52 protein-coding genes (1 of these 52 running past the window's edge) are annotated in these 57059 nt (G+C 71.9%); 36 read left to right on the top strand and 16 right to left on the bottom strand.

Translation table 11 applies throughout. From position 1 onward, the window contains the following. Nucleotides 1–186: 186 nt before the first annotated feature. The 4 genes from AB0N03_RS38225 (at nt 187) to AB0N03_RS38240 (ending at nt 6490) form a co-directional block, all read left to right on the top strand. Nucleotides 187–1674: a serine/threonine-protein kinase gene (locus tag AB0N03_RS38225; protein WP_364382728.1), complete on the top strand. Its 1488-nt coding sequence runs from the start codon at nt 187–189 to the stop codon at nt 1672–1674. Nucleotides 1675–1776: 102 nt separating this feature from the next. Then, entirely contained in the window at nt 1777–2790 is a 1014-nt protein-coding gene (gene dapA / locus AB0N03_RS38230) for a 4-hydroxy-tetrahydrodipicolinate synthase (protein ID WP_364382731.1), read from the top strand. Then, complete coding sequence (locus AB0N03_RS38235; protein ID WP_364382734.1) at nt 2787–4484, top strand: ribonuclease J; 1698 nt, start codon at nt 2787–2789, stop codon at nt 4482–4484. The genes dapA and AB0N03_RS38235 overlap by 4 nt, the downstream gene beginning before the upstream one ends. Before the next feature lie 359 nt (nt 4485–4843). Next, the gene (locus tag AB0N03_RS38240; protein WP_364382943.1) at nt 4844–6490 is read left to right on the top strand and encodes a substrate-binding domain-containing protein; all 1647 of its coding nucleotides are present in this window, start codon (nt 4844–4846) and stop codon (nt 6488–6490) included. Here AB0N03_RS38240 and AB0N03_RS38245 read toward each other — a convergent pair. The 4 genes from AB0N03_RS38245 to AB0N03_RS38260 form a co-directional block, all read right to left on the bottom strand. After that, nucleotides 6444–7766 (bottom strand): amino acid permease, encoded by a 1323-nt coding sequence (locus tag AB0N03_RS38245; protein WP_364382946.1) that lies wholly within the window; start codon nt 7764–7766, stop codon nt 6444–6446. The two genes, AB0N03_RS38240 and AB0N03_RS38245, sit on opposite strands and share 47 nt — an antisense overlap. Nucleotides 7767–7855: 89 nt before the next feature. Continuing rightward, nucleotides 7856–8803 carry an EamA family transporter gene (locus tag AB0N03_RS38250; RefSeq protein WP_364382737.1) on the bottom strand — a complete coding sequence of 316 codons (948 nt, stop codon included), beginning with the start codon at nt 8801–8803 and terminating at the stop codon, nt 7856–7858. A 50-nt stretch (nt 8804–8853) separates the two neighbouring features. After that, the gene (gene wrbA / locus AB0N03_RS38255) at nt 8854–9468 is read right to left on the bottom strand and encodes an NAD(P)H:quinone oxidoreductase (protein WP_364382740.1); all 615 of its coding nucleotides are present in this window, start codon (nt 9466–9468) and stop codon (nt 8854–8856) included. A 34-nt stretch (nt 9469–9502) separates the two neighbouring features. Beyond that, on the bottom strand, nt 9503–10318 hold the full coding sequence (locus AB0N03_RS38260; protein ID WP_364382743.1) for a lysophospholipid acyltransferase family protein: 816 nt from the start codon (nt 10316–10318) through the stop codon (nt 9503–9505). A gap of 250 nt (nt 10319–10568) precedes the next feature. On the opposite strand from AB0N03_RS38260, the gene AB0N03_RS38265 reads away from it, so the two are divergent. Together AB0N03_RS38265 and AB0N03_RS38270 are read left to right on the top strand one after the other, a co-directional pair. Further along, entirely contained in the window at nt 10569–13052 is a 2484-nt protein-coding gene (locus tag AB0N03_RS38265) for a DNA translocase FtsK 4TM domain-containing protein (RefSeq protein ID WP_364382746.1), read from the top strand. Nucleotides 13053–13088: 36 nt separating this feature from the next. Then, nucleotides 13089–13526: a hypothetical protein gene (locus tag AB0N03_RS38270; RefSeq protein ID WP_364382749.1), complete on the top strand. Its 438-nt coding sequence runs from the start codon at nt 13089–13091 to the stop codon at nt 13524–13526. A gap of 3 nt (nt 13527–13529) precedes the next feature. On the opposite strand, the gene AB0N03_RS38275 is transcribed toward AB0N03_RS38270, so the two are convergent. Both AB0N03_RS38275 and AB0N03_RS38280 read right to left on the bottom strand, forming a co-directional pair. After that, the gene (locus AB0N03_RS38275) at nt 13530–13964 is read right to left on the bottom strand and encodes a phospholipase (protein ID WP_364382751.1); all 435 of its coding nucleotides are present in this window, start codon (nt 13962–13964) and stop codon (nt 13530–13532) included. Nucleotides 13965–14417: 453 nt separating this feature from the next. Beyond that, entirely contained in the window at nt 14418–14921 is a 504-nt protein-coding gene (locus tag AB0N03_RS38280; RefSeq protein WP_364382948.1) for an amino-acid N-acetyltransferase, read from the bottom strand. A 96-nt stretch (nt 14922–15017) separates the two neighbouring features. Here AB0N03_RS38280 and rimO point away from each other — a divergent pair, with 96 nt between their 5' ends. The 7 genes from rimO (at nt 15018) to AB0N03_RS38315 (ending at nt 22618) form a co-directional block, all read left to right on the top strand. Further along, nucleotides 15018–16517 carry a 30S ribosomal protein S12 methylthiotransferase RimO gene (gene rimO, locus AB0N03_RS38285; protein ID WP_364382754.1) on the top strand — a complete coding sequence of 500 codons (1500 nt, stop codon included), beginning with the start codon at nt 15018–15020 and terminating at the stop codon, nt 16515–16517. Nucleotides 16518–16549: 32 nt separating this feature from the next. Further along, nucleotides 16550–17164 (top strand): CDP-diacylglycerol--glycerol-3-phosphate 3-phosphatidyltransferase, encoded by a 615-nt coding sequence (pgsA, locus tag AB0N03_RS38290; RefSeq protein ID WP_364382950.1) that lies wholly within the window; start codon nt 16550–16552, stop codon nt 17162–17164. 98 nt (nt 17165–17262) lie between these two features. Continuing rightward, nucleotides 17263–17823, top strand: a complete 561-nt coding sequence (locus AB0N03_RS38295) for a CinA family protein (RefSeq protein ID WP_364382757.1) — start codon at nt 17263–17265, stop codon at nt 17821–17823. A 99-nt stretch (nt 17824–17922) separates the two neighbouring features. Beyond that, nucleotides 17923–18390, top strand: a complete 468-nt coding sequence (locus AB0N03_RS38300; protein ID WP_364382760.1) for a helix-turn-helix transcriptional regulator — start codon at nt 17923–17925, stop codon at nt 18388–18390. Nucleotides 18391–18845: 455 nt separating this feature from the next. Then, on the top strand, nt 18846–19691 hold the full coding sequence (locus AB0N03_RS38305; protein WP_364382763.1) for a PspA/IM30 family protein: 846 nt from the start codon (nt 18846–18848) through the stop codon (nt 19689–19691). A gap of 28 nt (nt 19692–19719) precedes the next feature. Next, the gene (locus AB0N03_RS38310) at nt 19720–20712 is read left to right on the top strand and encodes a hypothetical protein (RefSeq protein ID WP_364382766.1); all 993 of its coding nucleotides are present in this window, start codon (nt 19720–19722) and stop codon (nt 20710–20712) included. A gap of 466 nt (nt 20713–21178) precedes the next feature. After that, on the top strand, nt 21179–22618 hold the full coding sequence (locus AB0N03_RS38315) for an amidase family protein (RefSeq protein ID WP_364382769.1): 1440 nt from the start codon (nt 21179–21181) through the stop codon (nt 22616–22618). On the opposite strand, the gene AB0N03_RS38320 is transcribed toward AB0N03_RS38315, so the two are convergent. The 4 genes from AB0N03_RS38320 to AB0N03_RS38335 all read right to left on the bottom strand — a co-directional run bounded on the left by AB0N03_RS38320 (nt 22584) and on the right by AB0N03_RS38335 (nt 26476). Beyond that, nucleotides 22584–23627: a quinone-dependent dihydroorotate dehydrogenase gene (locus tag AB0N03_RS38320; RefSeq protein WP_364382772.1), complete on the bottom strand. Its 1044-nt coding sequence runs from the start codon at nt 23625–23627 to the stop codon at nt 22584–22586. The two genes, AB0N03_RS38315 and AB0N03_RS38320, sit on opposite strands and share 35 nt — an antisense overlap. A gap of 65 nt (nt 23628–23692) precedes the next feature. Beyond that, complete coding sequence (locus AB0N03_RS38325) at nt 23693–24253, bottom strand: GNAT family protein (protein WP_364382774.1); 561 nt, start codon at nt 24251–24253, stop codon at nt 23693–23695. Between the two features lie 516 nt (nt 24254–24769). Then, nucleotides 24770–25579, bottom strand: a complete 810-nt coding sequence (locus AB0N03_RS38330; protein ID WP_364382777.1) for a DNA-formamidopyrimidine glycosylase family protein — start codon at nt 25577–25579, stop codon at nt 24770–24772. Between the two features lie 3 nt (nt 25580–25582). Beyond that, complete coding sequence (locus AB0N03_RS38335; RefSeq protein ID WP_364382953.1) at nt 25583–26476, bottom strand: ParA family protein; 894 nt, start codon at nt 26474–26476, stop codon at nt 25583–25585. Between the two features lie 106 nt (nt 26477–26582). Between AB0N03_RS38335 and AB0N03_RS38340 the strand changes: the two genes are divergently transcribed. The 3 genes from AB0N03_RS38340 to AB0N03_RS38350 all read left to right on the top strand — a co-directional run bounded on the left by AB0N03_RS38340 (nt 26583) and on the right by AB0N03_RS38350 (nt 29410). Further along, nucleotides 26583–27308 (top strand): methyltransferase domain-containing protein, encoded by a 726-nt coding sequence (locus AB0N03_RS38340; protein WP_364382780.1) that lies wholly within the window; start codon nt 26583–26585, stop codon nt 27306–27308. A gap of 106 nt (nt 27309–27414) precedes the next feature. Then, nucleotides 27415–28629 (top strand): DNA polymerase IV, encoded by a 1215-nt coding sequence (dinB, locus tag AB0N03_RS38345; protein ID WP_364382956.1) that lies wholly within the window; start codon nt 27415–27417, stop codon nt 28627–28629. 376 nt (nt 28630–29005) lie between these two features. Continuing rightward, nucleotides 29006–29410, top strand: coding sequence for a DUF3040 domain-containing protein (locus tag AB0N03_RS38350; RefSeq protein ID WP_364382783.1), 405 nt, complete (start codon nt 29006–29008; stop codon nt 29408–29410). 225 nt (nt 29411–29635) lie between these two features. On the opposite strand, the gene AB0N03_RS38355 is transcribed toward AB0N03_RS38350, so the two are convergent. From AB0N03_RS38355 to AB0N03_RS38370, 4 genes are read right to left on the bottom strand one after another with little or no spacing between them, the layout of a single operon-like run. Next, nucleotides 29636–32125, bottom strand: a complete 2490-nt coding sequence (locus tag AB0N03_RS38355; RefSeq protein ID WP_364382786.1) for a DUF3488 and transglutaminase-like domain-containing protein — start codon at nt 32123–32125, stop codon at nt 29636–29638. Next, nucleotides 32122–32424 carry a hypothetical protein gene (locus tag AB0N03_RS38360; protein ID WP_364382789.1) on the bottom strand — a complete coding sequence of 101 codons (303 nt, stop codon included), beginning with the start codon at nt 32422–32424 and terminating at the stop codon, nt 32122–32124. The genes AB0N03_RS38355 and AB0N03_RS38360 overlap by 4 nt, the downstream gene beginning before the upstream one ends. After that, nucleotides 32421–33695, bottom strand: coding sequence for a DUF58 domain-containing protein (locus tag AB0N03_RS38365; RefSeq protein WP_364382792.1), 1275 nt, complete (start codon nt 33693–33695; stop codon nt 32421–32423). The genes AB0N03_RS38360 and AB0N03_RS38365 overlap by 4 nt, the downstream gene beginning before the upstream one ends. A gap of 26 nt (nt 33696–33721) precedes the next feature. After that, a complete protein-coding gene (locus tag AB0N03_RS38370) occupies nt 33722–34792 on the bottom strand; it encodes a MoxR family ATPase (RefSeq protein ID WP_364382795.1) in 1071 nt (356 codons plus the stop codon). A 306-nt stretch (nt 34793–35098) separates the two neighbouring features. Here AB0N03_RS38370 and AB0N03_RS38375 point away from each other — a divergent pair, with 306 nt between their 5' ends. The 4 genes from AB0N03_RS38375 to AB0N03_RS38390 are packed head-to-tail and all read left to right on the top strand — an operon-like array spanning nt 35099 to nt 37286. After that, entirely contained in the window at nt 35099–35446 is a 348-nt protein-coding gene (locus tag AB0N03_RS38375; protein ID WP_364382798.1) for a hypothetical protein, read from the top strand. A gap of 4 nt (nt 35447–35450) precedes the next feature. Continuing rightward, nucleotides 35451–35990, top strand: a complete 540-nt coding sequence (locus AB0N03_RS38380) for a DUF3558 domain-containing protein (RefSeq protein WP_364382801.1) — start codon at nt 35451–35453, stop codon at nt 35988–35990. Between the two features lie 16 nt (nt 35991–36006). After that, a complete protein-coding gene (locus tag AB0N03_RS38385) occupies nt 36007–36564 on the top strand; it encodes a PPE domain-containing protein (RefSeq protein ID WP_364382803.1) in 558 nt (185 codons plus the stop codon). After that, nucleotides 36561–37286: an ESX secretion-associated protein EspG gene (locus AB0N03_RS38390; protein ID WP_364382806.1), complete on the top strand. Its 726-nt coding sequence runs from the start codon at nt 36561–36563 to the stop codon at nt 37284–37286. The genes AB0N03_RS38385 and AB0N03_RS38390 overlap by 4 nt, the downstream gene beginning before the upstream one ends. A gap of 57 nt (nt 37287–37343) precedes the next feature. Here the strand turns inward: AB0N03_RS38390 and AB0N03_RS38395 are convergent, their stop codons facing one another. Beyond that, entirely contained in the window at nt 37344–38309 is a 966-nt protein-coding gene (locus AB0N03_RS38395) for a hypothetical protein (protein WP_364382809.1), read from the bottom strand. Nucleotides 38310–38806: 497 nt separating this feature from the next. On the opposite strand from AB0N03_RS38395, the gene mraZ reads away from it, so the two are divergent. The 13 genes from mraZ to AB0N03_RS38460 all read left to right on the top strand — a co-directional run bounded on the left by mraZ (nt 38807) and on the right by AB0N03_RS38460 (nt 54612). Beyond that, the gene (mraZ, locus tag AB0N03_RS38400; RefSeq protein ID WP_364382812.1) at nt 38807–39238 is read left to right on the top strand and encodes a division/cell wall cluster transcriptional repressor MraZ; all 432 of its coding nucleotides are present in this window, start codon (nt 38807–38809) and stop codon (nt 39236–39238) included. A gap of 209 nt (nt 39239–39447) precedes the next feature. Beyond that, nucleotides 39448–40401: a 16S rRNA (cytosine(1402)-N(4))-methyltransferase RsmH gene (rsmH, locus tag AB0N03_RS38405; protein ID WP_364382815.1), complete on the top strand. Its 954-nt coding sequence runs from the start codon at nt 39448–39450 to the stop codon at nt 40399–40401. Continuing rightward, entirely contained in the window at nt 40398–41126 is a 729-nt protein-coding gene (locus AB0N03_RS38410) for a hypothetical protein (protein ID WP_364382818.1), read from the top strand. The genes rsmH and AB0N03_RS38410 overlap by 4 nt, the downstream gene beginning before the upstream one ends. Next, nucleotides 41126–43051: a penicillin-binding protein 2 gene (locus AB0N03_RS38415; RefSeq protein WP_364382821.1), complete on the top strand. Its 1926-nt coding sequence runs from the start codon at nt 41126–41128 to the stop codon at nt 43049–43051. The genes AB0N03_RS38410 and AB0N03_RS38415 overlap by 1 nt, the downstream gene beginning before the upstream one ends. Before the next feature lie 287 nt (nt 43052–43338). After that, on the top strand, nt 43339–44883 hold the full coding sequence (locus AB0N03_RS38420) for a UDP-N-acetylmuramoyl-L-alanyl-D-glutamate--2,6-diaminopimelate ligase (RefSeq protein ID WP_364382959.1): 1545 nt from the start codon (nt 43339–43341) through the stop codon (nt 44881–44883). Beyond that, entirely contained in the window at nt 44880–46382 is a 1503-nt protein-coding gene (gene murF, locus AB0N03_RS38425) for a UDP-N-acetylmuramoyl-tripeptide--D-alanyl-D-alanine ligase (protein ID WP_364382824.1), read from the top strand. The genes AB0N03_RS38420 and murF overlap by 4 nt, the downstream gene beginning before the upstream one ends. Further along, the gene (gene mraY, locus AB0N03_RS38430; protein WP_364382827.1) at nt 46379–47461 is read left to right on the top strand and encodes a phospho-N-acetylmuramoyl-pentapeptide-transferase; all 1083 of its coding nucleotides are present in this window, start codon (nt 46379–46381) and stop codon (nt 47459–47461) included. The genes murF and mraY overlap by 4 nt, the downstream gene beginning before the upstream one ends. 1 nt (nt 47462) lies before the next feature. Then, nucleotides 47463–48869 (top strand): UDP-N-acetylmuramoyl-L-alanine--D-glutamate ligase, encoded by a 1407-nt coding sequence (gene murD, locus AB0N03_RS38435; protein WP_364382830.1) that lies wholly within the window; start codon nt 47463–47465, stop codon nt 48867–48869. After that, complete coding sequence (gene ftsW / locus AB0N03_RS38440) at nt 48856–50364, top strand: putative lipid II flippase FtsW (protein ID WP_364382833.1); 1509 nt, start codon at nt 48856–48858, stop codon at nt 50362–50364. Before murD ends, ftsW begins: the two co-directional genes overlap by 14 nt. Further along, the gene (gene murG / locus AB0N03_RS38445; protein WP_364382836.1) at nt 50361–51485 is read left to right on the top strand and encodes an undecaprenyldiphospho-muramoylpentapeptide beta-N-acetylglucosaminyltransferase; all 1125 of its coding nucleotides are present in this window, start codon (nt 50361–50363) and stop codon (nt 51483–51485) included. Before ftsW ends, murG begins: the two co-directional genes overlap by 4 nt. Further along, entirely contained in the window at nt 51478–52875 is a 1398-nt protein-coding gene (gene murC / locus AB0N03_RS38450; RefSeq protein WP_364382839.1) for a UDP-N-acetylmuramate--L-alanine ligase, read from the top strand. The genes murG and murC overlap by 8 nt, the downstream gene beginning before the upstream one ends. A gap of 4 nt (nt 52876–52879) precedes the next feature. Then, nucleotides 52880–53710 (top strand): FtsQ-type POTRA domain-containing protein, encoded by an 831-nt coding sequence (locus tag AB0N03_RS38455; RefSeq protein ID WP_364382842.1) that lies wholly within the window; start codon nt 52880–52882, stop codon nt 53708–53710. Nucleotides 53711–53787: 77 nt separating this feature from the next. Next, a complete protein-coding gene (locus AB0N03_RS38460) occupies nt 53788–54612 on the top strand; it encodes an NAD(P)H-binding protein (RefSeq protein ID WP_364382845.1) in 825 nt (274 codons plus the stop codon). Here the strand turns inward: AB0N03_RS38460 and AB0N03_RS38465 are convergent. After that, nucleotides 54609–55778 (bottom strand): MFS transporter, encoded by a 1170-nt coding sequence (locus AB0N03_RS38465; protein WP_364382848.1) that lies wholly within the window; start codon nt 55776–55778, stop codon nt 54609–54611. The genes AB0N03_RS38460 and AB0N03_RS38465 overlap by 4 nt on opposite strands. A gap of 80 nt (nt 55779–55858) precedes the next feature. On the opposite strand from AB0N03_RS38465, the gene AB0N03_RS38470 reads away from it, so the two are divergent. The 3 genes from AB0N03_RS38470 to AB0N03_RS38480 form a co-directional block, all read left to right on the top strand. Beyond that, nucleotides 55859–56395, top strand: coding sequence for a CGNR zinc finger domain-containing protein (locus AB0N03_RS38470; protein ID WP_364382850.1), 537 nt, complete (start codon nt 55859–55861; stop codon nt 56393–56395). Between the two features lie 76 nt (nt 56396–56471). Beyond that, a complete protein-coding gene (locus AB0N03_RS38475; RefSeq protein WP_364382853.1) occupies nt 56472–56666 on the top strand; it encodes a hypothetical protein in 195 nt (64 codons plus the stop codon). Next, nucleotides 56650–57059, top strand: partial view of a DUF6879 family protein gene (locus AB0N03_RS38480; RefSeq protein ID WP_364382856.1) — the 5' portion only. Its footprint extends 118 nt past the window's final position; only the first 410 of its 528 coding nucleotides appear in the window; the start codon lies at nt 56650–56652; the stop codon falls past the right edge of the window. The genes AB0N03_RS38475 and AB0N03_RS38480 overlap by 17 nt, the downstream gene beginning before the upstream one ends.

Raw genomic sequence — 57059 nt, forward strand, 5'->3', positions numbered from 1 at the left:
CCGGCCCGGGGGGGGTGTCTGTTTTTCTTTTTTGGGGGGGGGGGGGGGGCCTTATTCTTATCCCCCCGACGCTCGGACCGGTCGCCGGACCCCCGGCACCCCGGCCGGGTCACGAATTCCGCGGAACCCCCAGCGGCTCCCGGTGGTCCGACTAGCATCTGCGCGACCGCCGCCCGAAGGAGCACCGTGACCGACGAACAGACCCGGCCGTATCCACCGCGGGCGCCCGCCACGCCTGGTCAGCGGGTGGTCGCGGGCCGTTATGCGCTGCTCGGCGAGCTCGGCCGGGGCGGCATGGGCGTCGTGTGGCGGGCGCAGGACCAGGTCATCGGCCGGCCGGTCGCCGTCAAGGAACTGCGGCTGCCCGACGCCGAGTCCGCCGCCGTCTTCTCCGAACGCGCCTTGCGCGAGGTGCGCACCGGCGGGCGGCTCAACGACCCCGCCGTCGTCACCGTCTACGACGTCATCACCGACGGCGGCACCACCTTCATCGTGATGGAGCTCGTCGAAGCGCCGTCGCTGGCCGACCTCGTCCGTCAGCGTGGCCCGATGCCCGCCGCGCAGGCGGCGCTGATGGGGGAGCGGGTGCTGGCCGCGCTGCAGGCCGCGCACGCCGCCGGGATCGTGCACCGGGACGTCAAGCCGGCGAACATCCTCGTCGCGCCCGACGGCCGCGTGAAGCTCACCGACTTCGGCATCGCCCACGCCGTCGACGACCCGCGCCTGACCACCAGCGGCATGATCGTCGGCTCACCCGCGTTCATGGCGCCGGAGCGCGTCGAGGGCCGCGAAGCGCTGCCCGCGTCCGACCTGTGGTCCCTCGGCGCGACGCTGTTCTTCGCCGTCGAAGGCTCGATCCCGTTCGAGCGCGCGACCACCGCCGCGACGCTGCACGCGATCATGACCGAGATCCCGTACCTGACCCGCGGCCAGGGCCCGATCGCCGCGGCCATCCTCGGCCTGCTCGTCGCGAACCCCGACGCGCGCCTCACCGCCGCCCAGGCGCAGAACCTCCTGACCACGGCGCAGGGCGTGCGGCCCACCCCGCCGGGCGGCACCGCGATGGTCCAGCCCATGACCCGGCTGACGCCGCAGCCGGCGAAGAAGAACCTCCGTGCGCTGTGGCTCTCGGTGGCCGCGGTGCTCGTCGTCGGTGCCCTGGTCGGCGGCTTCTTCGCCGGCAGGGCCTTCGAAGCCCCGGCCGTCGACCAGCAGAAGCTGCCGACCCTGACGTTCGGCCTCGGCGGGCAGATGCGCGTCGACGCCAGCTCCAGCTACCCCTGCTACAACGCCACGGTCCAGGACGGCGGCGTCATCAGCGGCGACAACGACGGCGACTGCAAGGACAGCCACACCCTCGAGATCTACGACGCCGGCGACGTCATCGGCGCCGCGAGCTGGAGCGACAGCGACGCGACGGTGGCCGCCTACCCGGGCCTGGAGGCGGCCACCGCGGTGGCCGAAGCTCGCTGCGCGGCCTCGTTCCGCTCCTCGATCGTCCCCGATGCCAAGCGCGAAGGCCTCAAGTACCGGGCACTCGTGCCGACGCAGGCCCAGTGGCAGAGCCTGCCGGACGAGGACAGTGGCCACAGCCCCACCCGCGAGTTCTACTGCGTGCTCGCCAAGGCCGACGGCGGCCCGATCTCCGCGCCGATCGTGACCAAGGTCAAGTAGAAGTTCCGCGACGAGCGGCCGGCGCACGGAAATCCTCCGCACTTCGCCGGGCGTGACCAGGTCGGCGCGATTTTTGTGGGTGCGACGGGGTACCGTCTGGCCATGTCCAACCCACCTACCGCAGCGCCGGGAAGGCCCTTCGGGCGCGTGCTCACCGCGATGGTCACCCCCTTCGACACCGAAGGCGCGCTGGACCTGAAGCGGGCGCAGGAGCTGGCCGAGCACCTCGTGGAGCTGGGGAACGACGGCCTGGTCATCAACGGCACCACCGGCGAGAGCCCGACCACGAGCGACGCGGAGAAGCAGGAGCTCATCCGCGCCGTGGTCGAGGCCGTCGGCGACCGCGCGACCGTCGTGGCCGGCGCGGGCACCAACAACACCGCGCACAGCCTCGAGCAGGCGAAGCAGGCCGAAGAAGCCGGCGCGCACGGCCTGCTGGTCGTCACCCCGTACTACTCGCGGCCGAGCCAGGCCGGCCTGCACGCGCACTTCACGGCGGTCGCGGACAGCACCGGGCTGCCGGTGATGCTCTACGACATCCCGCCGCGCTCGGTCGTGCCGATCGAGGTCGACACGCTGCTGCGGCTGGCCGAGCACCCGCGGATCGTCGCGGTCAAGGACGCCAAGGGCGACCTGATCGCCGGCTCCGAGGTCATCGCCAACACCCACCTCGCCTACTACTCCGGCGACGACGGCCTGAACCTGCCGTGGATCTCGGTCGGCGGCGCCGGCGTGGTGAGTGTGATCGGTCACGTCGTCGCGGGCCGGATCCGCGCGATGATCGACGCCTACGAGAACGGCGACACGTCCACCGCGCGCACCAACCACCGCGGCATGCTGCCGGTGCTGCGCGCGATGTCGCGGGTCGGCGGGGTCGCGTTCAGCAAGACGGCGCTGCGGCTGCGCGGCTTCGAAGTCGGCGAGCCGCGGCTCCCGATCATCGCGCCGACCACCGAGCAGACGGTCCTGATCGCCGGTGATCTGGGGCAAGGCGGCGTGCCGCTGGGCGACACGGCGGCCCAGGACTGGCATGGTGAGCGGGTGGCACAAGCAGATTCGAGGGCCGCCTACGTGGCGCCGACCTCGCACACCAGCGTTGGGACCCTGCCTCGGTGAGCTCACTTCCCCCAGGTCCAGGCCCCACCAACGCCCCGCCCGCACTGCCCGCCGGAGCCCTGCGCGTCGTCGCGCTGGGCGGTATCGGCGAGGTCGGGCGCAACATGACCGTCTTCGAGTACGGCGGCCGGCTGCTCATCGTCGACTGCGGGGTCCTCTTCCCCGAGGACGACCAGCCCGGCGTCGACCTGATCCTGCCCGACTTCCGCGCGATCGAGGACCGCCTCGACGACATCGACGGACTGGTGCTCACCCACGGGCACGAGGACCACATCGGTGCCGTCCCGTTCCTCCTGCGCCTGCGGCCGGACCTGCCGATCTACGGCTCGAAGTTCACCAACGCCCTGCTCGCGGCGAAGGCCAAGGAGCACCGGCAGCGACCGAAGCTGATCCAGGTCCGCGAGGGTGAGCGCCGCGACGTCGGCTTGTTCAACCTCGAGTTCTTCGCGGTCAACCACTCCATCCCGGACGCGCTGGCCGTGGCCATCCGCACGCCGGCGGGCGTGGTGCTGCACACCGGCGACATCAAGCTCGACCAGCTCCCGCTGGACGGGCGCCTTACCGACCTGGCCGGCTTCTCCCGGCTCGGCGACGAGGGCGTCGACCTGTTCTGCGTCGACTCGACCAACGCCGAGGTGCCCGGGTTCGTCATGCCCGAGCGCGACATCGGCCCGGTCCTCGACGACGTCATCCGCCGCGTCGACCAGCGCGTGATCGTGGCCTGCTTCGCCAGCCACGTCCACCGCGTCCAGCAGGTGCTCGACGCCGCGCAGCGGCACGGCCGCCGGATCGCGTTCGTCGGCCGGTCGATGGTCCGCAACATGGGGATCGCGGCCGAGCTGGGCCTGCTCAACGTGCCGGACGGCCTGCTGGTCGACCTCGACCAGGCGAGCACCCTGCCGGAGAGCAAGGTCCTGTTCGTCTCGACGGGTTCGCAGGGCGAGCCGCTCTCGGCGCTGTCGCGGATGGCGCGCGGCGAGCACCGGCAGATCTCGATCCGCGCGGGCGACACCGTCGTGCTGGCCAGCTCGATGATCCCGGGTAACGAGACCGCGGTGTTCGGCGTGGTCAACGGCCTGACCCGGCTCGGCGCGAACGTCGTGCACCAGGGCAACGCCAAGGTGCACGTGTCCGGCCACGCGTCGGCGGGGGAGCTGCTCTACCTGTACAACGCGGTGCGGCCGAGCAACGTGATGCCGGTCCACGGCGAGTGGAAGCACCTGAAGGCCAACGCCGAGCTGGCGATCCGCACCGGCGTCGCGGCGGACAACGTGGTGATCGCCGAGGACGGCGTGGTCGTCGACCTGATCGACGGCAAGGCGTCCCGCACCGGTCGCGTCGAGGTCGGGCACGTCTACGTCGACGGCCTGTCCGTCGGTGACGTCGGCGAGTCGACCCTGTCCGACCGGCTGGTCCTCGGCGAAGGCGGGTTCATCTCGATCAGCGTCGCGATCGAATCCGCCACCGGCCGCCCGGTCAGCGCCCCGACGGTGTCCGGCCGCGGCTTCTCCGACGACCCGAAGGCGCTCGCCGCCGTGGTGCCGCTGGTGGAGATGGAGCTGGCGCGCACGGAGTCCGAGGGCATCACCGACACCCACCGGATCGCGCAGGCGGTCCGCCGGGTGGTCGGCCGCTGGGTGGCCGACACCTACCGCCGCCGCCCGATGATCGTCCCGACGGTCATCCCGGTCTAGCCGCCGGTCAAAGCCGTGAAGGCCACCTTCAGGAACTTAAAGTTCCTGAAGGTGGCCTTCACGGCTTTCTAGCGCGTCACCTTGGCCAGCAGCAGGGCGAAGGCCAGCGCGACGGTCTGGCGGAGCAGGGCCCGGCGTGCCCGGCGCTGGTCGGCTCGTGTCGGTTTCATGCGTACCCCCAAGCGGTCAGGCTCCCAGTGTTTCCCCTTCCGCCGCGCCGGACATCCCCTCCGGGGCGGACTTCGTCCTTCCGAGGGATGAGGTCCGCGGCGGGGTGTTAGGCCGTCTGGACCACGAACCGCCGCTCGGCCGGGGACTAACCTTGATCCCATCCCGCCTCGGGAAGAGAGGCCGTGCCGATGGGACGTCACTCGCCGGACGGACGACGACGCCGGCTGCTCGTGCCCGCCGTCGCGACCGGTCTCGTGCTCGTCCTCGGGGCCGCGGCCTGGGTCACCGTCTCGGTGGTGAAGTCCCGGCCCACGTGCGAACAGCCGGCGAAGGTCCTCGTCACCGCGTCCGACGACGTCGCGCCCGCGCTCACGCTCGTCGCCCGTGGTCTCGACCTCCGGTGCGGCAGCGTCGAGGTCCAGACGAGGGAGGCGGCCTCGGCCGCCGAGCGGCTCGCCATGTCCGACGGCAGCGCGCGGCCGCAGGTGTGGGTGCCGGACTCGACCCTCGCGCTGCGGCGCGCCCACCAGCTCGGCGCGGCCGACGTCCCCGAGACCGGGGCGTCGGTGGCCAGCTCGCCGGTGGTGCTGGCCGTCGCCGAGGACGTCGCGAAGGGCATCGGCTGGCCCGAACGCACGCCCACCTGGGCCGACGTGCTGGGCGCGCAGGGCGCCGTCCCGGGGATGTCGGACCCGGCTCGCGACTCGGTCGCCGCGGTGGCGCTGCTCGGCATGAGGGAGAGCGTCAAGACGGCCACCGAGCCCGCGGGCGCGTATGTCGCGCTGCTGCGGCGGTTTTCGGCCAACACGCTCGGCGCCGAGACGGACCTGATCGCGCGGCTGCCGGGCTCGGGCGGCAGCGGCGGCACGGGCGCGGTGACGACGTTCCCCGTGTCGGAGAACTCGTTGCTGCGCCACAACATCGAGGACGGGACGTCGCCGCTCGTCGCCGTCTACTCGGCCGCGGTACCGAGTTTGGACTACCCGTTCGCCGAGCTGGGCGGGATCACGCCGCAGCAACGTCCGATCGTCGACGCGCTGCGGGACGCGGTCCTCGGCGACGCGGGCGCGGACGCCATCGCGAAGACGGGCCTGCGCGCGGCGGGCGGCCAGGCGCTGCGCGAGCACCCGGACGACCCGAGGGTGTCGACGGCCGGTTTCCGGGCCGCGAACCTCCCCGCGGCCACGGCGATCGACGAGCTGCTCAACCAGTGGGCCGGGGTCAACCTGAGCGCGCGGGTGCAGGTGCTCGTCGACGTTTCGGGGTCGATGAACGCGCAGGTGCCGGGGACCGGGCTGAACCGGATGCAGCTCTCGATGCAGGCAACGGCGAAGGCGCTGCACCTGTTCAAGCCCACGACCCAGCTGCGGATGCTGGCGTTCTCGACCCGGCTGGACGGCGACAAGGACTACCGCGAGCTGCTGCCGATGGCGCCGGTGGCCCAGCACCTGGCGAGTGGCGCGCTGGACAAGCTGGCCCAGGTGAAGGCCACGCCGAACGGCGGCACGGGGCTGTACGACAGTGTCCTGGACACGTACCGCACCGCGCGCCGCGAGTGGGAGCCGGGCCGGCTCAACCTGGTGATCGTGTTGACGGACGGGAGAAACGAGGACCCGCACGGGATTTCGCGCGAGGATCTGTTGTCGGAGCTGGCGAAGCTGCAGGACCCGCGCCGCCCGATCCCGCTGATCGGGGTCGGCATCGGCCCGGACGCGGACAAGCCGGAGCTGGACCAGCTCACCGCGGCGACGGGTGGTCAGGCGTTCGTGGCCCCGGACCCGGCGAAGATCACGGACGTGTTTTTCGGGGCACTGAGCCGGATCGCCGGCGGATGAGGGCGTACACCGCCAAGATCACCGCCAGGCTGAGCAAGCTCAGGTACAGCTGCGCCCGCGTGTCGTCGTCCACGAACAGCATCGAGGCCACCACGACCAGCGTCACCACCAACGTCAGCCAGCTCAGCCACGGATAGCCCCACATCCGCAGCTTCAGCTTCTCCGGCGCCGAAGCCTCCAGCTCCCGGCGCATCCGCAGCTGCGACCCGCAGATGATGGCGTACACGAACAAAGCCACCGCGCCCGCCGAGTTGATGATGAAGTAGAAGATCTTGTCCGGCGAAACGTAACTCATGACCACCGCGACGTAACCGACCGAAGTGGACACCAGGATCGCCTTCCACGGCACGCCGCGCGCGTTCGTGTCCGCCACCCACGCCGGGGCCCAGCCGTGGCGGCGCAACGCGAACAACATCCGGGATGCCGTGTACAGCCCCGAATTCAGCACTGACAGCGCCGCCGTCAGGACCACCGCCGCCACGATGGTCGTCGCCGCCGGGACGCCGAAGCGGCCGAACGCCGCCGCGAACGGGCTCGTCTCGCTCGGCACCTCGCGCCACGGTGTGATCATCACCAGCAGCGCCACCGAACCCACGTAGAACAAGATCACGCGCCAGACGATCGTCGACGTCGCCTTGCGGACCGCCGTCTCCGGTTCGCTCGACTCCGCCGCCGCGATCGTCACGATCTCCGCGCCGAAGTAGGAGAAGATCACGATCACCACGCCGTGGACGACCGAAAATCCGCCGTTCGCGACGAAGCCGTCGAGGCCGATGTTGCCCACCGAGAAGTGCGCGCCCGGCCAGAGCCCGAGCACGAACAGCAGGCCCAGCACCAGGAACACCACGATGGTGGCCACCTTGATCGACGCCAGCCAGAACTCCGTCTCGCCGAACGACCGCGCCGACGCCAAGTTCGTCGCCGTCAGCAGCAGCATCAGTGCCAGCGAGAACACCCATTGCGGCACACCGGGAATCCAGCCCTGCAGGATCTTCGCGCCGGCGACCGCTTCGAACGCGACGACGCCGACCCAGAAGTACCAGTACAGCCAGCCGATCGTGAAGCCCGCCCAGCCGCCGAGCGAGTCGCGCGCGTACTCCATGAACGAGCCCAATGAAGGAGCCGCTGTTGCCATCTCGCCGAGCATCCGCATGACGAGCACGACGAGCAGCCCGCCGAGGGCGTAGGAGAGCACGGCCGCCGGGCCGACGGTGTGGATCACCGCGCCGCTGCCGATGAACAGGCTCGCGCCGATGATGCCGCCGAGGGCGATCATCCGGACGTGCCGCTGCCGCAGTTCGGGTCGAAGCCCCTGAGACGTCACGGTGGGGAATTCTCGCACTCGCGCGCCAACTCGTGAAGAGATCAGCTCGTGAGGATTTCCGACTTCCGCTGCACCAGGTACGCGCCGCCGAGCAGAATCGCCGAGCCGAGCAGCTGCAGCCAGGTGAGCTCCTCGCCGAGCAGCGCCCACGCCGTGACCGTGACGATCACCGGCTCGACCAGCCCGAGCACGCTCGCCACCGACGCCGGCAGGTGCCGCAGCGACGAGATCCCGAAGACGTAGGCGAGCACGGTCGCGACCAGCACCAGCAGCACGAGCAGGAGCCACACCGGCGGGCGCCAGGCGCCGAACGCGACGTCCGTGCCGAGCAGCCCGATCGGCCACGTCCACGGCGGCGCGACCAGGCTGACCAGGACCGCGCCGATCACCATGCCCCAGGTGACCAGGCCCAGCGGGTCGATGTCGGCCACCGCGCGCTCGCCGAGCAGGAAGTACCCGGCCGAGCACAGCGCCGCACCGAAGCCGGCGAGCAGCCCGACGCCGTTCAGCGTGACGCCCTGCCAGACCTGGGCGACCAGCGACAGGCCCACCATGGCCAGCGCGATACCGCCCCACACCGAGCGCGGCAGCCGGTGCCGGCGCACGAACCGCACCCACAGCGCGATGAGCACCGGCGAGATGAACTCCAGCAGGATCGCGATGCCGACGGGGATCCGGCCCGCGGCGACGAAGTAGAGCAGCTGCACACCGGCGACGCCGAGCAGGCCGTACCCGGCCAGGACCGGGAGCTCGCTCCGGCGCACCCGCAGCTTCCGCGGCGCCACCAGCGCCACCCCGGCGAGCAGGATCACGCCGGCGAGCCCGATCCGCATCGCGGCCACCTGCTCCGGGCTGAAGCCGGCGGACATGGCGGACTTGCCCAGCGTGCCCGACGTGCTGAAGAACAGCGCCGCGAGCAGCACGAGCGTGGTCCCGCGGCCGCGGTGGGCGACCCGGGGTGGGGCGAGGACGGGCAGCTCGGTGGTCACCACCGCGACTGTAGGTGCTCCCCGCGTGACTGCCTAAGTGATTTTTCCGGTTATTCGGCCTGCTTCAGCCCGGTCGCGACGTGGGTCGCGATCGTCGCGAGCCGCCGTCCCTGCACGCGCAGCGCGCCGAGGGCCAGCTCGTCCGGCGCCGCCGACTTGCGGGAGACGAACGAGCCGCCGTACGGGTTGCCGGACTCCATCAGGTGCGGGTCGGTGTAGCCGAGCGGGACGACGATCGCGCCCCAGTGGTAGAAGACGTTGTTGATCGCCAGCAGCGTCGACTCCAGGCCGCCGTGCCGGGTGGACGCCGTCGTGAACGACGTCGCGACCTTGTCGGCCAGCTTCCCCCGCGCCCACAGCCCACCCGTACTGTCCAAATAGGACTTCAGCTGGGCCGCGGGGCCGCCGAACCGGGTCGGGCTGCCGACGGCGAGCCCGTCGGCCCACTCGAGGTCGTCGAGCGTGGCCAGGGCGTGGTGCGGGCCCGAGTCGATCCAGGCCTGCCAGCGCCGGTTATGGGCGATGGCCTCGGCGGGCACGGTCTCCGGCACGGTCCGCACCCGCACGTCGGCGCCGGTCTCGCGGGCCCCCGCGGCGAGCGACTCGGCGAGGGCGGCCGTGTTGCCGGTCGAGCTGTAGTAGACGACGAGAATCCGTGTGCTCACGTCCGCCGACTCTAGGGGTGCGGCGACGCGCGTCTCAGAATCCGGACTTGGGCTTCCACGGACTGACGGTGTCGGTCGGCCGCGTCGGGTCGTGGAAGCGGGGCCGGTCCAGCTCGCCCGCGCGCAGCGGGATGAGCCCGTCGGTGATCGCCTGCATGATCTTCGCGTGCGCGCGCACCCCGGCGCCCGGGCGCTCCGGCTCGACGTCCGACAGGTCGACGGGGTCGCCGAAGTGCACCCGGAACTTCGGCCGGCGCAGCGGCGCGCTGAGCCCGGAACGAGCGAGCGGGACCAGGTCGGCCGGCCCGTTGACGGTCTCGGTGCCCCAGTAGACGGCCTCGTGCGCGCCCCACTGGCTGATCGGGATCACCGGCACGCCCGCGGCCAGCGCCAGCCGCGCCGCGCCGGTCTTGCCGCGTTCCGGCCACAGGCCCGGATCGTGGCTGATCCGGCCCTCCGGATAGACGACGATCGGCTCGCGCGTGGTCTTGAGCGCTTCGACGGCCTCGGTGAACTGCCCGACGGCGGTCGCGGCGACCTTCCGGTCGACCCGCAGGTGGCCGCTGACCCGCAGCGCCGGGCCGATGACCGGGGCGTCCAGGATGCCGCCGGCCAGCATGAACCGCGGGTTGATGCCGATCCGCTTGCACGCGGCCATCAGCACGAACGCGTCGAACACGCCGATGTGGTTCGCGGTCATCAGCAGCGGCCGGCCGCGCAGCCCGGCCGGGATCCGGCCGCTGACGGTGAGCCGTCCGACCAGGTTCACCAGCCCGCGGTCGATGTTCAGCATGGTCCGCCAGATGGCGGGGGCCCGGCGGGAGGTGTTGTCGGAGTGCAGCGCGACCATGGGGCAGAGCATGGCAGACGCCGGATTCACCCGGATGCGCACTGGCCGGATCGGTTCACCCCCAGCGCCCCAAGGCGGCCTTCGGTGCGTCAGACGCACCGAAGGCCGCCTTGGGTGCGTCTGACGCACCCAAGGTGGCCTTGGGGCGTTCACCCGGATGGCCGCTCGGGCCCGGATCTGAGGCAGAAGTTCGCCCTGCGCCGAGAGTGGCGCAGGTGACGAACGGCGACGGCCGGTTACCGTTGAGGGCATGGCTGGGTCGGCGACGAGGAAGCGAAGCACAGGAAGCGGCGCCAAGGGGGCAGCGGCGCGTAAGCCGCGTACACCCGCGAAGCCACGTACGTCGTCCGCTCGCAAGCCCGCACCCCGCTCGCGCCGCAAGACGCCCGGGATCTTCGGCAAGGGCGTCCGCGGCACCTGGAACCTGCTGGCCAAGGGCATCGGCACGCTGGCCAGGACCGTCGGCCGCACCCGCGAGCTCGAGGCCGAACACCGCCGTGACGGCCTCGCGCTCGGGCTGATGGCGCTGGCCATCGTCGCGGCCGTCGGGGTCTGGTGGCGGGCCGCCGGGCCGATCGGGGCCGGGGTCGAAATCGCCACCCGGTCCGTCCTCGGCGCCGGGGCCGTGACGCTTCCGCTGGTCCTCGTCGTCGTGGCCGTCGCGCTCATGCGGTCCGAACCGCACCCCGAGACGCGGCCGCGGATGGTGATTGGCACCATCATGGTCGTCCTGTCGGTGCTCGGGATGCTGCACATCTTCACCGCGCTCCCGGCCACGAACGACGGCCGGATGTACGCCGGCGGCATCATCGGCGCCTTCTCCGGCGGCCTGCTCACCCTGGGCGTCACCACCTGGGTCGCCGTGCCGATCCTCATCCTCGCGCTGGTCTTCGGCATCCTCGTGTTCACCGGCACCCCGGTCCGCGAGATCCCGCACCGGCTGCGCAGCTGGGGCCTCGACGAAGACGAGATCGCCGAAGCGGACCAGAAGGCCGGCTTGGCCACCGACGAGGACACCGTCACCGAGGCCGACCCGAAGTCCGCGCGCCTGCGCAAGCCCTCGCGCCGCCGCCAGGCCGCCGACGCCGACCCCGAGCAGCTCGACCTCGACGCCGCGCTGGCCGAGATGCCGACGCCGATCAAGCCCCCCAAGGCCGTGCCCAAGCCGGTCGAGGTGCCCGAGAAGAAGTCGAAGAAGGCCCCGGAGCCGCCGCTCGCGATGACCCGCACGGTCGAAGGCGACTACCAGCTCCCGCCGCCCGACCTGCTGAAGCTCGGCGACGCGCCGAAGTCCCGCAGCAAGGCCAACGACGCCATGATCGAGGCGATCACCGGCGTCCTGGAGCAGTTCAGCATCGACGCGCAGGTCACCGGCTTCACCCGCGGCCCGACGGTCACCCGGTACGAGGTCGAGCTCGGCCCGGGCGTCAAGGTCGAGAAGATCACCGCGCTGACCAAGAACATCGCCTACGCCGTGGCCACCGACAACGTCCGGCTGCTGGCGCCGATCCCCGGCAAGTCCGCGGTCGGCATCGAGGTGCCCAACTCCGACCGCGAGATGGTCCGCCTGGGCGACGTCCTGCGTGCGCCGACCACGGTCAAGGACAACCACCCGATGGTGATCGGCCTCGGCAAGGACATCGAGGGTCACTTCGTCACGGCGAACCTGACGAAGATGCCCCACCTCCTGGTCGCCGGTTCCACCGGTTCCGGTAAGTCGAGCTTCGTCAACTCGATGCTGGTGTCGCTGCTCGCGCGGGCGACGCCGGACGAGTGCCGGATGATCCTGATCGACCCGAAGATGGTCGAGCTGACGCCGTACGAGGGCATCCCGCACCTGATCACGCCCATCATCACCCAGCCGAAGAAGGCCGCCGCCGCGCTGGCCTGGCTGGTGGAGGAGATGGAGCAGCGCTACCAGGACATGCAGGTCAACAAAGTCCGGCACATCGACGACTACAACAAGAAGGTCAAGTCCGGCGAGATCACCGCGCCGCCCGGGTCCGAGCGCGAGTACCGGCCCTACCCCTACATCATGGCGATCGTCGACGAGCTCGCCGACCTGATGATGACCGCCCCGCGCGACGTCGAGGACGCGATCGTCCGGATCACCCAGAAGGCCCGCGCCGCCGGCATCCACCTGGTCCTGGCGACGCAGCGGCCGTCGGTCGACGTCGTGACCGGCCTGATCAAGACCAACGTGCCGTCCCGGCTGGCCTTCGCGACGTCGTCGCTGACCGACTCACGGGTCATCCTCGACCAGCCGGGCGCGGAGAAGCTGATCGGCATGGGCGACGCGCTCTACCTGCCGATGGGCGCCGGCAAGCCGGTCCGCATCCAGGGCGCGTTCGTCGGCGACGAGGAGATCTCCGCCGTCGTCAACTACGCCAAGGAGCAGGCGCAGCCGGACTACCAGGACGGCGTCACCGCGCAGAAGGCCGGCGAGAAGAAGGAGATCGACGCCGACATCGGCGACGACCTCGACGTCCTGCTGCAGGCGGCGGAGCTGATCGTGACGTCCCAGTTCGGCTCGACGTCCATGCTGCAGCGCAAGCTGCGGGTCGGGTTCGCCAAGGCGGGCCGCCTGATGGACCTGCTGGAGAGCCGGGGGATCGTCGGCCCGTCGGAGGGCTCGAAGGCCCGTGACGTGCTGATCAAGCCGGAGGAGCTGGAGTCGGTGCTGTTCATGATCCGCGGCGGCGACCCGGTCCCGGCCGACCCGGACGACGAGTAGTGCAACCCGCCGGCGCGGTCGTTCCGTCCTGAGCGCATGGACCTGCAGCGATTCGCAGCCGGACTGTTCGCCTTCGCCGTCGTCGCGGTGGGCGCCGGGAGTTCGGTCGCCTCCGGGCACCCCGTCCCGGCCGGGCCCGGGCAGCCGGCGCCGCCCTCGACCGTCAGCACGGCTCCGCAGGGGGACGTCACCCTGCGGCTCGGCCAGGAGGCCGCGATCCAGGGGAAGGACCTGACGATCCGCTACACGCGCATGGTCTCGGACTCGCGGTGCCGTCCGGCCATGACGTGCGTCTGGCAGGGCGAAGCGACGCTCGCGTTCCTGCTGAGCGAGCCCGGCCGCGGTGAAAGCACCACGGCCGAGCTGCACAGCGGTCCGCGCACCGGCCCCCAGGCCACCTCGTACGCCGCCAGCCGCGTCGAGCTGGTGTCGGTCGGCGAGGACGGCCAGGAGGCCACGGTCCGGGTCAGCTGAAGCTCAGCTGCCGAACTTGCGCACGGCCTGGTAGTACGTCCAGGCGGCGGCCTTGCAGGCCACGTTGGAGCCGCAGACGTTCTTGAGGTCGGAGTACAGGTTGTCGTCGATCTTCAGGCGGTTCGCCTCGGAGAACCGGCCCTGCTTCTTGTAGTTGCGGTAGCCGAAGTCGTGCCGGTGGCAACCGGGGAGGAACTTCCAGCCGAACGGGTTGTCCGGCGCCCACGAACAGCCGTCCGAGGACCAGTCGAGCTGGCCGTTGTAGGGCGCCTGCCCCCGGATCGTCTCGAAGTTCGAGAGCGAGGTCGAGAAGAGGTACTGGTCGGTGACCGTCGGGATGTCGACGGCCGCCGCGGTGCCGGCGCCCAGCAGGGCACCCCCGCCGACAGTCGCGGCCACCGCGATGGTGGCCCCCAGGTTCCGGAGAGTCGTGCGCATCTTGTGCATTCCTTGCTGATCAGGTGGAGGATTAACCAGATCATCTTGGAGCTCGGCGGTGGTGCGCGTCACCGCCCGGAAGGATGTTAAGGGGAAACCTTCAGAATCCGGGCGGCGTAGGGGTGGCCGCCTCGCCGGCAGGTTGTGAATGAATCTTTCCCCTCGCCGGACTCATTCAAGACCTTTGGCGAACCGCCGTCACCCCGAGCCGCGACGACTTGCCGGAGCCCGGCCAACAGACGTCATGAAAGGGTCGTTCATGACGCTGGACGACAGGAAAGAGTCGTTCATGACGTCGCCAACCCTCGCCGAACGTCGCGAATGACTCATTCGGGACCTCCGGCGCCCCCAATGACTCATTCGCGACACCCGACTCCGCGCGCGGCCGCGACTTTGCCGAGATCCTGTCGCCGGACGACATGAATGAGTCGTTCACGTCGTCCGGTCCACGGGTCAGAGCTCGAGCAGCATCCGGGAGTTGCCCAGGGTGTTCGGCTTGACGTACGGCAGGTCGAGGAACTCGGCGACGCCGGTGTCGTGCGAGCGCCGCATCTCCTCGTAGACCTCGTGCGACACCGGCGTCCCCTGGATCTCCACGAAGCCGTGCCCGATGAAGAAGCTCGTCTCGAACGTCAGCACGAACAGCCGCCGGAGACCCAGCTCACGCGCTTCGTCGATCAGTCGGCTCACCAGCACCCGCCCGACGCCCTGGCCGCGGACGGCCTTGTCGACCACGACCGTGCGCAGCTCGGCGATGTCCTCCCAGAGCACGTGCAGCGCGGCCGCGCCGACGACCTCGTCACCCACCTCGGCGACCCAGAACTCCTGGACCGCTTCGTACAGCGTGACCAGGTCCTTCTCGAGCAGGACGCGGCCGGCGTCGGAGTCGACGAGGGCCTTGATCTTGCGGACGTCGGCGATCCGCGCGCGGCGGACGGCGGGGGAGACGGACGGCACGATCGTCAACCCTGCCACATCGCGCGGCGCGGGCGCCGACACGACCGGGCTACGCCGTCGTCGGGCCGCCCGGGACCGGCGGCTACCCTGAACGTCGTGCCTTCTCCTGCCACGGACCCTGCCGCCACCCGACGCGTCTCCCTGCTGACCCTGGGCTGCGCCCGCAACGAGGTCGACTCGGAGGAGCTGGCGGGCCGGCTGGCGGCCGGCGGCTGGGAGCTGGCCGCCGATCCGGAGGACTCCGACGTCGTGGTGGTCAACACCTGCGGCTTCGTCGAGTCGGCCAAGAAGGACTCCGTCGACACGCTGCTGGCGGCCTCGGACACCGGCAAGAAGGTCGTCGCGGTCGGCTGCATGGCCGAGCGTTACGGCCACGAACTCGCCGACAGCCTCCCCGAGGCCGACGCGGTGCTGGGCTTCGACCACTACGCCGAGCTTTCCGACCGGCTCGACGACGTCGTCGCGGGCCGCAAGGTCGCCTCGCACACGCCGGGCGACCGCCGCAAGCTGCTGCCGATCAGCCCGGTCCAGCGGCCCGCCGCGGCCGAGACCGTCGAGGTCCCGGGCCACGCTCAGCACGGCTGGGGCCCGCGGGTGCTGCGCACGCGCCTCGACGACGCGCCGGTGGCCGCGCTGAAGATCGCCTCCGGCTGCGACCGGCGCTGCTCGTTCTGCGCGATCCCGTCGTTCCGCGGCTCCTTCGTCTCGCGGCAGCCCGACGAGATCGTCGCCGAAGCCATGTGGCTGGCCGAGCACGGCGTCAAGGAGCTGTTCCTGGTCAGCGAGAACTCGACGTCCTACGGCAAGGACTTCGGCCGCGACGGCGCCACCGCGCTGGAGCGGCTGCTCCCGCGCCTGGCGGAGATCGACGGCATCGAGCGCGTCCGGGTCTCCTACCTGCAGCCGGCCGAGACGCGCCCGCAGCTGGTCAAGGCCATCGCGACCACGCCGGGCGTCGCCGAGTACTTCGACCTGTCGTTCCAGCACTCCAGCGAGCAGGTGCTGCGCCGGATGCGCCGGTTCGGCTCGACGGACTCGTTCCTGGCGCTGACCGAGCAGATCCGGGAGCACGCGCCCGAGGCGGGCATCCGCACCAACGTCATCGTCGGCTTCCCGGGCGAGACCGAACACGACCTGAGCGAGCTGGAACGCTTCCTGACCGGCGCGCGCCTCGACGCCGTCGGCGTCTTCGGCTACTCCGACGAGGACGGCACCGAGGCCGAGGGCTTCGACGGCAAGCTCGACGCCGACGAGGTCGCCAAGCGCGTCACCCGGATCTCCGCGCTGGTCGAGGAGCTGACCACGCAGCGCGCCGAGGACCGGATCGGCACGTTCGTCGACGTGCTCGTCGAGCTGGACGACGACGGCGAGCTCACCGGCCGCGCCGCGCACCAGGCCCCCGAGGTCGACGGCGAGTGCGTCATCCTCGACGCGCCGGAGAAGACGGTGACATCCGGGGCTTCGCCCCAGGCCGGGGGCTCCGCCACCCGGACCCCCGAAAAGAAGTCGCGGGTGGGTGACTTCCTCCGGTGCGAGGTCGTCGACTCCGCGGGCGTCGACCTGATCGTCCGCGCGTCACCGGACGCCGACCGGTGAGTGCGCTCCCCAGCGACGCCGCCGACGAGGGCCTGACCCACGCCACCGGCGACGCGCCCGCGCAAGTTCCCGAACCGACCCCGGTCCCGACCCTGAACCTGGCGAACCTGCTGACGCTCTCGCGGCTGGTCCTGGTGCCGCTGTTCGTCACGGCGCTGTTCACCGGCGACGGCCACGACACGACCTGGCGCGCGATCGCCACCGGCCTGTTCGCCGTCGCCTCCTTCACCGACCAGCTCGACGGCTGGGTGGCCCGCCGGTACGGCCTGATCACCGACTTCGGCAAGATCGCCGACCCGATCGCGGACAAGGCGCTGACCGGCGCCGCGCTGGTCGGGCTGAGCGTGCTCGGCGAGCTGGGCTGGTGGGTCACCATCGTCATCGCCGTCCGCGAGATCGGCGTCACGCTGCTGCGCTTCTGGGTGATCCGCCACGGCGTGATCCCGGCCAGCCGCGGCGGCAAGGCCAAGACGATGGCCCAGATCGCCGCGATCACCGCCTACCTGCTGCCGCTGCCCGCCGGCGCCGACCCGGTCCGCTGGTCGCTGATGGGGCTGGCGCTGGTGCTGACCGTGGTGACCGGCGTGGACTACCTGGTCCGGGCCGTGCGGCTGCGCGCGGCCGGGCGCCGGGCCACCGGGAGCTGACGGTGCCCGACGCGTCCGGCGACGCCGAACCGGTACCCGCCGGCGACACCCCTGCTGAAGTGCCGCGAATGACTCATTCGCGGCCTCCGGCGTCCCCGATGAGTCATTCGCGACCCGCGGTGGGGCCGGGCGACGAGCAGGCCGCGGCCCTCATCGCCGCCCTGACCGCCCGCGGCGAGACCGTCGCCGCCGCCGAGTCGCTGACCGCGGGCCTCGTCTGCGCCACCCTGGCGCGCGTGCCCGGGGCCAGCGCCGCCCTGCGCGGGGGACTGGTCGTCTACGCCACCGAGCTGAAGACCGCGCTGGCCGGGGTCGACGCCGCCCTGCTGGCCGAGCACGGCGCCGTCCACCCGGAGGTCGCCGCGCAGCTGGCCGAGGGCGCCCGCGAGCGGTGCGGTGCCACCTGGGGCCTCGGGCTCACCGGCGTCGCCGGGCCGGCCGCCCAGGACGGGGTCGCGCCGGGCACGGTGCACGTCGGGCTCGCCGGGCCGGGAACACGCACACTGCGTCTTTCGGGGGCTCGGGTGGCGGAGCCCCCGAACCGAGGCGAAGCCTCGTTTGTCACAGTCCGTACCCTGGCGCTGCGCGGCGACCGGGACTTGATCAGGACCGAATCCGTCCGGGCGGCGTTTGCCCTGCTCGGGGAACATCTGGCGTGAAACGGGCGTTCGCCCTTGGCGTACGGGCACCCCAACTCCTGCGCTCGGGGCACCGCTCTGGGTAACGTAGGGGGTACTTGTACGGAAGGGAGGCGCGTGATGACCGTGCTGTTGCGTGAGGCGATCGGTGATCGGCTCCGTCATGCCCGCACCAACCAGCGTCGTACGCTGCGCGACATCTCCCGCGCCGCCAGGGTCAGCCTCGGCTACCTCTCCGAGGTGGAGCGGGGCCAGAAGGAGGCGTCGAGCGAGCTGCTCGCGTCCATCTGCCAGGCCCTGGACCTTCCGCTCGGCGAACTGCTGCACAAGGTGGCAGCGGACGTTTCGGCCCTCGACAACGTCGAGGTCGCACCGGTCGACGAGCGGATCGTGGAGGGCGCGCCCCGGGAGAAGGTGCCCGAGCGCGGTGCCAAGGCCTCCGCGGCCGGCATCGAAGGCGGTCGCCTGATGTCGGGGCTGATCGGCAACGACCTCGCCGACCTGCGGGTTTCCCCGGCGCCGCGGATGAACACCACCCTGCGCACGACGATCGGGCAGCCGAAGCTGGCCTCGACGATCGCTGCGTAGCGAGAAGCAGACGCGAAAACGGCCCCGGGCAATCCGCCCGGGGCCGCCTGCGTCTCGCCTGGTGCCGGGACGTGGGGCTCTCAGGCCCCTGACCTGGCTTTTCCGGGCGGCGGAGTCTCCACATCGCCTGTCCGAGGCATGCACCCGGACTCTTGCCGCGGTTGGTCCCGGGCCGTCCTTCCGGGGCCGCCGGCGGCCGGTTCCCGGCCACTCGGCCGGGCCGATCCGAGACTCATTTCGGCCGTCGGCCCCGGGCAACCCGCCCGGGGCCGTTCGCGTTACCTACGGGGGTGATCAGGGGCGAACCCTGAAATCCCCCGGGGTCGCCTGGAACGGACGTGGCCGACCTGACACGATGGAACCCAACGCCGGGGTCGGTGCGTTGCATGTGCAGGGGAGCGACGCCCCACCTCGAGTACCTAGGCCCGTGGGACGCAAGAAGGCAGGCGGAGGAGATGGCCAACCCGTTCGTGAAGTTCTGGAAGTACATGATGGCGGCGTTCTCGTCGAAGATCGACGAACACGCCGACCCGAAGGTACAGATCCAGCAGGCCATCGAGGAGGCGCAGCGCAACCACCAGGCGCTGACGCAGCAGGCCGCCTCCGTGATCGGCAACCAGCGGCAGCTGGAGATGAAGCTCAACCGGCAGCTCGGTGACGTCGAGAAGCTGCAGGCCTCGACCCGGCAGGCCCTCGTCCTCGCGGACGAAGCGCGGTCGAAGGGTGACGAGCAGAAGGCCGTCGAGTTCGAGAACGCCGCGGAGAGCTTCGCGACGCAGCTCGTCACGGCCGAGCAGAACATCGAGGACCTGAAGACGCTGCACGACCAGTCGCTGCAGGCCGCGGCCCAGGCCAAGAAGGCCGTGGAGCGCAACTCGCAGATGCTGCAGCAGAAGCTGGCCGAGCGCACGAAGCTGCTCTCGCAGCTGGAGCAGGCGAAGATGCAGGAGCAGGTCTCCGCTTCGCTGAACCAGATGAGCCAGCTGGCGGCGCCGGGCAACACGCCGTCGCTGGAAGAGGTCCGCGACAAGATCGAGAAGCGCTACACCACGGCGCTGGGCTCGGCCGAGCTGGCGCAGAACTCGGTCCAGGGGCGCATGATGGAGGTCCAGGCCTCCACCACGCAGATGGCCGGCCAGTCGCGGCTGCAGCAGATCCGCGCGTCGATGCACGGTGACTCGGTCGCCCAGGTGACCGACGGCGGCGCGGCGGCGGCCCAGAAGCCGGCGAGCAGCTCGGCTGACGTCCAGCGGGAGATCCAGGCGCGCGTCCAGGCCGAGCAGGGCAAGAACCCGGCCTGACGCGAGCAGCGAGTCGAAGGGGGCGAGCATGGGACAGCAGGGCAGACGACGCGACTTCAGCGAGTTCAGCGCGAAGCTGGAGAAGCACATCGAGAAGCTGCCCGACTACGCCGTGCGCGCCCAGGAAAAGCTCCAAAAGGTGCAGAAGTACTTCCCGCCGGCCGATCAGGCCGGCGGGAAGCCCGCACCGCAGCGTCCCCGGCCGAACCCGCTGCAGCGGCCCCCGGTGCGGCGGCCCGACGTGTCGGCGACCTTCTCGACGGTGGCGAACCAGGTCCCGGCGTTCGCCGAGGCCCGCGCCAAGTGGGACCGGTGGAACCACCCGGCCGCGAAGCTGGAACGCCGCAAGCGCCGGACGTCGCGCGCGATGACGCTCTGGATCCTGCTGACGATCCTGTGCGGCGTCCTGGCCGTGGCGGCCGGGCTGGGCTGGATGAGCGCCGCCGGCTCGCCGATGATGCCGCAGGCGATCATGGCGTTCGCCGGAGCCGTCGTCTTCGGCACGTTCGGCGTCCGAAGCGGACTCAAGCTGCGTGAACTCAAGCGCGTCCCGCTTCCTGCCGCACCGGCCGGCCCGCCGCCGCTGCCGCCCGCGGGGTCCGCGGCGCGCGAGCCGATGGAACGGCTGGCGGAGTGCGAGGCATCCTTGGGCGAGCTGCTGCGCCAGCTCTCCGTACCGTCCTCGGTGGGCACGACGCCGGTGTCCGAAGTGTCCGTCGCCGACGCGCGGCAGACCGCCGCCGAAGCCGCGGGCGCCCTGCGCGGCCTGGCGGGCCGCATCCAGGCGATCGAACGCGGCCGCAACTCCGCCCCGGCCCGCGAGAAGGCCGCCCTGGACGCGGCGGTCGGCAAGCTCCGCGAACAGCTCGAAGACGGCCTCGAGGGCTACCGCGGCCTGGTCGCCGCGGCCGGCCACACGGTCGCCGCGTCGAGCGACGGCCTGGTGACGTCCAAACAGGCCCTCACCGACGCCACCGACCGCCTGGCCGGCCTGGCCATGGCCCTGCGCGAACTCTCCTGACCCGGCCCCGGCGTGACCGAAGGGTCGACACGCGTGATTGAGGAGTCGACACGCGTGATTGAAGGGTCGACACGGCAAAGCGGGCCCCGCCGCAGGGTGTCGACCCCCTGATCACGCGTGTCGACCGTCCAATCACGCGCGTCGACCCCCTGATCACGCGGATTCGGGCTTCGCTGGGCCGTTGGGATCTCAAACTCGGCCGTTCGGGTGCCGGATTCGGCGGAATCCGGCTTTCGTCACCCGACGTGCGTGATCGTGCGTTTCACCCCGGCGTCGTGCCCTGTTCACCTCTTGGTGCCGAAACCCGCGCGTAATCGGAAACAGCTGGCTACGGAAACGTCGACCACCTAACGTTTCTGTCATGCATGCAGAGGTGTCACTCGCCGGGAGGCCCGCCGTGCTTTGAGGATCGCCGGCGCCGACCGTACACAGTGGACTTTCTCGATCGCCGAGGGAAGGACGCCCCGTGAACACGCTCCCGCCGGACCCGGATCCCACCCCGCCGACCCCGCCCACCGCGTCGCAGCGCGTCATCGCGGCCTTCGAGCGCATCACCGAAGCGAACCGTCCCGAACTCTGGTCCACCCTCCGCGCGGTCGAAGACGTCCTCGTCGACGCCAAGGCCGTCGAAGAACGCGTCCAGGCGGGGGAGGACCTGCCGCTGGCGGGCACCGTCATCGCCGTGCCGGAGCTGATCGACGTCGCCGGGCAGCCGTCCGGCCGCTCGGTCCCCGAAACCAGTGCCACGGTCGTCTCCCGGCTCACCGCGGCCGGTGCCGTCGTGCTCGGCAAGACCGGCGCCGCCACCGTGGCCTCGGCCTGGGACCGGACGAAGACCGGTGGCCGCGGCGCGGCCGTCGCCGTCGCGCTGGGCATCGTCGACCTGGCGCTGAGCACCGCGGGCGCCATCCCGGCCGCCCTGAACGCCGTCGTCGCGCTGAAACCGACCCGCGGCCTGCTGCCGATGACCGGCGTCCGCGCCTCCGAAGCCGTCTCCGTGTACACGAACGGCCTGGTCGCCGGGCGTCGCGCACTCGTCCTGATGACCGGACCGGACGGCTTCTCCGCGACGCGCACCTGGCCCGCCGACGTCCGCCTCGGCGCCGGCGAACACCCGCGCGTCGCGTACGCGAGCGACTTGCCGCTGAGCCCCGCCGCGTCCATCGCGTTCGAGAACACCGTGAAGCGGCTGACGGCGGCGGGCGTCGTCCTCGAACCGGTCGCCGTCCCGGCCGGGGTGCCGGAAGGTTTCGACGCGCTCCTCCTGCCCACCGTGCCGGACCACCCGGAGCTCGCCGAGGCCCTGGCCGACCCGGCCACGGTGCACCACCGCCTGGCCCACTGCACCGCCTTCGCGAACCTGCTCGACCTGGCGGCGGTCACCGTCCCGGTGCTGCCGGGCGACCAGCGCCCGTTCGGCGTCACGTTCCTGACGCGGGCGTTCGAGGACCAGATCGGCCTGGACCTCGCGACGGTGTGCACCGACGAGCCCATGACGCCCTACCCGGAACCGGGCGAGGACGTCGTCGTGTTCGGTGCGCACCTGCGCGGCCAGCCGCTCAACGCCCGGCTCACCGAGCTCGGTGCCCGGTTCACCCGGCCGGTCCGGACCACCGAGGGTTACCGGATGGTGCTGCTGGACACCGTACCGCCGCAGCCCGGCGTGCTGGAGGGCGAAAGCGTTCTGGACGGCGAGTGCTGGCGGCTGTCCCCGGCCGCGTTCGAGCGGTTCGTCACCACGCTGAAGAAGCCCTTCGTGCTGGACCGCGTCGAGCTCGACGACGGCTCGAGGCCGCTGGCGGTCCGGTGCGATCCGCACGCGTCCGGGACCGGTCTGGACCGCTACGAATCCTGGCGCGGCTACGTCCGGTTCACCTCGACCGCCGGGCCGCGAGACCCCGGCTGACCCGGCGCACCAGGCCCGGCCCGTGCAGCGCGAACCCGGTGTAGAGCTGCACGAGCGACGCCCCCGCGTCCACCAGCGCGGCGGCGTCGTCCGGGCCCAGGATTCCCCCGACGCCGATGATCGGCAGGCTCCCGCCGGTGTGGTCGTGCACGAACCGCACGACTTGCGCCGCGCGGGTGGTCAGCGGCCGGCCGGACAGGCCTCCCCCCTGTCCGGCCAGGCCGCTCTCCGCGGGCGCGATGCCGTCGCGGGCGAGCGTCGTGTTCGTGGCGATGATCCCGGCGACGCCGTGCTCGAGGGCGACCTCCAGGAGCTCGCCCAGGGCGTCGTCGGTCAGGTCCGGCGCGACCTTCACCAGGATCGGTGTCGGGGTGCCCGACCCCGCTAGCTCCGTGACCGTCGTGCGCAGCTCACCGAGCAGCTCGCCGAGCGCGGCGCGGTCCTGCAGCTGCCGCAGCCCCGGGGTGTTCGGCGAGCTGACGTTGACGGCGAAGTAGTCGGCGTATGGGTACAGGGCGCGCAGGGAGAAGCGGTAGTCCTCGACGGCGTCTTCGAGAGGCGTCACCTTCGACTTGCCGATGCTGATCCCGAGCGGCACGCCGGGTTTCCCGTCGCGGGCGAGCTTGGCGGACAGGGCTTCCGCGCCGTCGTTGTTGAAGCCCATGCGGTTGATCACCGCGTCGCTGGCGGGGAGGCTGAACAGGCGGGGCTTCGGGTTGCCCGGCTGGGCCAGCCGCGTCACCGTGCCGACCTCGATGAAACCGAAGCCGAGCGCGGCCCACGCGGGCAGCGCGCGGCCGTTCTTGTCCATTCCGGCGGCCAGGCCGACGCGGTTGGGGAAGCGCAGGCCCAGCACGGTCACCGGGTCGTCGATCCGCAGGGCGCCGCCGACCGCGGGCGCGACCTTGCCGAGCCGCGCGAGGACGCTGATCGTGCGCTCGTGCACCAGCTCGGGGTCGTGGTAGGACAGCCGGTACAGCGCCGGGCGGATGATCTTGTCGAAGAACACGCCCCCATGCTGTCAAACCGCGCGAACCGCGCGACCGGAGCGTCACCCCCGCGTGAAGGGGACCACTAGTCGCGGTCCTTCCACTCGTCTTCGAGCATCGCGTAGATCAGCTCGTCGGTCCACTCGCCCTTGACGATCTCGTTCTCCTTCAGGTGCGCTTCCTCGCGCATCCCGAGGCGCTCCATCAGCGCGGCGGACGCGGTGTTGCGGCCGTCGCACCGGCCGATGATGCGGTGCAGCCCCAGGTCCTCGAAGCCCAGCCGCAGCAGCTCCGTGGTCGCTTCCGCGGCGAGGCCCTTGCCGTGGTGGTCCGGGTGGAAGACGAACCCGATCTCGCCCTGCCGGTGCTCGCTGCTGAGCCACTCCAGGTTCAGGTCGCCGATCAGCTGCCCGGTCGAGGCCAGTTCGACCGCCACGGCCAGGAACTGCCCTTCCTTGGTCAACGTCGAGCTGTGCACCCGTTTCGCCAGTGCCGCGGCCGATTCGGCGCGGCTGCGCGGGCCCCAGTACAGGTAGCGGGCGACGTCGGCGCGGGACTGGAAGGAGTTCAGCGCGTCGAGGTCGTCGGGCGTGAACGGGCGCAGGAGCAGCCGAGCCGTGGTGATCGGGTAGTCGGGCCTGAGCATGCTTCCAGGCTAGCGACCTTCAGCCGTCCGGGGGACAGAGCGGAGTACGGCGTTCGTCGAATCCCGTGGTCGGATCGCCGGGCGGTCACTCAGCGCCGGCAGGCGGTGTGACCTGCACAAATGAGCGCATGAAGGAACCCCCGGGGTGCCTCTCGAACGCCGTCAAACGTCCGAGTCCGAGCCGGACTGGTGCTCGGAAACCCCGGGAGCACGGTGACTGCCTGGTATTCGCTATCAGGCATCACGTGGAGCAGGCGATGAGCCGAAGGTGGCTCAGCTGTAGCGCTGCTCAAAGTCCTCCACGTGCCATCCGCTAGCGGACAGCCACCTCACGAGTCCTGTCGATATACAACTTTGGACCACCTCCTCTCTCGTGTACTGCCACGCTAGGCGAAGATCCCGGTCTCCGGCAACGTCATTTTCCGAAGACACAGCTGTGATCTCGGTCTTCAGGACCGCGTTCGCGCTGCGCGAACAGCCGTGGAGCGGGCGCTCGAACGACGGCACGGACTCGGCTCAGCTCGCGGGAGCGGGACCGTGCTGGTCTTTCGGGCAGAACCACGTCGGCCGCCGCTGGACGTCGTGACCCTGGGTGCGGACCTGGACCTTGCCGCCGCAGCGGAAGCAGCCCTGGCGGGTGCGCTCGTAGACCCAGTTCTTTCGGTTGCGGTCGAGGTGGCCGGTCGTGCTCTGGTCGAAGCGCCCGGCGGAGGCGTTGGCCAGCAAGAGCTTGCGGGCCAGCGCGACCGTGGCACGTGCGTCCACTTCGGACATCGGCGTCCACGGCGTCACGCCGAGCAGGAAGGCGATCTCGCACTTGTAGAGGTTCCCGACGCCCGCCATCACGCGCTGGTCGAGCAGGGCCAGGCCCAGCTCGCGCCCGGGGTCGGCGGCCAGGGCCGCCGCCGCGCGGGCCGCGTGCTCGTCCGTCCACTGTGGATCCAGCAGGTCCGGGCCGAGGTGGGCGACGAGGTCGCGTTCCTTGGGCGTGGCCACGAGCTTGAGGTCGTGGACGCGGAAACCGATCACCTGGACGTCGGCCGCGGTCAGGACGACGCGGGCGTGGTGGCCGGGCCGCCGCCACTTCGCGCCGGCGGGGTAGACGTCCCACATGCCGTCCATCATCAGGTGCGAATGCAGGGTGAGGTCGCCGGAGAAGCGGGTGAACAGGTGCTTGCCGACCGTCCCGACGCCGAGCACCTCGCGGCCGGTCAGGTCCACAGTGGCCAGTTGCGGCACCCGGAACTGGCCGCGCAGCAACGTCTTGCCCGCGAGTGCCCGGTCGAAGCGCTTCCCGACGAGGTACACGGTGTCACCTTCGGGCACGGCTCACCCCGCGGATTCGGACACCTCGGCCGGGGCCTCGGGCGTCTCCGGGGCCGGGCCCTCGGGCCAGTCCGGGCCTTCGGGCTCTTCGCCGGCGATGCGGTGGCGGCCCGCCCGGTTGGAGCGCAGGATCTTGGCCAGCACCATGTTGAACGTCAGCGCGATCTCCTGCGCGCCGGGCGAATGCCACTCGTGGATCGGGCTGCACGCGCCCTGCGCCTGCTGCACGGCCAGCCGGTCGGGGATCGCGGTCGGCATCACCAGCGAGCCGAAGTTGTCGCGCAGCTCGGCGATCCGGAACTGGTGCTCGTAGGACCGCACGCGCAGCTTGTTCACCAGGACGCCGATCGCGCGCAGGTCCGGGTTGAGCTCCTTGCGGATCTTCTCGATCGCTTCCAGGGCCCGGTTCGCGCCGGCGACGGCGTAGATCGTCGGCTCGGTGACGATCAGCGCGCTGTCCGCGCCGACCAGCGCCGACTTCGTCAGCCGGCCCAGTGAGGGCGGGCAGTCGAGGATCACCAGCTCGTACGGCGTCTCGCGCAGCGGCGTGCGGTGCAGCTCGTCCAGCGCGCGGGAGAAGTTCGCCAGGCGCTCGCTGCCGGCGTCGGGGTCGTTGAGCAGTTCCAGTTCTTCGGTGCCGACGAGGACGTCGACGTCCTCGCCCCAGACGCTCGGCGCGATGGCGCGTTCCAGCATCTCGCGCGTGGGGTTCTCGAGCACGTCGGCGAGGGTTGCGTCGGTGTACGGCGGGTCGAGCGAGGTCGTGGCGTTGCCCTGCGGGTCGAGGTCCACGACCAGCGTTCGCGTGCCCCTACGCAGGGCGGCGGACGCGATACCGAGAGCGACCGTCGTCTTGCCGACGCCTCCCTTGAGGCTGAGTACGGCGACCGTGTGCACGTTCACCAGCCTACGGGTGCGGGCCGGGCGCGCCGCCGGGCAAGGGGCGTTCACTCGAAGGGAGGAGCCGGGGAAGCGGACCGGGGCGGGCACTACCCTGTGCGGCATGAAGACGGAGACCGTGGCCGCCCGGGGTTCGGGCGCCGTCCGCCGGGTGCTCGAGGCCGAGCTGAAGGCCGCCCGCGCCCGGGGCGCCGAGCACCCCCGCGTCGTCGACGTGGGTGGCGGCAGCGGCGGCTGGGCGGTGCCGTTCGCGGCGGCGGGCTGCCGGGTGACCGTCGTCGAGCCGAGCCCGAACGCACTGGCCACGCTGCAGCGCCGGGCCGAGGAAGAGGGCGTCTCCGAGCTGATCACGGTCGTCGCGGACGACTCGGACGCGCTCGGCCGGTACGTCGAGGCCGGCTCGGCCGACCTGGTGCTGGCGCACGGGCTGCTGGAGATCGTCGACGACCCGGCCGCGGTGCTCACCGCGCTGGCCACGGCGGTCGCGCCGGGCGGAGCGGTGTCCGTGCTGGTCGCGAACCGGCACGCGGCGGTGCTGCACCGCGCGCTTTCGGGCCGGGTGGGCGAGGCCCAGCGGCTGCTCGAGAGCGCGGACGGGGCCGTCCCGGGCGACACGGTGCTGCGCCGGTTCTCCGCCGCCGGCCTGCGTGCCGACCTGGAGGCCGCCGGCCTGGCGGTGACGCTGCTGCAGGGCGACCGGGTGATCTCGGACCTGGTCGGCGGCGACGTCCGCGAGGACGAGCTGGCCGAGTTCGAGCGGGTGGCGGCGGGGTCGCCGGCGCTGCGGGACATCGCCGGCCGGCTGCACGCGGTCGCGCGGCTCGCTTGATCTTCTTCCGGCGGGTTTCGGCCGTGGCGCCGCTGCTGATCCGAAACTGTCGGTGGTGGCCGGTAGCGTCCTGATCGTGGGGCGAAATGCTGAGCTGCCGGGCGGGATGGGCCGGTTCCGCGTCCGGCCGGGGGAACCGCCGCCGGACGACACCGGGTGCGGGATGCTGCACGTCGACATGGACGCGTTCTTCGTGTCGGTCGAGCTGCGCACGCGGCCCGAGCTGGCGGACCAGCCGGTCGTCGTGTCCGGCGGCGGGCCGCGAGCGGTCGTGGCGGCGGCGAACTACCCGGCGCGGAAGTTCGGCGTGCGCTCGGCGATGCCGTTCTCGACGGCGAAGCGGCTGTGCCCGCACTTGATCAACATCCCGCCGACCGGCGGGCTCTACAGCGAGGTTTCCCACGGGGTGATGGGCATCTTCCGCGAGCTGACCCCGCTGGTCGAGCCGTTGAGCCTCGACGAGGCGTTCTTGGACGTCAGCGGGGCTTTGCGGCGCCTGGGCGCGACGCCGGCTTCGCTGGGCGCGCGGATCCGCTCGCGGGTCGAGGCCGAGCACGGGATCACCTGCTCGGTCGGAGTGGCGAAGGTCAAGTTCGTCGCGAAGCTGGCGTCGGGGATGGCGAAGCCGGACGGCATGGTCGTGGTGCCCGCGGCGGAGACCCTGGCGTTCCTGCACCCGCTGCCGGTGTCGGCGCTGTGGGGCGTCGGCGCGCGGACGGAGGAACACCTGCGGCGGCTGGGGCTGGGCACGATCGCCGACGTCGCGGCGTTCCCGCCGGAGCGGCTGAAGAAGTCGCTGGGCGTGGCGGCGGGCGAGCACCTGTACCGGCTCGCGCACGGCGTCGACGAGCGGTCGGTGGTCGTCGACTCGCCGGAGAAGTCGATCGGCGCGGAGCACACGTTCGACGTCGACCGCCATTCCCGCGCCGAGCTGGGCCTGGAGCTGCTGCGCCTGGCGTCGCGGGTCGGGGCGACGCTGCGGGAGCGGGGCGTGCGCGGCCGCACGGTGTCGATCAAGGTGCGGTTCGCGGACTTCCACACCATCACGCGGGCGCGAACGCTGGTCTCGGCGACGGACGTGGCGCGCGAGATCCACGCGGTGGCGGTGGCGTTGCTCACGGCGCACGCGCCGACGGGTGCGGTCCGGTTGATCGGGGTGCGGGTGGAGGGGCTGGACACGGGAGAGGCGGGGGAGCAGCTGGTGTTCGACTCCCCGGCCCCGAGGTGGCGGGACGCGGAGGTGGCGGCCGACGTGGCGCGGTCGAAGTTCGGGTCCGCGGCGGTGCGGCCGGCGTCGCTGCTGGGGCCGCGGGAGGAGTGAGCCGGAGCGGCTGATCGGTGCACACGGCGGCGGAAGTCGTGGCTCGCGCGGCTTCGCTTGCTTTCGATCCGAGCCGGACCTCCGCTGCCGCAGGCCGCCCCGGCGAGCGTCACGCACTCCGCGTGATCTTCGGCTCGGTAACCGTCCCCCACATCGCCGCACAGGCCGTGAATCGGTCACTTTCGGTGGCGGTGACCGTCCGCAACCCCGCTCCGGCGGGATTTAGCCCAATTCGATCCCTTCTGGATGCGGGATCGGGTAGTCGTCCGGGCGCGGGCCTCGTATCCTGGACAGTGCCACCCCGCCTGGGGTTGGCTGTTGGGTCCAGAACGTTGCGCGGCCCGGCGCCCGCGACAGCTGTGCCGGAGGAGGAAAGATGCCACTCTCCGAGCATGAGCAGCGGCTGCTCGATCAGATCGAGCGCGAGCTCTATGCCGAGGACCCCAAGTTCGCATCCACGGTGCGTGGCACCCGGTTGCGTCGCCCCGCTCGCCGACGGCGTATCCAGGGCATCGCCCTGTTCGCGGTGGGCGTGGCCCTGCTGGTGCTGGGCGTGGTGGTGCCGCAGTTCCGGGTGGCCGACATCCCGCTGATCAGCGTGCTCGGGTTCCTCGTGATGTTCTTCGGGGTCATGTTGGCCGTCACATCGATCCGGCACGGCGCCGAATCGGACGGCAAGGGCGGTGGATCGGGAGCTCGCGGAGCCAAGCAGCCGGGCCGCCGGAGTTCCTTCACCCAGCGCATGGAAGAGCGCTTCCGCCAGCGCTTCGAGGAGCAGTAGCGCCGCCAGACCACAGAGATCCGCGTCCCGCCGCCCGCGGTGGGACGCGGATCTTCTTGTGTGCTCAGCCCGTCCCACGGTCCGACGAGAGCGACGGTGACAGCGGGTGACGCCCGGCCGGGGGACCCGCGTGACCACGTGATCGAGACGGTGTCGCGCGTGAGATGCCCCGCCAGACACGCGTGATGCCCTTCTGATCACGCGAGATGCCCGTCGGGGCCTACCTCAGTCGCGGTTGCGGAACAGGGACTTCGGGAACAGCCGGCCCTTCCAGGACAGCGGGGCGTTCCGGTGCAGGCTCCGCCGCAGGTGGTCGAACGCCGGGGGGAGCGTCGGGTCGGCTTGGCCGTCCTCGCCGTACCACGACTTCTCCACCACGCCGATCACCGTGCGCAAGCCGTCGCGGCCCTCGTCGTCCAGGTGGTGCTTCGCCGCCAGCTTCTGACCGGCCACGCGGACCGTGTCGCTCGGCGGGATCGGCAGCCCGCGGTCGGCGCACTCGGCCCGCAGCTCGGACCACGCCGCGTCCGCCGCGCCCGGGCGCTGCGCGACGATCTCCTGCAGCCGACGGCGCCGGCCGACGTCGCGCGCCGCCGACGGACCCAGCAACCCGGCCAGCAGCAGCACCACGATCAGGCTGAACCACCAGGCCACCAGCCACGTCAGCACGCCGAGCACCGCCACCCACAGCGCGGCGGCGATCAGCGGCAGCCAGTTCCTCAGCAGCGCCGCGAAACCGGTGGACGCGGGTTCGCGGTCCGGCCGTCTGCGGCGCCCGCCGGCGACCACCAGGATCGTCGCCGCCAGCGCGAGCACGACCAGGGCCACGACGAGCACCCACACCCAGCCGGGCGGGCCCTCGTCGGCGGCCTGCTGGTCCTGCGCCTGCTGGTTCTGCTCGGTGTCGCGGGGCGCGCCGGTCGGCGCCGCGCTCGACTGGACCGTGCTCGGCGCCACCTGCGTGTCGTCGGGCTGGTTGCCGTCCTGCGTGCCGGCCTGCAGGTACGACGGAGTGATGCCGCGGCCGTCGGACAGCGGCGTCGGGTCGAACGTCACCCAGCCCTTGTCGCCGAAGTACGCCTCCACCCACGCGTGCGCGTCCTGGGTGCTGATCGAGAGGTAGTCGTTGACCGGCACCCCGGGCGTGAACCCGATGGCCACCCGCGACGGAATGCCCGCCACCCGCAGCATCACGGCCATCGCCGACGCGAACTGCTCGCAGAAGCCGCGCTTGCCCTTGAGGATGAAGTCCGCGAGCGCGTCGGCGTCGTTCGCCGGCGCGGTCTTCGTGTCGTAGACGAAGCCGTTCTGCGCGGTGAAGTACCGCCAGATCGCCGACGCGCGGTCGAAGTCGTTGGACTCGGCGGCGATCAGCTGCTGCGTCTTCGCGCGGACGCGGTCGTCGACGCGGTCGATCTGGAGGTAGCGCGGCGGCAGGTCGTCGACCTGCGGGGTCACGCGCAGCTCCCCGGCCGTGGGCTCCTTCAGCGACGCGTATTCGGTGTAGGACGGCGGAACCTCGCTGCGCGTGGTGAACACCGTGCCGCTGACCTGGTCGTAGAGGTAGCCGTTGGCGGCGCCGTCGATCACCCGCGGCGCGCCGTACACCGGCAGCCAGTTGTCGCGCCAGCTCGCCGGCTCGACGTCGATCCGGCGCGCGGCACCGCTGCCGTCGTCGCCGGGGGCGGGCGGCAGCTGCGGCCCGACCGGGACGCCCTGCTGCGAACGGCCTTCGTCGTGCAGGCCCCAGCCCTTGTTCGGGTAGTAGGTGTCCAGCGTCATCGCGCGCAGCAGGCGCCGGTCGGTACCGAGGCCGCGGACCTTGAACAGCTCGCGGTTGGACCCCTGGTCGAGCATGCCGCGCAGCTCCGTGAACGGCTGGATGCCGAACCCGCCGGCGCCCGCGCCCGGGCCGTCGCCGCCGTTGCCGAACGGGATCCGCCCGACCGTGCCGACCCAGGTGATCGCGCCGCCGAACAGGCCGAGCACGATCGCCGCGGCCACGACCGCGACCGGCGCGGACAGCACGCCCGGCTTGCCGCTGCGCCCGGGCGCTTCCCGGGTCCGCCAGCGCCGGTGCCGGTGGTTGCCGTCGACCGCCAGCAGGCCGGCGAACGCGGCCCCGCCGAGCAGGAAGGTCCACCACGGCAGCATTTCCTCGCTCAACGCGGCCGGCACGGCGTAGACGCAGAGCAGCACGAGCCCGGTCGCGGCCGGGGCCGCGGCGGCCACCGTCAGCGTGTCGACGAGGACGGCGACCAGGCCGACCAGGATCGTCACGAGGCACAGGATCGGCTGGCTGCCCTCGACCGGCGGCAGCCCGACGCGGATCTGCTCGGCGGCGGCCGAGAGCGTGCTCCCGATCTCGCCGAACGCTTCCGGGCCGGGGATGACCTGCAGGATCCCGTGCGTGGTGAACGCGCCGGTGATCAGGAAGAGCAGCACGAGCAGCTGGCCGAGGCCGACCAGCACGGTCGGCACCTGCAGCGAGCGCAGGGCCAGGCCGGTCGCGGCGATCAGCAGGACCGCGACGAACAGGTAGCCGAACCAGGCCAGGCCCGAGACGACGCTGGTCACCGAGGTGGCGGCGCAGAGCGTCGCGATCCCGGCGGCGGCCGGCGCGAGCAGGCTGCCGCGCCAGGCGGAGAGGGGGTGCTGGGAGGAGGGGCGCCGCGGCGGGGTCGCGGACGGACGCGGCGGGGCGGCGGTGCTCATCGGGTACCGCCGATCCGGGTCGAGGCGGCGGACAGGGTGATCGCGGGCCGCGGTGCGGGGTGGCGGTACAAGGCGGGCGTGCTGGTCGCGGGCTGCCGGTCGGGGGTCGGGGTGGCGTCGGTGCTTTTCGCGGGCCGCGGTGCCGAGTGGCGGGCGTACGTGCTGGTCGCGGGCTGCTTCGCCAGACGGCGGTGGCCTGCGGGCGTGCTGGTCGCGGGCTGCCGGTCGGGGGCCGAGGTGGCGTCGGTGCTTTTCGCGGGCCGTGATGCGGGGTGGCGGTGGCGGGGGTGCGTGCTCATCGCGGACCGCCGATCAGCGTGCCGCGGCGGGCGCCCGCCTGGCACAGCTCGGCCCACACCTGGGGCATCGGCGAGCCGGGGCCGGCGATCACCACGCCCCAGCCGGACGCGCGCAGCAGCGCGGCCGAATCCTCCGTGGCGGCGGCCCGCTGCTCGGGCGCGCTCACCCCGGCCGACCACGTGGGCGTGTCGAGCAGGACGGCGAGGCTGCGGATGCCGCGGGGGCGGAACTGGGCCAGCTCGCGCACGGCCTCGGTGCTGACCGTGCCGAGCACGGCGACCAGCTCCTGGCCGTCGGCCGGGTCGCTCGCCAGCGTGATGTCGCGCTGGTGCGCGGGCTGCAGCGCGGCCAGCGCGTCGAGCACGACGTGGTCGTAGTGGTCGCCGCCGTCGCCGGGGGTGTCGGCGAGCGTGGCCCCGTGTTCGCTGACCAGCCGGACGCGGTGCCCGGCCCGGCGCAGGTGCAGCGCGGCCGAAGCGGCGAAGGACACGGCCCACTCCAGGCTCGCGGCCGGGCCGCTGCCGTGGTGGGCGGCGGCCCGGTGGTCGAGCAGCACCGTGGTGCCGCCGCGCCACGGCCGCTCCTCGACGCGCACCATGATCTCGTCGCGGCGGGCGGTCGAGCGCCAGTGCACCTTCCGCAGGTCGTCGCCCTGGCGGTACTGCCGGACGATGACGTCGGCCTCGCCCTGCCCGGCGTGCAGCCGGACCGTGCCGTCGTCGCCGACGCCGATGCCCGCGCCGCTCGGCAGGCCCCACAGCGGGACCACCCGGGGGACGACGACCAGCCGCGAGTGCCCGATCAGCTCACGCTCGAACTCGCAGAGCCCGAACGGGTCGGTGATGGTCGCGCGCAGCGGCCCGACCTGCTGGATCCCGCGCAGCACCGGCTGCAGCGGGTAGCGCAGCGCGACCCGCCGGTCGTGCGGGAGGCGTTCGACGACGAACCGGGGCCGCGAGCCCAGCGCGTACGGCACGCCGTCCTCGAGGAGGATCTCGCCGGCCGGCAGGCGCCCGCTGCGCCACAGTTCCAGCTGCACTTCGCCGTTGCCGCCCACCGCGACCCGCTGGGGGTGCAGCGCGCGGGTGGCGCCGATGCGCAGCCGGGTCGCCGAGATGAACGCGGCGACCAGCAGCGGCAGCCCCACCACGAAGACGGCGACCCGCAGCAGGTCGCGTTCGTTGAGCACGAACGAGCACACCGCGGCCGCCAGCCCCGCGGCCAGCAGGCAGCGGCCGCGGGTGGTCAGGCCGGACAGGGCACGCAGCACGTCGTTGTCTCCCCTTCGCCGGTGCGTTACTGGGGCCGGGAGCCCTGCGGCACCGGCACCCGGTGCAGCACCGCCCGCACGACGTCGGTCGCCGACCGGCGCGCCGCGTGGGCCTCGGTGGTCAGCACCAGGCGGTGCGCCAGCACCGGCACCGCGACCGTGTGCAGGTCGTCGGGCACGACGTAGTCGCGGCCCGACAGCGCTGCCTGCGCCCGCGCCGCGCGGACGAGGTGCAGCGTCGCGCGCGGGGACGCGCCGAGCCGGATCTCCGGGACCTGGCGGGTGGCCGAGACGACGTCGACGGCGTAGCGGCGCACCTCCGGCGCCATGTGCACGGCGCGGACCGTCTCGATCAGCCGGTGCACGGTCTCGCCGTCGGAAACCGGCTGCAGGTCGTCCATCGGGTTGTGCCCGGCGTGCTCGTCGACCATGGCCAGCTCGGCCTGCTGGTCGGGGTAGCCGATGGAGACCCGCGCGGTGAACCGGTCGCGCTGGGCTTCGGGCAGCGCGTAGGTGCCTTCCATCTCGATCGGGTTCTGGGTGGCGATCACCATGAACGGCTCCTCGAGGTGGTAGGTCGAGGTGTCGACGGTGACCTGGTGCTCTTCCATGCACTCCAGCAGCGCCGACTGCGTCTTCGGCGAGGCGCGGTTGATCTCGTCGCCCACCACGATGTTCGCGAACACCGGGCCGGGGCGGAACTCGAACCCGCCGCTCTGCCGGTTGTAGATGGAGACGCCGGTGACGTCGCTCGGCAGCAGGTCCGGGGTGAACTGGATGCGGCTGACCGTGCAGTCGATCGACCGCGCGAGGGCCTTGGCCAGCGACGTCTTCCCGACGCCGGGCACGTCCTCGACCAGCAGGTGGCCTTCGGCGAGCAACGTGACCAGCGCGATCCGGATGACGTCGGGCTTGCCGACCAGCACCCGCTCCACGTTCGCGGCGATCCGCCGCGCGGTCTCGTGCAGTTCGTCCAGCGACACTCTGGCGGGGCGGCCGTTGGCCCGGCCGTTGCCCGAGGACTCCGCCGGATAAGGCGGTCGCCCGGATGCCTGCTCGCCCGATCCGGGCGTCGCAGACTGGATTCTCGACGTCACTCGACCTCCTGGTGGCGCATGGCCGCGCGCTCGGTGCGCACCGCCGGGCCCGATCGGCCCCCTCGCTGCTGTCCGCGCGCAGCGACCAGCCTTCCATCCAGTGTGTCAAACCCGGGCGAACCTGGGGGCGGAACCCCGCGAAGCCCGGGGGATCACGCCCGGCACGTCGGTCGATGACACTGCGCAAGCAGGGACGATACCCCGAATGGGTGCGTTGTCACCCGATTCTGGGTGCTCCCGCTGACACCCTGCTCTGTTCTATGCTCCGATACGAGTTCGCCCGGCTACAGAGAGGCGTAACCGCTCATGAGCGAGGTGCGGCAGCAGACGTACGACGTCCGCGGGTTCGCGGTCGCGCCCGAGCTGGCGACGGATGCCTACGCGAAGATCGGCGCCCTGCAGGACGCCGTCGGCGAGATGGTCCGCGAAGCCAAGGTGCTCGGCCGGAGCGTGCCGCTCGGCGGCGGGTACGCCGGGGAGCTCGGCAAGTTCATGGCCGAGTACGGCATCGGCGGGCAGGGCTCGGCCGTCCGGCAGCTGACGGCGTTCGGCAAGGAGCTCGAGACGCTCAAGCACCGGATCGGCCAGGCGCTGGCGAAGTACCAGCACGCCGACGAGCAGGCGGCCGAAGGGGTGGACTGCACGGGTGGCTGATCGGATGCGACTGCTGTGGGTCGCGGCCCTGCTCGTGCTGGCCGCCGGGTGCGGGCAGCAGCCAGCCACCCGGCCGGCCGCCGCCGGGCACACCTCGGCGGAGGCCACCGCCACGCCCGCGTCCCCGCCCGTCGTCGCGTGGACCGGCCTCGCCGCGATCGACCCCTGCGCGCTGCTCGGCCCGCAGGACCGCTCGACCGCCGGGGTGAGCGTGCTGGGCAAGCCCAAGGAGATCGCCGGCGCCCGCGCGTGCGACTGGACCGTGCCCGGCGCCTTCGGCGTCACCGTGACCCTCAGCGAGACCGACGGCCTGGCCGACCTCGAGGTCGCGAAGAAGACGGCCACCAAGACGAAGGTCGGCGCGCACCCGGCGTTGCAGGTGGCGGACAAGGAAGCCGCCGACGGCACCTGCGCCGTGCTGCTCGGGGTGGGCGACACGGCCAGCGTCCAGATCGACGTCAGCAACACCGGCTTCTCGGACACCCCGCTCGCGTGCCGCCGCGCGGGCACGGTGGCCGGGCTGGTCGAGCCCAAGCTGCCCTGAACCCGAGAGGTGCGCCGTGTCCGAACCCCCTGTGCCTACCGCGAGGTACGAGGCCTACAGCCACGAGACGATGGCCGCGGAGGTCGAGCGGGACAACGACCCGGTCGCCGCGGGCGAAGCGGGCGCGCGCTGGGAGGGGCTGGCGAAACGGCTGCACGAGTCGACGGCGGACCTCGCCGCGCTGGTGGCCTCGTCGGAGGAGAACTGGCGCGGCGCCGCGGGGGACGCGGCGCGGGAAGCGGTGGGCCGGGCCGCGCAGTGGCTTTCGCACTCGGCCGCGGTGTCGGCGTCGGTGGGTGGCGCGGTCGGCGCGCAGGCGGACGCGGCCGCGCGGGCCCGCGCCGACATGCCGCCGCCGGTGACGTACGACCCGGCGTCGATGATCCGCGAGGCCGCGTCGTCCGGGAACGTGCTCGTCCTGGCCGGGCTGGCCGACGAGATGGCGGCCCGCCGGGCCGAGGCGGAGGCCGCGCGGCAGAAGGCGATCGACGTCATGCGGACCCGCGACGCGGCCCTGCGCGGGCACGTGCCCGCCGAGTCGTTCGCGGACCCACCGACGCTGGGGCCGGCTTGATCCGCGTCTCGGCGTCGGCGTTCGACATCCTCTGGACCGACCTCGGCCACGACCGGCCGCCGGAGCCGCTGACCGTGCGCAGCGTCGGCGGCACCGACGAAGAGCGCGCCGAGGTGCGGAAGGCGGTGTACGAGAACCTCGCCGAGCGGGGTCTCTACGACGGCGCTTTGGCACCGGCGCTGGTCGCGCGCCTGGAAGTCCTCGCGGAGGGCGACGTGTTCGTGGCGTGCGAGGCGCTGGCGGACATGACGGCGCCGGCACCGTTCCGCGCGGTGACGGCGACCCGCGGCAGCCGAGGTGTGCTGGCGACCCAGCCGGAGCAGACGATCGGCCTGGACTCGATCCGCTCGAGCGAGGTGTGCACGGCACTGGTCGACGTCCTGCCCGAGCTGACGGCGGGGCCTGGCTATGGGGTCAACTTGGCGGCTTCGGCGCTTGCGGGTTCGTCTTCCGCTTCGCGTTCGGCTTCGGCTCAGCAGCAGGAGGTCTTGGCCATCCAGGCCCGGCCGGTGTATGCGGCGGGGCAGTTCAGCGTGAGCCGGCGTTCGGCTTCGGGGCGGGTTTCGCGGGTGGGCGGGGTGACCTGGTTCGACACCGACGTGGGGGCTTACTGCGCGACGAAGACCGCGGGGCGGGGTGGGGTGGAGTGGGTGAACGTGACCCCGGTCGACAGCGCGCGGCTCGCTTCCCGCGTCGCCTCCCTGCTCACCCCGGAGTCCTGACCGCCGGTCCCGAGCGTCGCGAATGACTCATTCGGGACATCCGGCGCCGCGAATGAGTCATTCGCGACGTCCGGCCAGCGTCACCGGGGGGCGTGGGCGGGCCGCAGCGGCGCGATACGCCGACACGAGCTCGTCGGCGACAGCGCGGGGCTCACTCCGCAGGCGGCTGGGTACCGTCTGCACCACCGAGACGCCGGCTGCGGCGTACCGGTTGTTGCGTTTGAGAGTCGCCGCGTAGCCCGGCTGCCCGAAGTGGAATTCGAAGGAATCGATCTCCCAGGCGAGAGCGACGTCGTCGCACCAGGCATCCGGCGTGGCGATGTGGCACCCGTGCTCGTCGCGGATCCGGACGTTCCAGAACGGCTCCGGCAGGCCGGTTCGGTGCCACAGCGCCATGGCCTCGGCTTCGGCGGCCGAACGTGCGCCGCGTCCGATCTCCCGGAGCGCCTCACGAGGCAGTGCGCTGCCTCGGTCACTTCCCTTCTCCAGTTCCGTGGACAGTTCTGCTGGGTCGATGCCGAGTTGCTGCACCACTTCGGCGAGCAGCGCCCGGATCGGCGCCCGTTCGGTCAGCCGCCGGCACTCGTCCAGCGCCGAGCGGACCACCGGCGCCAGCGGCAACCCTTCGAACTCGACCGGGGTGGGCATCCGGGTGGTCCGCTCGACGAGGACACAGCCACTGCTCGTGGTCTTCAGACGGGCGGGCAACAGGAGGTGGATCGGTTCCCCCGCCCCGGCCGCGCGTTTCAGGCCTTGGCGGCGGCACGACTCCAGTCCCGTGACGACCGCCTCCTCACCGCCGTAAAGAAGGGCGGCTTCGACCAGTTGCCGCCGGGTCGGCTCGCCCGTCCGAAGCAGGATCACGCCGGGCAGGAGCCGTTGCCACGGCTGGGCGGGACGGCATCGCCGATAGCTGGTCCGCGAGGGCACCCCGAGTTCTTCCAGGTGCGCCACCGTGATCACGCCACGCCGACTGGCGGCGAAGAGCACTTCGGCGTCCCTGGCCCACGATCGTCTGGTCACGGCTCGATGGTCCTGAAAGGGCCGGGCTGGCACCAGACCTTTCCGTAATCTGTGGACTACTCAAGGTTACGCGGGGAGGCTGTGGACAATCGGTCGCGTCGAACGTCGCGAATGACTCATTCGGGACATCCGGCGCCGCGAATGAGTCATTCGCGACGTTCGGGCCGGCGTCCCCACCGGGCCCCACTCCGGGGCCCCACCCGGCCCCACGGAACCGGCCCTGGGTTCTTTCGCGGCCGTTATGCGGACGCATGGGATACAGCTGAGGTTGCTCCGGACCCCGGCGCGGGGGATCTTGCCCACCGTCCCCCACCGCACCCCCCACCAGCCCCCACCTTGCTGACCTGCGCAAACAAAGCACACGACGGAGTGAGGCGCCGGTTTCACGCGTTGACTGTGGTGAAAAGTGGGGTACGGTGGTGGCCAGTGGGGCGGAAGGGAAGCCCCGGAGCCGCAGGCGGGGGTTCGCCACCGGGTGCGGTAGGGAGGTGGAGGCCGTGTTCCTCGGCACCCACACCCCGAAGCTGGACGACAAAGGGCGGCTCGCGCTGCCCGCGAAGTTCCGCGACGCCTTGGCCGGCGGGCTGATGCTCACCAAGGGGCAGGACCACTGCCTCTTCGTCTTCCCCCGCGCCGAGTTCGAGCAGATGGCGCGCAAGGTCGCCGAGGCCCCGTTCACCAACGAGGCGGTTCGGGCCTACCAGCGCTACCTCTTCGCGGGCACGGACGAGCAACGACCGGACGGCCAGGGGCGCATCAGCATCGCGCCCGAGCTCCGCCGCTACGCGGGGCTCAGCAAGGACTGCGTGGTGATCGGGGCGATCACCAGGCTGGAGATCTGGGACGCCCAAGCGTGGCAGGGCTACCTGGAAGAGCACGAAGACAGCTACGCGAAGGCTCGAGAGGAAGTACTGCCGGGCGTCTTCTAGGCGTGCGGTCGCGGTGCACCTTCGTCGTCGGGGGACGACAGGTTCGCCGCCCGCGCGGTGAGGGGAACGTCCACCCGGATGCCGTGAGGCCTCTGTCCGCTCAACAGCCCTGGTGCACCTTCCCCGGTACCAGGTCGGCAGCGGGCGGACAGGGACCTGACGGCATCCGCCATATTTCCCCCGGGCCAGGCGAGAAAGGGGGAGGGAACATGACAGCACCCGAGCACGTCCCGGTACTGCTGAGCCGCATCGTCGAGCTGTTCACCCCCGTGTTCGCCGAACGCGACGGCGTCCTCGTGGACGCGACCGTCGGCCTCGGCGGGCACTCCGACGCCCTCCTCGAAGCGTTCCCGCGGCTGCGCCTCGTCGCGCTGGACCGGGACCCGGCCGCGCTCGAGAAGTCGGCCGAACGCCTCGCCCGCCACGGCGACCGCGTCGATTTCGTGCACACCGTCTACGACGGACTCCCCGAAGCCCTCGCCGGGCTGAAGATCGCCAAGGCCGACGGCATCCTGTTCGACCTCGGCGTCTCCTCGATGCAGCTGGACCGCGCCGAGCGCGGGTTCGCCTACTCGAAGGACTCGCCCCTGGACATGCGGATGGACCCGACCACCGGGTTCACCGCCGCCGACGTCCTCAACACCTACGCGCCCGGCGAGCTGATCCGGATCCTGCGGGACTACGGCGAGGAACGCTTCGCGCAGCGGATCGTCAAGTCCGTCGTGGCCGCGCGGGAGCAGGAGCCGTTCACGAACAGCGGGCGCCTGGTCGAGCTGCTCTACGACGCCGTCCCGGCCGCCACCCGCCGCACCGGCGGGCACCCGGCCAAGCGCACCTTCCAGGCACTGCGGATCGAGGTCAACGGCGAGCTCGAAGTGCTCCGCCGGGCGATGCCCGCCGCGCTGGGCGCGCTGCCGGTCGGCGGGCGGATCGTCGTCGAGGCATACCAGTCCCTGGAAGACCGGCTCGTCAAGCAGGCACTGGCCGAGCTCGCGAAGTCCCGCACCCCGGAGGGGCTTCCGGTCGAGCTGCCGGGACACGGACCGGAGCTGAAGCTCCTGACCCGGGGGGCCGAAAAGGCCGGCGAAGAGGAGATCGGACGGAACCCGCGTGCCGCTTCGGTGCGGTTGCGGGCCGCAGAGAGGATCGGAGAGCCGCGATGACCGCTCCCACGAAGCGCCGGGCCGGCGGGCCCGCGACGCGCAAGCGTGCCGAGCCCGCGCGCGCGACCACCGTCGAAGAGCCGCAGACCACCGAACCGGGCAAGGCCGCGCCCCGGCGCGCCTCGCGCGGCCGGACGTCCGCGGCCGAGCGCGCCTACGCACGCCGCGCCCAGCGCGCCGACCTGCTCAAGGAGCGCGAGCCCCGGCCCGCGCCGAAGCCGCGGCGGACGCCGGACGCGCCCGAGCCCAAGCTGCAGCTCAAGCTGCGGCTGCCGAAGTCGCGCGCGTCGTTCGTGCTGCTGATGATGGCGCTGCTGGCCGCCGGCGTGGCGACCACGCTGTGGCTGACCACGCAGGCGATCGCCGACTCCTACCGGCTCGAGCAGCTGCGCACGACCAACGCGACGCTGGCCGAGACGAAGGAACAGCTGCAGCGCGACGTCGCGAAGGCCGAGTCGCCCGCGTCGCTGGCACCCGCGGCCCAGCAGCTGGGCATGGTGCCGGGTGGCGACCCGGCGCGCATCGTCGTGGGCCCGGACGGGAAGACGTCGCTCGTCGGCGAGCCGAAGAAGGCCAAGGCGGACACGCCGGCGGTGCCGGTCGCGCCGCCGGCGGCGCCCGCCGCGGGCACGCAGTCGCAGCAGGGCGCGCCGATCGAGGGCGACCAGCCCGCCGTGCCGGCCGACGAGCAGCCCGTGCCGGCGCAGCCGGGCGCCGGCCAGTGATGGCTTCGAGCCGGGGACAGGCCCGCGCGCGCACCACCGGCAGCGCGCGGCGGACCTACGCCGCCGGGACGCGCAGCGCGGCCGCGCGGCGGGGCAACGGCGGCCACCGCGGCCGGTTCTCCGCCGTGCGCCTGATCCTGGTCGCGGTGCTGCTCGTCGCGGGCGTGAAACTGGTGCAGGTGCAGTGGTTCGAGGCCGGGGCGCTCTCCGAGGCGGCCGAGAAGCAGCGCACCCAGAACATCGACATCCCGGCCCAGCGCGGGTCCATTGTGGACCGCAACGGTGCCAAGCTGGCGTTCAGCGTCGAGGTGCGGTCCCTCTCGGTGAACCTGAAGGCGTTCCACAAGAACATGGACGACTTCGGCGCGAAGAACCCCGGCACGAAGAAGACGTTCGACAGCGAGACCGCCGCGGCCGCCAAGTACATCGCGGCCAAGGTGCCGAACCAGCTCACCGAGCAGCAGCTGCTCGACCTCTTCCACAAGCCGGCGTCCTTCACCTACCTCGAGCACAACATCGAGCCCTCGGTCGCCACCGACATCCAGAAGCACTTCGCCTGGGTCGAAATCGAGAAGCGCGCGCTGCGGGAGTACCCGGGTGACAACCTGGCGGCGAACATCGTCGGCGTCGCGAACTGGCGCACCGACGACAAGGACGTCTCCAAGCACAACCTGCACGGCCTGGTGGGGCTGGAGCAGTCCCGCGACAACGACCTCGCGGGTACGCCGGGCCGGATGCTGGTCAACACCAAGAACGGCAGCGACAACGTCGTCATCCCGGGCACCGAGCGCGACCTGCAGGCCGCCGTCCCGGGCTCGGACCTCGAGCTGACCATCGACTCGGACCTCCAGTACGAGGTGCAGCGGCAGCTCACCGACTACGTCCAGCAGTCGCACGCCAAGGGCGGGCAGGCCGTGGTCCTCGACTCGAAGACCGGCGAGGTCTACGCGCTGGCCAACGACAAGACGTTCGACCCGAACGACCAGTCCACCTTTTCCGACGCCGAAGCGATGAACGACCGCGCCGTCACCACGCCCTTCGAGCCCGGGTCGGTCAACAAGGTCGTCACCGCCACCGGGGCGATCGACTACGGCGTCGCGACACCCGAGTCGACGATCCAGGTGCCCGGCGCGCTGCAGGTGGCCGACAAGACCGTGCACGACGCCTGGACCCACGGCACGCAGACGTTCACCACCGCCGGGATCTTCGCCAAGTCGTCCAACATCGGCACGCTGCTGCTGGCGCAGAAGATCGGCGAGGAGCGCTACGCCGACCTGCTCAAGAAGTTCGGGCTCGGCCAGCGCACCGGCGTCGGCCTGCCCGGCGAGAGCGCGGGGGTCGTGCCGGCGCGCAGCCAGTGGTCGGCGACCACCTTCGGCAACCTGCCGATCGGGCAGGGCCTGTCGATGACCGTGCTGCAGATGGCCGGGATGTACCAGGCGATCGCGAACGACGGCCTGCGCGTCGAACCCCGGATCGTGAAGGCGAAGGTGAACCCGGACGGGACGACGGTGCCCGAGCCGGCGCCGAAGTCGGTCCAGGTGGTCAGCCCGCAGACGGCGAAGACGGTGCGCGACATGATGCGCGCGGTCGCGCAGAACGGCAAGGGCCTGCAGAAGGGTACCGCGCCGACGGCCGCGGTCGAGGGCTACCAGATCTCCGGCAAGACGGGCACCGGCCAGCAGGTCGACCCGCGGACGAAGGCCTACAGCGACCACCTCTACAACATCACCTTCGCCGGCATCCTGCCCGCGGACCACCCCCGGTTCGTGGTCGGGATCCGGCTGGACGCGCCCGACACGACGCTGCCGGCGGGGCACTCCGCCGCGCCGCTGTTCCACAGCATCGCGTCGTACCTGACGCAGCGGTACCAGATCCCGCTGTCGGACGGGCCGTCGCCGGAGGTCCCGCTCATCGTGCCGTGAGCACGATCCGTGAAGGCCCCCTTACCGGCTTCTTGGTCCGTGAAGGCCTCCTTACCGGCTTCTTGAGCCGCGAAGGAGGCCTTCACGGCTTTTCGGCCCGGCATCGTCCACTTCGGCCGGCCGCGGCTGGGAAAGCGTTGCGGGGCAAGAGGGTCTGCCGGTGCGTCTAGCACATGTGCCTCAGCCGCGCGCAATCGCCGTACCGCGTGCGGGCCCCCGGAACGGCCGCCGGTAGCCTCTTGGCCGTGTCCGTGTCATCGTCCAGTTCCCAGGTGCCGGAAAGCCCGGTGAAAGCGATCCCCGCGCCGCCGCGCCCGGCGCGCATCGACCCGGTCCCGCTGGCGACGCTGCTCGCCAGGGCGGACGCCCGGCTGATCGCCGACCGGCCCGACGCCGCCGAGCTCACCGTCACCGGCACCACCCTGCGCGCCCAGCACGTGCTGCCCGGCGACCTCTTCGCCGCCCTGCCCGGTGCCCGGGCCCACGGCGCCGACTTCAGCGACCAGGCGATCGCCGCGGGGGCCGTCGCGGTCCTCACCGACGCCGACGGCGCCGAGCGCCCCGCGCTGCGCGACGCCGGCGTCCCGATCCTCGTGCACGCCGACCCGCGCGCCGCCCTCGGCGAGATCGCCGCCTGGATCTACGGCGAGCCGTCGCTGCGGCTGGCCGTCCTCGGCGTCACCGGGACCTCCGGCAAGACCACGACGTCCTACCTGGTCGACGCCGGCCTGCAGGCCGCGGGCCTGACCACCGGCCTGATCGGCACCGTCGAGACCCGGATCGCCGGCGAGCGGCTGGTCAGCGGGTTCACCACGCCGGAGGCGCCGGACCTGCAGGCGCTGCTCGCGGTCATGCTGGAGCGCGGCGTCACGCACGTGCCGATGGAGGTCTCCAGCCACGCGCTCGCGCTGGGCCGCGCCAACGGCACCCGGTTCGCGGTCGGTGCCTTCACCAACCTCTCCCAGGACCACCTGGACTTCCACAAGGACATGCAGGAGTACTTCGCCGCGAAGTCGCTGCTGTTCGACGGCCGCTCGACCACCGAGGTCGTCGTGGTCGACAGCGCGTGGGGCCAGGCGCTGCTCACGCCGCAGACGGTCACGGTCACCACCGACCCGGGCACCGACGCGGTGTGGAAGGCCACCGACCTGCAGGCCACCCCGCACGGCGAGCAGAGGTTCACCCTGCACGGCCCGGACGGCCTCAGCGCACCCGCCCGGATCCCGCTGCCCGGCGAGTTCAACGTCGCCAACGCCGTGCTGGCGGCGGCGATCCTGAGCACCGCCGGCGTCTCCCTCGAGCACATCGTCGCCGGGCTCGCCCGGGTGCAGGTGCCGGGCCGGATGGAGCGGGTCCACGTCGGCCAGGAGTTCACCGCCGTCGTCGACTACGCCCACAAGCCCGCCGCGGTCGCCCAGGGCCTGGACGCGCTGCGGGCCCGCGCCGAGGGCCGGATCATCACCGTGCTCGGCTGCGGCGGCGACCGCGACACCGCCAAGCGCCCGATGATGGGCGAGGCGGCGGCTCGCCGCAGCGAGGTCCTGATCGTCACCGACGACAACCCGCGCTCCGAAGACCCCGCGGCGATCCGCGCCGCGATGCTCGCCGGCGCCCGCGCCGTCGGGCCCGCCGAAGGCGGCGAGATCATCGAAATCGGCGATCGCCGTGAAGCCATCGAGCACGCCGTCGCGCTCGCCGGGCCCGGCGACATCGTCTTCCTCGCCGGCAAGGGGCACGAGTCCGGCCAGGAGGCCGCCGGCGTCGTGCACCCGTTCTCCGACCGCGACGAGCTGGCCGCGGCCATCCGCAACAAACTCGAGGTGAGTGTGTGATCGTGCTCAGCCTGGCCGAGATCGCCGACGTCGTCGGCGGCCGGCTGCACCGCGCCGACCCAGCCGCGCTGGTGACCGGCAGCGTGGAGTTCGACACCCGGAAGCTGACGCCCGGCGGCCTGTTCGCCGCCCTGCCGGGGGAGAAGGTCGACGGCCACGACTTCGCCGCGCAGGCCGTCGAAGCCGGCGCTGTCGCCGTGCTGGCCGCCCGCGAGGTCGACGCGCCCGCGATCGTCGTCCCGCCACCGGCCCCGGGCGAGGCCCACGAGCGGTCGGTCGCCCTGACCGGCGACAAGGACGGCTCCGGCGCCGCGGTGCTCGCCGGGCTGGCCAAGCTCGCCCGGTACGTCGTGCAGCGCCTGGCCGAGGGAAACCTGACCGTCGTCGGCGTCACCGGGTCCTCCGGCAAGACGTCGACGAAGGACGTCATCGCGCAGCTGCTCGAGCCGCTCGGCCCGACGGTCGCGCCGCCCGGGTCGTTCAACAACGAGCTGGGGCACCCCTGGACGGCGCTGCGGGCCGACGCCGAGACCCGGCACCTGGTGCTGGAGCTGTCCGCGCGCGGGCCGGGGCACATCGCCCACCTCGCCGAGATCGCGCCGCCGAAGATCGGCGTGGTGCTCAACGTCGGCACCGCGCACGTCGGCGAGTTCGGCTCGCGCGAAGGCATCGCGAAGACCAAGGGTGAGCTGGTCGAGGCCCTGCCCGAGGACGGCGTCGCGGTCCTCAACCTCGACGATCCGCTGGTCGCGGCCATGGCGAGCCGCACGAAGGCCCGCGTCGTGTTCGTCGGCGAGAGCCCCTCGGCGCAGGTCCGCGCGGAGAGCATCACCCTCGACGACGAGGCCCGTGCCTCCTTCCGGCTGGTCACGCCGGCCGGCGAGGCCGACGTCAAGCTGCCGCTGCACGGCGAGCACCACGTCGGCAACGCGCTGTCCGCCGCGGCGGTCGCGCTGGAGCTGGGCACTACGCCGGAGGAGATCGCCACGCGGCTGTCGAGCCTCGAACGGCGTTCGGCCCGGCGCATGGAGGTCGTCACCCGCGAAGACGGCGTCACGATCCTCAACGACTCCTTCAACGCCAACCCCGAGTCGATGCGGGCCGGCCTGAAGGCCCTCGCGGCGATGACGCGGGAGAGCGGCCGCCGGTCCTGGGCCGTGCTCGGCGTGATGGGCGAGCTCGGCGCGGACGCGGTCACCGCGCACGACGAGATCGGCCGCCTGGTCGTCCGGCTCAACATCGCGAAGCTCGTCGTGATCGGCCCCGAGGCGGCGGCCATGCACCAGGGCGCGCACCAGGAGGGCTCCTGGGGCGAGGAATCGACCCTGGTACCCGACGTCGGGGCCGCGATCGCCCTGCTGCATGATCAGCTCCGTCCCGGGGACGTGGTGCTGGTCAAGGCCTCCAAGGCCGCCGGCCTCTGGCGGGTCGCCGAAGCTCTGCTCGAACCCCGGGAAACCGACAACTCCGAGAATCGCTCGAACGGTGGTGACGCGTGATCAGCATCCTGATCGCGGCCGCGGCGGGCCTGCTGGTCTCCATCATGCTCACGCCCTACCTCATCCGGGTCTTCTCCCGGCAGGGCTTCGGGCAGGAGATCCGTGAGGAAGGCCCGCAGGGACACAAGTCCAAGCGCGGTACGCCGACGATGGGTGGCGTCGCGATCATCACCGCGATGGTCATCGGGTACTTCGCCGCGCACTTGATCAACTGGATGTTCAACTCCCGCAGCGGCGCGCCGACGGCCTCCGGGCTGCTCGTGCTGATGCTCGCGGTGGGCCTCGGGATCGTCGGGTTCCTCGACGACTTCATCAAGATCCGCAAGCAGCGCAACCTGGGGCTGAACAAGACCGCGAAGCTGGTCGGCCAGCTGGTGGTCACCATCGCGTTCGCGGTCCTGGCGCTGAACTTCGCCGACACCCGCGGCATCACGCCGGCGTCGGAGAGCCTCTCCTACGTCCGCGACCTCGCGCTGATCACCTTCCCCGCGGTGTTCTTCGTGATCTTCTGCTACATCGTGATCTCGGGCTGGTCGAACGCGGTGAACTTCACCGACGGCCTCGACGGCCTGGCGGGCGGCTCGGCGGCGATGGTGCTGGCCACCTACGTCGTCATCGCGTTCTGGCAGGAGCGGCTGAACTGCGCCAACGGCCCGGCGCCCGCCTGCTACGACGTCCGCGACCCGCTCGACCTGGCGGTGGTCGCCGCCGCGGCCGCCGGCGCCTGCGTCGGGTTCCTGTGGTGGAACGCGGCCCCGGCGAAGATCTTCATGGGCGACACCGGCTCGCTGGCCCTCGGCGGCCTGGTCGCCGGGCTGTCGATGACCACCCGCACCGAGCTGCTCGCCATCGTCATCGGCGGCCTGTTCATGGTCGAGATGATCTCGGTGGTCGCGCAGATCGCGGTGTTCCGGACGACCCGGCGAAGACTGTTCCGGATGGCGCCCTTCCACCACCACTTCGAGCTCGCCGGGTGGGCGGAAACCACGGTGATCATCAGGTTCTGGCTGCTGTCGGCGATCTGCTGCATGTTCGGGCTCGGCCTGTTCTACAGCGAACAGCTCGGCTTCGGCGGCTGACATGGAGATCGCCGGTCGTCACGTTCTCGTCGCCGGTGCGGGGGTCACCGGCAAGTCGATCGTGCCCGTGCTCGTCGACCTGGGCGCCCGCGTCACGGTCACCGACGGCAACGCCGAGCGCCTGGCCGAACTGGCGGGCCTCGGCGCCGAGCTGGTGCCCGGCCTGACCGAGCCGCCGTCCGACGTCGTCCTGGTCGTCACCAGCCCCGGCTGGCGGCCGACGTCGCCGCTGCTGGTGGCCGCCGCGGAGGCGGGGGTCGAGGTGATCGGCGACGTCGAGCTGGCCTGGCGGGTCGGGCGGCTGCGCGAGCACCCGCCGTCGTGGCTCGTGGTCACCGGCACCAACGGCAAGACGACCACCGTGGGCATGCTCGAATCGATCCTCAATGCGGCCGGCGTCAACGCCGTGGCCTGCGGGAACATCGGCTACGCGGCCCTCGACGCGGTCCGCGCGGGCTACGACGTGCTGGCCGTGGAGCTGTCGAGCTTCCAGCTGCACTGGTCCTCGACGCTGGCGCCGGACGCCGCCGTGGTGCTCAACCTGGCCGAGGACCACATCGACTGGCACGGCTCGATGGACGAGTACGCCGCCGCCAAGGGCCGCGTGTACACCCGCGCCAAGGTCGCCGTGCACAACGCCGACGACGAGTGGTCCACGCGGATCGCCGGCGAGCACGCGCCCGAGAGCGCCCGCCGCGTCGGCTTCCGGCTGGACACCCCGCGCGCCGGGGAACTGGGGATCGTCGAGGACCTGCTGGCCGACCGGGCCTTCGTCGCGGACCCGGCGAACAGCGCCGAGGAGCTCGCCACGCTGGCCGACGTCCGCCCGGCGGGTCCGCACAACGTCTCGAACGCCCTCGCCGCGGCCGCGCTGGCCCGCGCCCACGGCGTCCCGCCGGAGGCCGTGGCGAAGGGGCTGCGCGAGTACCAGCCGGCCCCGCACCGGGCCGTCGAGGTGGCCGAGGTCGCCGGGGTGCGGTACGTCAACGACTCGAAGGCGACCAACCCGCACGCGGCCGCCGGGTCGCTGCGCGCGCACCAGAGCATCGTGTGGATCGCCGGCGGCCAGCTCAAGGGCGCTTCCGTCGACGAACTCGTGAGCAGCGTCTCCGGCCGTCTCCGCGGAGTCGTGCTCCTCGGGGTCGATTCACCCGTGATCGCCGCCGCGGTCGCGCGACACGCGCCGGATGTCCCGGTGAACAGCCTCCGTACGGGTGACGATGAACCCATGACTGCGGCGGTGAGTGCGGCCAGCGCGATGGCCCGGCCAGGTGACGTGGTGCTGCTCGCACCCGCCGCGGCGTCGTTGGACATGTTCCGCAACTACGGCGAACGCGGCGACGCGTTCGCCGCGGCGGTGCACGTCCTCCGCGACGACGCAGCGGGGGCGCCGCGTGACGGTCACTGAGCCCAAGCCCAAGAACCCCGCGCCCAAGCGGCGGCCGCGCCGCGAGCGCAAGGAGAGCGGCTTCGTCGCGTTCCGGACCGCGCTGACCGCGTGGCTTTCGCGTCCGCTGGCGTCGTTCCACCTGGTGCTGGCCCTCACCGGCGTGATCACCGTCATCGGCATCGTCATGGTGCTGTCGGCGTCGTCGGTCGAGTCCTACAACCCGAAGACCGGCAGCGGGGTGTACTCGCTGTTCACCAAGCACCTCGTGTTCGTCGCGATCGGCTCGGTCGTGTTCTGGCTGGCCATGCGGGTCAAGCTGGAACGGATCCGGCGCATGTCGGCCACCGCGACGGTCGTCTGCCTGGGCCTGCTGGTGCTGGTCCTGACCCCGCTGGGGTCGACGGTGAACGGCTCGCAGGGCTGGTTCCGGCTCGGCGACTTCACCTTCCAGCCGGTCGAGGCGGCGAAGGTCGCGCTGGCTTTCTGGGGCGCCCACATCCTGGTGATCAAGTACAACGTGATCCACCAGTGGCGGCACCTGCTGGTGCCGGTGGTCCCGATCGCGCTGCTGATGTTCGCCCTGGTCATGCTGCAGCCCGACCTCGGCGGCACGGTCACCCTCGCCGTGGTGCTCCTGGCGCTGCTGTGGTTCGCCGGCGCGCCGAAACGGCTGTTCGGCGTCATCCTCGCCGGCGGTCTGGCCGGTGTGCTGGTGCTCGCTCTCATCGCGCCCTACCGGCTCGCCCGTGTCATGTCGTTCCTCTCGCCGGACGCCGACACCAGCGCCGAAGGCTTCCAGGCGAACCAGGCCAAGCTGGCCCTCGCCGACGGCGGGCTGTTCGGCAAGGGCCTCGGCCAGGGCGCGGCCAGCTGGAGCTACCTGCCGAACGTGCAGAACGACTTCATCTTCGCCCTGATCGGCGAGGAGCTCGGCTTCATCGGCTGCGTCGTGGTGCTGAGCCTGTTCGCCGGGGTCGCGATCGTGGGCCTGCGGATCGCCACCCGCAACATCGACCCGTGGATCCGGATCGTCTCCGGCACGCTGACGGTGTTCCTCGTGGCGCAGGCCGGCATCAACATCGGCTACGTCGTCGGCCTGCTGCCGGTCACCGGCGTCACGCTGCCGCTGATCTCCTACGGCGGCACCTCGCTGGTGATCACCATGCTCATCATGGGCGTGCTCGCGAACGCCGCCCGGCACGAACCGGAGGCGGTGGCCGCACTGCGCACGCAGGGGCCGGGTAAATTCGGACGCCTGCTGCGGCTGCCCGCGCCCGATCCGTACCGCCCGCCCGCCACCCGCAAGGGGGCGGCGCGTGCCGGGGCGAAGGCGGCCAGGCCCGCGCCCCGTGCGGCGCGGCCCGCCCCGGCTCAGGAACGGCGCAAGTCGGTCCGCGAGCCGGTGCGCCGCAGCGCGGCACGGACGAGCACGGCCACGTCTCGCGGCGGGGCCGCGCGGACAACAGCGAGCCGTGGTACCCGGAGTACCGCGAACCGGAGAGGTCATTGGTGAGTAAGCCCGTCAAGGGAACCGAGCGATCCGCCGCGGGCAGAGGGCCCGTGGTCGTGGTCGCCGGTGGTGGCACCGCAGGACACATCGAACCCGCCCTCGCCCTGGCCGACGCCGTCAAGCGGCTGCGCCCGGACGCGACGGTCATCGCGCTGGGCACCGAGCGCGGCCTGGAGAACAAGCTGGTCCCGGCCCGCGGCTACGAGCTGGAGCTGATCCCGCCGGTGCCGCTGCCGCGCAAGCCGACGCCGGAGCTGCTGCGGCTGCCGCTGAAGGTGCGCGACTCGGTTCGCAGGACCCGTGAAGTGCTCGACCGGGTCGGCGCGGACGTCGTCGTCGGCTTCGGCGGCTACGTCGCCCTGCCCGCCTACCTGGCCGCGCGCGGGCGCGTCCCGATCGTCGTGCACGAGGCCAACCAGTCGCCGGGCCTGGCGAACAAGGTGGGCGCGCGGTTCGCCAAGCGGGTCGCGGTCGCCGTCGCGGGCACCCCGCTGCCGAAGGCCGAGGTCGTCGGGATCCCGCTCCGGCGGTCGATCACGTCGCTCGACCGGGCCGCGCTGCGCGCCGAGGCCCGCGAGCACTTCGGGCTGGACCCGGACGCGCCGACGCTGCTGGTGTTCGGCGGCTCGCAGGGCGCGCAGTCGATCAACGGCGCGGTGTCCGGCGCGGCGAAGGACCTGGCCGACGCCGGGGTCGGCGTGCTGCACGCCCACGGCCCGAAGAACACGCTGGTCGTGCAGGAGTTCCCGGGCCGGCCGGCGTACGTGCCGGTGCCGTACCTGGAGCGGATGGACCTGGCCTACGCGGCGGCCGACGTCGCGGTGTGCCGCTCGGGCGCGATGACCGTCGCCGAGGTGACGGCGGTCGGGCTGCCCGCGGTGTTCGTCCCGCTGCCGATCGGCAACGGCGAGCAGGCCACCAACGCGCGCCCGGCCGTCGACGCCGGGGCCGCGCTGATGGTCGTCGACGCCGACCTCACCGCGGCCAAGGTCGCCGACCTGGTCGTCCCGCTGGTCACCGACGCCGACCGCGTCGCGAAGATGGGCGCGGCCGCGGTCGGCATGGGTCACCGCGAGGCCGACGAGATCCTCGCTCGCATCGTTTTGGAGGCCGCCGGTGCTTGAGTTGCCCGAAGAGCTGCGCCGGGCGCACCTGATCGGGATCGGCGGCGCCGGCATGTCCGGCATCGCGCGGATCCTGCTGGCGCGCGGGGCTTTCGTGTCGGGTTCGGACGCGAAGGAGTCGCGCGCGCTGCTGTCGCTGCGCGCCCAGGGCGCCGAGCTGTTCGTCGGGCAGAGCGCGTCGAACATTTCGTCGCTGCCGGAACCGCCGTCCGCGGTGGTCGTCTCGACGGCGATCAAGGAGACCAACCCGGAGCTGGCCGCGGCGCGGGCCGCGGGCATCCCGGTGCTGCACCGGGCCCAGGCGCTGGCCGGCCTGATGGAAGGCCACCGCGTCGCCTGCATCGCGGGCACGCACGGCAAGACGTCGACGACGTCGATGCTCACCGTGGCGCTGCAGCACTGCCGGCTCGACCCGTCGTTCGCCATCGGCGGCGACCTCAACGAGTCCGGCGCGAACGCCCACCACGGCGAGGGCGGCATCTTCGTCGCCGAAGCCGACGAGAGCGACGGCTCGTTCCTGACCTACTCGCCGTCGGTCGCGGTCGTGACGAACGTCGAGCCCGACCACCTGGACCACCACGGCACCGCCGAGGCTTACACGAAGGTGTTCACCGAGTTCGTCGACCGGCTCGACCCGGACGGCCTGCTGATCGTCTGCGCCGACGACGAGGGGGCCGACGCGCTGGGCGACGCCGCCGCGAAGCGCGGTGTCCGCGTGCAGCGGTACGGCTACGGGGTCAGCGGGCCGGACAACGCCAAGATCATGTCCTACGAGCCGCGCACCGACGGCGGGATCGTGCGGATCTCCTTGAAGACCAAGCTGATCGACGTGCAGGTCGCGGTGCCGGGCGACCACATGGCGAACAACGCACTCGCGGCCCTGCTGGCCGGGATCGAGCTCGGGGCGCCGGTCGAAGGCCTGGTCGAGGGGCTCGCGGTGTTCGGCGGCGTACGACGGCGGTTTGAGTTCAAGGGCCGCGCCGGCGACGTCCGCGTCTACGACGACTACGCCCACCACCCGACCGAGGTGTCCGCGCAGCTGCGCGCGGTGCGGACGGCGGCCGGGTCCGGGCGGGTGATCGTGGTGTTCCAGCCGCACCTGTACTCGCGGACCAAGACGTTCTCGGCGGAGTTCGCCGAGGCGCTTTCGCAGGCCGACGAGGTCGTCGTGCTGGACGTCTACGGCGCGCGCGAGGAGCCCGAGCCCGGGATCACCGGCGCGCTCATCGCGGACCGGGTGACGGCGGCGGTGCACTACGAGCCGGCGATCGACGTCGCCGCCGGTCTGGTGGCAGGGCTCGCCAAGCCGGGTGACCTCGTCGTCACCATGGGCGCCGGCGACGTGACGCAGCTGGGCCCGGAGATCCTCGCCGAGCTGGACAAGCGCTGAGGCCATGAGTCCGACCAGGGAACGCCGCCGTCCGTCCGAAGAGGACGAACGGGATCGCGCCGCCCTGGCGCGGGAACGCCGGGGGCGGCGCTCCGAAGAGGAGCGCCGCCGCACCCGGGTGGCCACGCGCCCTTCGCCGCGCAACCGGCCCCACCGGCGGGTCGAGATCCGCCGCCGCTGGGTGGCGCTGCTCTCGGTGCTGACCGTGATCGCGTTGGTGTACTTGCTGTTCTTCAGCTCGATGCTCGGCGCGAAGGACGTCGAGGTCAGCGGTTCGCGCACGGTGACCGCCGACCAGGTCCGCGCGGTGGCGGCGGTCCCGATCGACAAGCCGATGCTGCGGCTGAGCGCCGACGAGATCCGCGACCGGGTGGCGGCGATGCCGGGGATCGCGACGGTCGAGGTGTCGCGGTCGTGGCCGAACACGGTCGAGATCACGGTGACCGAGCGGACGGCGATCGCGTTCTTCGACAGCGGCCCGGGCGGCGACGGCGTCCACCTGGTCGACGGCGGCGGCGTGGTGTTCAAGACGGTCTCGGCGCGCCCGGCGGGGTTGCCGGAGCTCAAGCTGTCGAAGGTGTCGGCCGACGACCCGGTGACGCGCGCGGTGACGGCGGTCCTCGGGGTGATCCCGGAGCAGCTGCTGAAGCAGGTCACGACGGCGACGGCGAAGACCCCGGCGAGCGTGGAGTTCACGCTGGCGAGCGGGAAGGTCGTCCGCTGGGGGACGGCGGAGCAGACGGACCGCAAGGCGAAGGTCCTGGCCGCGCTGCTGACCCAGGACGGCAAGGTCTACGACGTCGCGGCGCCCGAGCTGCCCACTATCACTTCCTGATTTCTTCGGTTTTACGTGCACTCTCATTTCCGTATGCCGTACGATCCCGTACGGCATACGAGAATGAGGAGGGTGTCATGACGATCCTGGTGACGGGGGCGACCGGCAGCGTGGGCCGCCTGGTGGTCGACGAGCTGCTCGCCGTGGGGGTGCCGGTGCGGGCGCTGACCGTCGATCCGGAGCGGGCTTCGCTGCCCGCCGGAGCCGAGGTGGTGGTCGGGTCGCTGGCCCGGCCGTCGACGTTGCCCCTGGAAGGCGTCGACGCCGTGTACCTCGCCCCGATGGCGCGGACCGTCCGGCGGTTTTGCGAGCTGGCCACCGAAGCGGGCATCAAGCGGGTCGTCGCCTTGTCGGGCAGCAGCGTCGGCGATGACCACGAAGGCTCCAGCGGCAACGAGTACGGCGCCGTCGAGGAGGCGGTCCGGGACGCCGGTTTCGCCTGGACGTTCCTGCGGCCCGGCGTCTTCATGAACAACACGCTCGACTGGGCGGGCATGGTCCGCGCGGGCGAGGTCGCGATGGCTTACGGCGACGCGACGCAGACCCCGATCGACCTCGGTGACGTCGCCGCGGTGGCCGCGCGCGTGCTGACCACCGAAGGGCACGTCGGCCAGACATATGTCCTGAGTGGACCCGAGGCGATCAGCCTGCGCGGCCAGGTTTCGGTGCTCGCATCGGTGCTGGGCAAGGAGATCCGGTTCCGCGAGCTGACCCGGGCGCAGCAAAGATCGCAGTGGGTCGGGTACGGCGTGCCCGAGCAGGCCGTCGACTGGATGCTGGACGGCTTCGAGGAGACCCTGCGCCATCCGCAGGTGCCGACCGGTGTCGTCGAGGAGCTGCTCGGCCGTCCGGGGACGACGTACGCCGGGTGGGCGGCCGCGCGGCGGGAGGTGTTCGCCTAAACGCGCGTGCGGGTCATCCCGGCCAGGCCGAGCAGCGGCAGCACGCCCGCGAAGACGACGACCGCCGTCCAGCCGCCCAGGTGGTAGGCGATCGAGCCGGCCTGCGAGCCGATCGCGCCGCCGATGAAGAACGTGCCCAGGTAGACGCTGTTGACGCGGGCGCGGGCCGACGGGTCGAGCTGGTAGATCACGTGCTGGCCGGTCACCAGCGTCGCTTGCACGGCCATGTCCACCGCGATCGCGGCGATCGCCAGCAGGATGACGCTGTGCGCGCCGAAGCCGGCGAGTGCGAAGGCGGCTGCGCACAGCACGAACGCGCCCGCGGTGAGCCGCCGGCCGTGACCGTGGTCCGACCACCGGCCGGCCAGCGGTGCCACCGCGGCGCCGGCCGCGCCCGCCAGCGTGAACAGGCCGACGCCGAGCTGGGTGTAGTTGAACGGCGGGGCGGTGAGCACGAACGCGATCGTCGTCCAGAAGGCGCTGAACGCCCCGAACATCGCCGACTGGTACAGCGCGCGGTGGCGAAGGTCGGGGTGTTTCTTCCACATGGCCAGGGTCGAGCGCAGCAGCTGTCCATAGTGGACGTCGGTCTTGGGTGCGCGGCGCGGCAGGATGAACCGCAGCACCACGGCCAGCGCGGCCATCGCGGCGGCCGAGATCAGGAACACCACGCGCCAGCTGGTCACCTCGGCCAGGAAGCTGGCGACCACGCGCGAGAGCAGGATGCCGAACAGCAGCCCGCTCACGACGCGCCCGACGATCCGGCCGCGGATGGCGTCGGGGGAGATGTCGGCGGCGAACGGGATGAGGATCTGCACGACGACCGACGTCGCCCCGACGACGAGGGAGGCGATCAGCAGCACGGCGAACCCCGGCGCGACGCCGGTGACGACGAGGCCGGCGCAGGCGAGCGCGAGCAAGATGGCGACGAGTCCGCGGTTCTCGAGGCGGTCACCGAGCGGGACGAGCAGCAGCATCCCGGCGGCGTAGCCGATCTGGGTGGCGGTGACGACCCCGCCGGCGGCGGCCTCGCCGACGCCGAAGGTGTGCCGCAGCTCGGCGAGCAGCGGTTGGGCGTAGTAGAGGTTGGCGACGGTCAGTCCACAGGAGACGGCGAGCAGCAGCACGAGCCACCCGGGCGGCGCGTCCTGCTTCGTGTCCGTCATCGTGCCCCCAGGGTCGTGGAACCGGTTTGATCGGTTCCCGACGGTACCAGTCAAACCGGTTCCGGCGTACTGTGACCCTTATGACGGACCGATTTCGCGCGGGAGCGGGCAGACTGTGCCTCGACTTCATTCGGACGCTGCGCCACCGCGGGACATCCTCGGAAGCAGAGGAGCTCCCGGACCCGGCGGCGTGGGGAGCGTGGATCGACGCGTTCGGCCCGTTCGCGACGCCGGTGCGCCCCACGTCGGTGGACGACGCGTGGGTGGCGCGCGAGGCGATCCATTCGCTGCTCACGGATTCCTTGCGGCCCTCCGTTCGGCAACGCCTGAACCGCTTCGCCGCCCTCCCGGTGCCCGCGCCTTCGCTGACGACCGCGGGGGAGTTGCGCTGGCAGGCTTCGGATCCGCCGTCGGCGATGGTGGCTTTGCTGGTGCACGACGCGCTGGACCTGGTGACGTCACCGGAGTTCGCCCGGGTCCGCCGCTGCGCGGGCCCGACGTGCGGCGCGCTGTTCCTGGACACGTCCCGCCCGGGGACGCGGCGGTGGTGCTCGATGGAGATCTGCGGGAACCAGGCGAAGAAGTCGACTTATCGAGCCAAGGCCACGGCAGGCTGAGTCGAACTTATGCAAACTCGCGACTAGGCACCGAGTAGTCTTGCTTGCACTCTCCGTAATCCTTACCGTGATGACCATGAAGCTCAGGAAGCTTGCCGGAACGTGCGACGATGGGACGTGCCCGAACGTCTATCTGTCGGACCGCAACACGCTCGTGGTGCAAGGTGATGCGGTGCCGGCTGCCGCAGGACTGGTCTTCGGGCCGGGCGAGCAGGCTGTCGAGTTGTCGGTGAACCTGGTCGAGGAGGCATTGCGTGCGCTTGGGCGCTGAGTGGGGGAAGAAGTACTTCGACGAGTTCACCTCGTCGGCGTTCCGCCTGGAGGTGCGACAGATCTACACGATGCCGGCAGAGCAGCCGAACTTGGAGCTGTTCTTGGCCGGCGGTGAGAAACCTCCCGGGCACAATGCCGCATGGCGCGGACGGATCGCGGCGATCGTCGCATCCGGGCGAACTGTCCAGCGCGCCAAGCTGATTCGTCGTCCGTTGACGGACTACCTTCGTTATCAATGTGCCTGGGGCATACCGGGAAATGCAACTGCCGGCGAGGACTACCGGATGGTCGATATCACGGAGAGCGACTGGGGGCTACCGGCTCAGGATTTCTGGCTCTTCGACAGCGCTACGGTCGTGCGCCTCGATTACCATCGCGATGGCACTTTCGT

Source organism: Amycolatopsis sp. NPDC051061, from assembly GCF_040682935.1.
Classification (GTDB): domain Bacteria; phylum Actinomycetota; class Actinomycetes; order Mycobacteriales; family Pseudonocardiaceae; genus Amycolatopsis.

Excerpts from the sequence above, each read along its gene's own strand:
- dapA (WP_364382731.1), top strand. The coding sequence starts at position 1,777 with ATGTCCAACCCACCTACCGCAGCGCCGGGAAGGCCCTTCGGGCGCGTG.
- AB0N03_RS38240 (WP_364382943.1), top strand. The coding sequence starts at position 4,844 with ATGGGACGTCACTCGCCGGACGGACGACGACGCCGGCTGCTCGTGCCC.
- AB0N03_RS38245 (WP_364382946.1), bottom strand. The coding sequence starts at position 7,766 with ATGATCGCCCTCGGCGGCATCATCGGCGCGAGCCTGTTCATCGGCAGC.
- AB0N03_RS38260 (WP_364382743.1), bottom strand. The coding sequence starts at position 10,318 with ATGGTCGCGCTGCACTCCGACAACACCTCCCGCCGGGCCCCCGCCATC.
- AB0N03_RS38265 (WP_364382746.1), top strand. The coding sequence starts at position 10,569 with ATGGCTGGGTCGGCGACGAGGAAGCGAAGCACAGGAAGCGGCGCCAAG.
- AB0N03_RS38270 (WP_364382749.1), top strand. The coding sequence starts at position 13,089 with ATGGACCTGCAGCGATTCGCAGCCGGACTGTTCGCCTTCGCCGTCGTC.
- AB0N03_RS38275 (WP_364382751.1), bottom strand. The coding sequence starts at position 13,964 with ATGCGCACGACTCTCCGGAACCTGGGGGCCACCATCGCGGTGGCCGCG.
- AB0N03_RS38295 (WP_364382757.1), top strand. The coding sequence starts at position 17,263 with ATGAGTCATTCGCGACCCGCGGTGGGGCCGGGCGACGAGCAGGCCGCG.
- AB0N03_RS38300 (WP_364382760.1), top strand. The coding sequence starts at position 17,923 with ATGACCGTGCTGTTGCGTGAGGCGATCGGTGATCGGCTCCGTCATGCC.
- AB0N03_RS38305 (WP_364382763.1), top strand. The coding sequence starts at position 18,846 with ATGGCCAACCCGTTCGTGAAGTTCTGGAAGTACATGATGGCGGCGTTC.
- AB0N03_RS38310 (WP_364382766.1), top strand. The coding sequence starts at position 19,720 with ATGGGACAGCAGGGCAGACGACGCGACTTCAGCGAGTTCAGCGCGAAG.
- AB0N03_RS38325 (WP_364382774.1), bottom strand. The coding sequence starts at position 24,253 with ATGCTCAGGCCCGACTACCCGATCACCACGGCTCGGCTGCTCCTGCGC.
- AB0N03_RS38340 (WP_364382780.1), top strand. The coding sequence starts at position 26,583 with ATGAAGACGGAGACCGTGGCCGCCCGGGGTTCGGGCGCCGTCCGCCGG.
- dinB (WP_364382956.1), top strand. The coding sequence starts at position 27,415 with ATGGGCCGGTTCCGCGTCCGGCCGGGGGAACCGCCGCCGGACGACACC.
- AB0N03_RS38350 (WP_364382783.1), top strand. The coding sequence starts at position 29,006 with ATGCCACTCTCCGAGCATGAGCAGCGGCTGCTCGATCAGATCGAGCGC.
- AB0N03_RS38355 (WP_364382786.1), bottom strand. The coding sequence starts at position 32,125 with ATGAGCACCGCCGCCCCGCCGCGTCCGTCCGCGACCCCGCCGCGGCGC.
- AB0N03_RS38360 (WP_364382789.1), bottom strand. The coding sequence starts at position 32,424 with ATGAGCACGCACCCCCGCCACCGCCACCCCGCATCACGGCCCGCGAAA.
- AB0N03_RS38375 (WP_364382798.1), top strand. The coding sequence starts at position 35,099 with ATGAGCGAGGTGCGGCAGCAGACGTACGACGTCCGCGGGTTCGCGGTC.
- AB0N03_RS38380 (WP_364382801.1), top strand. The coding sequence starts at position 35,451 with ATGCGACTGCTGTGGGTCGCGGCCCTGCTCGTGCTGGCCGCCGGGTGC.
- rsmH (WP_364382815.1), top strand. The coding sequence starts at position 39,448 with ATGACAGCACCCGAGCACGTCCCGGTACTGCTGAGCCGCATCGTCGAG.
- AB0N03_RS38410 (WP_364382818.1), top strand. The coding sequence starts at position 40,398 with ATGACCGCTCCCACGAAGCGCCGGGCCGGCGGGCCCGCGACGCGCAAG.
- AB0N03_RS38415 (WP_364382821.1), top strand. The coding sequence starts at position 41,126 with ATGGCTTCGAGCCGGGGACAGGCCCGCGCGCGCACCACCGGCAGCGCG.
- murD (WP_364382830.1), top strand. The coding sequence starts at position 47,463 with ATGGAGATCGCCGGTCGTCACGTTCTCGTCGCCGGTGCGGGGGTCACC.
- AB0N03_RS38455 (WP_364382842.1), top strand. The coding sequence starts at position 52,880 with ATGAGTCCGACCAGGGAACGCCGCCGTCCGTCCGAAGAGGACGAACGG.
- AB0N03_RS38460 (WP_364382845.1), top strand. The coding sequence starts at position 53,788 with ATGACGATCCTGGTGACGGGGGCGACCGGCAGCGTGGGCCGCCTGGTG.
- AB0N03_RS38465 (WP_364382848.1), bottom strand. The coding sequence starts at position 55,778 with ATGACGGACACGAAGCAGGACGCGCCGCCCGGGTGGCTCGTGCTGCTG.
- AB0N03_RS38470 (WP_364382850.1), top strand. The coding sequence starts at position 55,859 with ATGACGGACCGATTTCGCGCGGGAGCGGGCAGACTGTGCCTCGACTTC.
- AB0N03_RS38475 (WP_364382853.1), top strand. The coding sequence starts at position 56,472 with ATGAAGCTCAGGAAGCTTGCCGGAACGTGCGACGATGGGACGTGCCCG.